At 66.8% G+C, this 57,051-nt stretch carries 56 protein-coding genes and 2 tRNA genes (1 of these 58 only partly in view); 11 read left to right on the top strand and 47 right to left on the bottom strand.

Translation table 11 applies throughout. The annotated features are described in order from the left end of the window. Positions 1 to 712 carry the 5' portion of a site-specific integrase gene (locus tag F788_RS0112455; protein ID WP_026332785.1) on the bottom strand. The gene continues 521 nt to the left of window position 1, outside the view, so only the first 712 of its 1,233 coding nucleotides appear in the window; its start codon is at positions 710 to 712; its stop codon lies off the left edge, out of view. Then, positions 705 to 947, bottom strand: coding sequence for a hypothetical protein (locus F788_RS14170; protein WP_019590367.1), 243 nt, complete (start codon positions 945 to 947; stop codon positions 705 to 707). Before F788_RS14170 ends, F788_RS0112455 begins: the two co-directional genes overlap by 8 nt. A 146-nt stretch (positions 948 to 1,093) precedes the next feature. Here F788_RS14170 and F788_RS0112445 point away from each other — a divergent pair, with 146 nt between their 5' ends. Continuing rightward, a complete protein-coding gene (locus tag F788_RS0112445) occupies positions 1,094 to 1,312 on the top strand; it encodes a helix-turn-helix transcriptional regulator (RefSeq protein ID WP_019590366.1) in 219 nt (72 codons plus the stop codon). Between the two features lie 166 nt (positions 1,313 to 1,478). Here F788_RS0112445 and F788_RS0112440 read toward each other — a convergent pair. Together F788_RS0112440 and F788_RS0112435 are read right to left on the bottom strand one after the other, a co-directional pair. Beyond that, positions 1,479 to 1,555 (bottom strand) — tRNA-Arg (locus tag F788_RS0112440). A 66-nt stretch (positions 1,556 to 1,621) separates the two neighbouring features. Further along, positions 1,622 to 2,335: an MBL fold metallo-hydrolase gene (locus F788_RS0112435; RefSeq protein WP_018870842.1), complete on the bottom strand. Its 714-nt coding sequence runs from the start codon at positions 2,333 to 2,335 to the stop codon at positions 1,622 to 1,624. A 110-nt stretch (positions 2,336 to 2,445) separates the two neighbouring features. Here F788_RS0112435 and F788_RS0112430 point away from each other — a divergent pair, with 110 nt between their 5' ends. Both F788_RS0112430 and F788_RS0112425 read left to right on the top strand, forming a co-directional pair. After that, the gene (locus tag F788_RS0112430) at positions 2,446 to 3,057 is read left to right on the top strand and encodes a methyltransferase domain-containing protein (RefSeq protein WP_019590364.1); all 612 of its coding nucleotides are present in this window, start codon (positions 2,446 to 2,448) and stop codon (positions 3,055 to 3,057) included. Between the two features lie 30 nt (positions 3,058 to 3,087). Beyond that, the gene (locus F788_RS0112425; protein WP_018870840.1) at positions 3,088 to 3,903 is read left to right on the top strand and encodes a TIGR01458 family HAD-type hydrolase; all 816 of its coding nucleotides are present in this window, start codon (positions 3,088 to 3,090) and stop codon (positions 3,901 to 3,903) included. 111 nt (positions 3,904 to 4,014) lie between these two features. On the opposite strand, the gene iscR is transcribed toward F788_RS0112425, so the two are convergent. The 17 genes from iscR to leuC form a co-directional block, all read right to left on the bottom strand. Further along, positions 4,015 to 4,494, bottom strand: a complete 480-nt coding sequence (iscR, locus tag F788_RS0112415; RefSeq protein ID WP_018936055.1) for a Fe-S cluster assembly transcriptional regulator IscR — start codon at positions 4,492 to 4,494, stop codon at positions 4,015 to 4,017. A gap of 247 nt (positions 4,495 to 4,741) precedes the next feature. After that, a complete protein-coding gene (locus F788_RS0112410) occupies positions 4,742 to 5,311 on the bottom strand; it encodes a L,D-transpeptidase (RefSeq protein ID WP_026332784.1) in 570 nt (189 codons plus the stop codon). 11 nt (positions 5,312 to 5,322) lie between these two features. Beyond that, entirely contained in the window at positions 5,323 to 6,834 is a 1,512-nt protein-coding gene (gene purF, locus F788_RS0112405; protein ID WP_019570845.1) for an amidophosphoribosyltransferase, read from the bottom strand. Positions 6,835 to 6,921: 87 nt separating this feature from the next. Next, entirely contained in the window at positions 6,922 to 7,512 is a 591-nt protein-coding gene (locus F788_RS0112400) for a CvpA family protein (RefSeq protein WP_019590362.1), read from the bottom strand. Between the two features lie 54 nt (positions 7,513 to 7,566). After that, positions 7,567 to 8,190: an SPOR domain-containing protein gene (locus tag F788_RS0112395; protein WP_019590361.1), complete on the bottom strand. Its 624-nt coding sequence runs from the start codon at positions 8,188 to 8,190 to the stop codon at positions 7,567 to 7,569. After that, entirely contained in the window at positions 8,166 to 9,524 is a 1,359-nt protein-coding gene (locus tag F788_RS0112390) for a folylpolyglutamate synthase/dihydrofolate synthase family protein (RefSeq protein WP_019590360.1), read from the bottom strand. The genes F788_RS0112395 and F788_RS0112390 overlap by 25 nt, the downstream gene beginning before the upstream one ends. 4 nt (positions 9,525 to 9,528) lie before the next feature. Next, on the bottom strand, positions 9,529 to 10,494 hold the full coding sequence (accD, locus tag F788_RS0112385; protein WP_019590359.1) for an acetyl-CoA carboxylase, carboxyltransferase subunit beta: 966 nt from the start codon (positions 10,492 to 10,494) through the stop codon (positions 9,529 to 9,531). Between the two features lie 32 nt (positions 10,495 to 10,526). Further along, positions 10,527 to 11,360 (bottom strand): tryptophan synthase subunit alpha, encoded by an 834-nt coding sequence (gene trpA, locus F788_RS0112380; protein ID WP_019590358.1) that lies wholly within the window; start codon positions 11,358 to 11,360, stop codon positions 10,527 to 10,529. Further along, positions 11,357 to 12,568 (bottom strand): tryptophan synthase subunit beta, encoded by a 1,212-nt coding sequence (trpB, locus tag F788_RS0112375; RefSeq protein ID WP_019590357.1) that lies wholly within the window; start codon positions 12,566 to 12,568, stop codon positions 11,357 to 11,359. Before trpB ends, trpA begins: the two co-directional genes overlap by 4 nt. After that, the gene (locus F788_RS0112370; RefSeq protein WP_019590356.1) at positions 12,561 to 13,196 is read right to left on the bottom strand and encodes a phosphoribosylanthranilate isomerase; all 636 of its coding nucleotides are present in this window, start codon (positions 13,194 to 13,196) and stop codon (positions 12,561 to 12,563) included. The genes trpB and F788_RS0112370 overlap by 8 nt, the downstream gene beginning before the upstream one ends. Before the next feature lie 57 nt (positions 13,197 to 13,253). Continuing rightward, on the bottom strand, positions 13,254 to 14,081 hold the full coding sequence (truA, locus tag F788_RS0112365) for a tRNA pseudouridine(38-40) synthase TruA (protein ID WP_019590355.1): 828 nt from the start codon (positions 14,079 to 14,081) through the stop codon (positions 13,254 to 13,256). A 37-nt stretch (positions 14,082 to 14,118) separates the two neighbouring features. After that, positions 14,119 to 14,793, bottom strand: a complete 675-nt coding sequence (locus F788_RS0112360; RefSeq protein ID WP_019590354.1) for a hypothetical protein — start codon at positions 14,791 to 14,793, stop codon at positions 14,119 to 14,121. Between the two features lie 89 nt (positions 14,794 to 14,882). After that, a complete protein-coding gene (locus F788_RS0112355) occupies positions 14,883 to 17,357 on the bottom strand; it encodes a FimV/HubP family polar landmark protein (protein WP_019590353.1) in 2,475 nt (824 codons plus the stop codon). A 155-nt stretch (positions 17,358 to 17,512) separates the two neighbouring features. Next, positions 17,513 to 18,538, bottom strand: a complete 1,026-nt coding sequence (locus tag F788_RS0112350; RefSeq protein WP_018870826.1) for an aspartate-semialdehyde dehydrogenase — start codon at positions 18,536 to 18,538, stop codon at positions 17,513 to 17,515. Positions 18,539 to 18,568: 30 nt separating this feature from the next. Beyond that, positions 18,569 to 19,645, bottom strand: coding sequence for a 3-isopropylmalate dehydrogenase (gene leuB / locus F788_RS0112345; RefSeq protein ID WP_196800567.1), 1,077 nt, complete (start codon positions 19,643 to 19,645; stop codon positions 18,569 to 18,571). 204 nt (positions 19,646 to 19,849) lie between these two features. Further along, entirely contained in the window at positions 19,850 to 20,488 is a 639-nt protein-coding gene (gene leuD, locus F788_RS0112340) for a 3-isopropylmalate dehydratase small subunit (protein WP_019590351.1), read from the bottom strand. A gap of 3 nt (positions 20,489 to 20,491) precedes the next feature. Then, positions 20,492 to 21,901 carry a 3-isopropylmalate dehydratase large subunit gene (gene leuC / locus F788_RS0112335; protein ID WP_019022236.1) on the bottom strand — a complete coding sequence of 470 codons (1,410 nt, stop codon included), beginning with the start codon at positions 21,899 to 21,901 and terminating at the stop codon, positions 20,492 to 20,494. A gap of 297 nt (positions 21,902 to 22,198) precedes the next feature. Between leuC and F788_RS0112330 the strand changes: the two genes are divergently transcribed. Beyond that, the gene (locus tag F788_RS0112330; protein ID WP_019590350.1) at positions 22,199 to 23,086 is read left to right on the top strand and encodes a LysR family transcriptional regulator; all 888 of its coding nucleotides are present in this window, start codon (positions 22,199 to 22,201) and stop codon (positions 23,084 to 23,086) included. 313 nt (positions 23,087 to 23,399) lie between these two features. Here F788_RS0112330 and F788_RS0112325 read toward each other — a convergent pair whose 3' ends face one another. The 4 genes from F788_RS0112325 to F788_RS0112310 form a co-directional block, all read right to left on the bottom strand. Further along, entirely contained in the window at positions 23,400 to 24,566 is a 1,167-nt protein-coding gene (locus F788_RS0112325) for a GGDEF domain-containing protein (RefSeq protein WP_019590349.1), read from the bottom strand. A gap of 90 nt (positions 24,567 to 24,656) precedes the next feature. Next, a complete protein-coding gene (arsJ, locus tag F788_RS0112320) occupies positions 24,657 to 25,892 on the bottom strand; it encodes an organoarsenical effux MFS transporter ArsJ (protein WP_026332783.1) in 1,236 nt (411 codons plus the stop codon). Between the two features lie 358 nt (positions 25,893 to 26,250). After that, positions 26,251 to 26,775 carry a DUF302 domain-containing protein gene (locus F788_RS0112315; protein WP_018936075.1) on the bottom strand — a complete coding sequence of 175 codons (525 nt, stop codon included), beginning with the start codon at positions 26,773 to 26,775 and terminating at the stop codon, positions 26,251 to 26,253. A gap of 155 nt (positions 26,776 to 26,930) precedes the next feature. Further along, positions 26,931 to 28,631, bottom strand: coding sequence for a 2-isopropylmalate synthase (locus tag F788_RS0112310; protein ID WP_018871208.1), 1,701 nt, complete (start codon positions 28,629 to 28,631; stop codon positions 26,931 to 26,933). A 154-nt stretch (positions 28,632 to 28,785) separates the two neighbouring features. On the opposite strand from F788_RS0112310, the gene F788_RS0112305 reads away from it, so the two are divergent. Then, complete coding sequence (locus tag F788_RS0112305) at positions 28,786 to 29,277, top strand: Lrp/AsnC family transcriptional regulator (RefSeq protein WP_019022242.1); 492 nt, start codon at positions 28,786 to 28,788, stop codon at positions 29,275 to 29,277. Positions 29,278 to 29,289: 12 nt separating this feature from the next. Here F788_RS0112305 and F788_RS0112300 read toward each other — a convergent pair whose 3' ends face one another. Then, entirely contained in the window at positions 29,290 to 29,793 is a 504-nt protein-coding gene (locus F788_RS0112300; protein WP_018871210.1) for a DUF1249 domain-containing protein, read from the bottom strand. Positions 29,794 to 29,908: 115 nt separating this feature from the next. On the opposite strand from F788_RS0112300, the gene F788_RS0112295 reads away from it, so the two are divergent. Continuing rightward, positions 29,909 to 31,543 (top strand): alpha-D-glucose phosphate-specific phosphoglucomutase, encoded by a 1,635-nt coding sequence (locus F788_RS0112295; RefSeq protein WP_019022243.1) that lies wholly within the window; start codon positions 29,909 to 29,911, stop codon positions 31,541 to 31,543. Between the two features lie 34 nt (positions 31,544 to 31,577). Here F788_RS0112295 and F788_RS0112290 read toward each other — a convergent pair whose 3' ends face one another. The 14 genes from F788_RS0112290 to F788_RS0112225 all read right to left on the bottom strand — a co-directional run bounded on the left by F788_RS0112290 (position 31,578) and on the right by F788_RS0112225 (position 45,218). Next, on the bottom strand, positions 31,578 to 32,276 hold the full coding sequence (locus F788_RS0112290; RefSeq protein WP_019590347.1) for a hypothetical protein: 699 nt from the start codon (positions 32,274 to 32,276) through the stop codon (positions 31,578 to 31,580). Between the two features lie 54 nt (positions 32,277 to 32,330). Beyond that, a complete protein-coding gene (flgL, locus tag F788_RS0112285; RefSeq protein ID WP_019590346.1) occupies positions 32,331 to 33,584 on the bottom strand; it encodes a flagellar hook-associated protein FlgL in 1,254 nt (417 codons plus the stop codon). 66 nt (positions 33,585 to 33,650) lie between these two features. After that, the gene (gene flgK, locus F788_RS0112280; protein ID WP_019590345.1) at positions 33,651 to 35,555 is read right to left on the bottom strand and encodes a flagellar hook-associated protein FlgK; all 1,905 of its coding nucleotides are present in this window, start codon (positions 35,553 to 35,555) and stop codon (positions 33,651 to 33,653) included. Between the two features lie 59 nt (positions 35,556 to 35,614). Next, positions 35,615 to 36,691, bottom strand: coding sequence for a flagellar assembly peptidoglycan hydrolase FlgJ (gene flgJ, locus F788_RS0112275; protein WP_026332782.1), 1,077 nt, complete (start codon positions 36,689 to 36,691; stop codon positions 35,615 to 35,617). Next, complete coding sequence (locus F788_RS0112270) at positions 36,691 to 37,866, bottom strand: flagellar basal body P-ring protein FlgI (RefSeq protein WP_026332781.1); 1,176 nt, start codon at positions 37,864 to 37,866, stop codon at positions 36,691 to 36,693. The genes flgJ and F788_RS0112270 overlap by 1 nt, the downstream gene beginning before the upstream one ends. Positions 37,867 to 37,926: 60 nt before the next feature. Then, complete coding sequence (gene flgH, locus F788_RS0112265; protein ID WP_019590342.1) at positions 37,927 to 38,628, bottom strand: flagellar basal body L-ring protein FlgH; 702 nt, start codon at positions 38,626 to 38,628, stop codon at positions 37,927 to 37,929. Positions 38,629 to 38,632: 4 nt separating this feature from the next. Further along, complete coding sequence (flgG, locus tag F788_RS0112260; protein ID WP_019022250.1) at positions 38,633 to 39,421, bottom strand: flagellar basal-body rod protein FlgG; 789 nt, start codon at positions 39,419 to 39,421, stop codon at positions 38,633 to 38,635. Between the two features lie 43 nt (positions 39,422 to 39,464). After that, positions 39,465 to 40,205, bottom strand: a complete 741-nt coding sequence (flgF, locus tag F788_RS0112255; protein WP_019570797.1) for a flagellar basal-body rod protein FlgF — start codon at positions 40,203 to 40,205, stop codon at positions 39,465 to 39,467. A gap of 35 nt (positions 40,206 to 40,240) precedes the next feature. Next, entirely contained in the window at positions 40,241 to 41,497 is a 1,257-nt protein-coding gene (gene flgE / locus F788_RS0112250) for a flagellar hook protein FlgE (RefSeq protein ID WP_019590341.1), read from the bottom strand. 34 nt (positions 41,498 to 41,531) lie between these two features. After that, positions 41,532 to 42,227 carry a flagellar hook assembly protein FlgD gene (locus F788_RS0112245; protein WP_019570795.1) on the bottom strand — a complete coding sequence of 232 codons (696 nt, stop codon included), beginning with the start codon at positions 42,225 to 42,227 and terminating at the stop codon, positions 41,532 to 41,534. A 10-nt stretch (positions 42,228 to 42,237) separates the two neighbouring features. Then, on the bottom strand, positions 42,238 to 42,660 hold the full coding sequence (gene flgC / locus F788_RS0112240) for a flagellar basal body rod protein FlgC (RefSeq protein WP_019570794.1): 423 nt from the start codon (positions 42,658 to 42,660) through the stop codon (positions 42,238 to 42,240). A gap of 21 nt (positions 42,661 to 42,681) precedes the next feature. Next, complete coding sequence (gene flgB / locus F788_RS0112235; protein ID WP_019022255.1) at positions 42,682 to 43,089, bottom strand: flagellar basal body rod protein FlgB; 408 nt, start codon at positions 43,087 to 43,089, stop codon at positions 42,682 to 42,684. Positions 43,090 to 43,277: 188 nt separating this feature from the next. Next, positions 43,278 to 44,093, bottom strand: a complete 816-nt coding sequence (locus F788_RS0112230) for a protein-glutamate O-methyltransferase CheR (RefSeq protein ID WP_019022256.1) — start codon at positions 44,091 to 44,093, stop codon at positions 43,278 to 43,280. Positions 44,094 to 44,288: 195 nt separating this feature from the next. Beyond that, on the bottom strand, positions 44,289 to 45,218 hold the full coding sequence (locus tag F788_RS0112225; RefSeq protein WP_019590340.1) for a chemotaxis protein: 930 nt from the start codon (positions 45,216 to 45,218) through the stop codon (positions 44,289 to 44,291). Positions 45,219 to 45,441: 223 nt separating this feature from the next. On the opposite strand from F788_RS0112225, the gene flgA reads away from it, so the two are divergent. The 4 genes from flgA (at position 45,442) to F788_RS0112205 (ending at position 47,804) form a co-directional block, all read left to right on the top strand. Then, positions 45,442 to 46,110 (top strand): flagellar basal body P-ring formation chaperone FlgA, encoded by a 669-nt coding sequence (gene flgA, locus F788_RS0112220; protein WP_019022257.1) that lies wholly within the window; start codon positions 45,442 to 45,444, stop codon positions 46,108 to 46,110. Between the two features lie 92 nt (positions 46,111 to 46,202). Continuing rightward, the gene (gene flgM, locus F788_RS0112215) at positions 46,203 to 46,520 is read left to right on the top strand and encodes a flagellar biosynthesis anti-sigma factor FlgM (RefSeq protein ID WP_018871227.1); all 318 of its coding nucleotides are present in this window, start codon (positions 46,203 to 46,205) and stop codon (positions 46,518 to 46,520) included. Positions 46,521 to 46,524: 4 nt separating this feature from the next. After that, complete coding sequence (locus tag F788_RS0112210) at positions 46,525 to 47,007, top strand: flagella synthesis protein FlgN (RefSeq protein ID WP_018945704.1); 483 nt, start codon at positions 46,525 to 46,527, stop codon at positions 47,005 to 47,007. Between the two features lie 80 nt (positions 47,008 to 47,087). Next, the gene (locus F788_RS0112205) at positions 47,088 to 47,804 is read left to right on the top strand and encodes a flagellar brake protein (protein WP_019590339.1); all 717 of its coding nucleotides are present in this window, start codon (positions 47,088 to 47,090) and stop codon (positions 47,802 to 47,804) included. Between the two features lie 71 nt (positions 47,805 to 47,875). Here the strand turns inward: F788_RS0112205 and F788_RS0112200 are convergent. The 7 genes from F788_RS0112200 to recA form a co-directional block, all read right to left on the bottom strand. Next, positions 47,876 to 47,966 (bottom strand) — tRNA-Ser (locus F788_RS0112200). A 111-nt stretch (positions 47,967 to 48,077) separates the two neighbouring features. After that, positions 48,078 to 48,281: a carbon storage regulator CsrA gene (gene csrA / locus F788_RS0112195; protein ID WP_019022261.1), complete on the bottom strand. Its 204-nt coding sequence runs from the start codon at positions 48,279 to 48,281 to the stop codon at positions 48,078 to 48,080. A gap of 62 nt (positions 48,282 to 48,343) precedes the next feature. Then, positions 48,344 to 49,594, bottom strand: coding sequence for an aspartate kinase (locus F788_RS0112190; RefSeq protein WP_018871231.1), 1,251 nt, complete (start codon positions 49,592 to 49,594; stop codon positions 48,344 to 48,346). Between the two features lie 91 nt (positions 49,595 to 49,685). After that, positions 49,686 to 52,301: an alanine--tRNA ligase gene (alaS, locus tag F788_RS0112185; protein WP_019590338.1), complete on the bottom strand. Its 2,616-nt coding sequence runs from the start codon at positions 52,299 to 52,301 to the stop codon at positions 49,686 to 49,688. A 577-nt stretch (positions 52,302 to 52,878) separates the two neighbouring features. After that, entirely contained in the window at positions 52,879 to 53,169 is a 291-nt protein-coding gene (locus F788_RS0112180; protein ID WP_018871233.1) for a GIY-YIG nuclease family protein, read from the bottom strand. 303 nt (positions 53,170 to 53,472) lie between these two features. Then, complete coding sequence (locus tag F788_RS0112175) at positions 53,473 to 53,964, bottom strand: regulatory protein RecX (protein ID WP_019590337.1); 492 nt, start codon at positions 53,962 to 53,964, stop codon at positions 53,473 to 53,475. Next, positions 53,945 to 54,994 (bottom strand): recombinase RecA, encoded by a 1,050-nt coding sequence (gene recA, locus F788_RS0112170; protein ID WP_019022264.1) that lies wholly within the window; start codon positions 54,992 to 54,994, stop codon positions 53,945 to 53,947. The genes F788_RS0112175 and recA overlap by 20 nt, the downstream gene beginning before the upstream one ends. A 234-nt stretch (positions 54,995 to 55,228) precedes the next feature. Between recA and F788_RS0112165 the strand changes: the two genes are divergently transcribed. Beyond that, positions 55,229 to 57,051: type VI secretion system Vgr family protein (locus F788_RS0112165; RefSeq protein ID WP_019590336.1), on the top strand; the 1,823-nt coding region annotated here is incomplete at its 3' end.

Below are 57,051 nucleotides of genomic sequence, written 5' to 3'. Positions count from 1 at the left end.
TACGCAGCCCGGTGAAGAAGCGGACCACGAAGTAGTTCCGGTAATCGGGCCGCACGTGCTCGAGGATCCGCTGGACTTCATCCCAGCTGAACGGCTGAATCTCCCGCTTGGGCTGCTTCAGCCTTTTCAGGTTCTGCAGCGGGAACGTAAACTGGAAACGGTCAGCGGCCTCGGCGAGCACCATCGACAGCACCCCAAGGGTGTGGTTGATGGTCTTGGGCGAGAGCGTAGCGTTGCCCTTCCGGCCGGGGACTTTGGCGAGTGTCGACCGGAATGCAAGAACGTCCGCCTTGCTGATGTCGCTGACCTTCCAGTCACCGAACTGGGGGATCAGGTGTCGTCTGAGGGCGCTTCGATTGCTCTCGAGCGTCTTGAAGCGCCAGCGCACCTCGTTCTCCTGGAGCCACTGCTCCGCGAAATCGCGGAACAGTGGAACATCCGACTCGGGCTCGCTTGCTTCTGCCTCGGCTTCGGCCCCAGAGGCCCGTTCCAGGGCCTCGAACTCCTTAAGCCGACGGCTCTGCGGAAAGTACTCCCGGTAGGCGAAGGTACCGAGGGTCATCTCGGCATCCATCTTCTTCGCCACCTTCTCCATCTTCCGCCGGTTGGCCGGGGTGTCATCCAACGTCGTCGTCTCCCGGCATCGCTTACCCTTGTACCGAAAATCGAAGACGAGCTTGCCGCTCTCTTTCCGGGCTCGAACCTTAACCATGGCAAGTACCTCCCGACGCCATGGGAATGCTCAGGTCGTCTGCAGGAGCGCCCTCCCACATGTCCCGTTCGATCGTTTCCCAGATGTACAGGATCTTCCGCCCCCCGAACGGCCGAAAATAGTGGACCCCCTCGATAAGCACGTTGTCTTTCAGGCTGTCCCGGATAGTCCGGGGGGTGTACTGGATTCGCTCCGCGAGAGCTTCGGTGGTGAGATATGTGAGGTTCTGTGCCATTTTTCACTCCTATATGAGATAATGCATTCAGGATCACAAAACGCCTTCCTTAGAGCCGTTTTGCCATCCTGAATGACACTTTAGGCGGCATAATGACGCCTGTCAAGCTTTTTTGCCATATAGAATCGCATTCTCACAGGTAGCGTATGATCAAATGCCACTTATCGCGGCTCATGGGCGAGCGCAAGCTAAAGATTGCAGACGTAGCGCGCGACACGGGCCTGAACCGCAACACCATCTCGCTTCTATACAACGAGACAGCGAGTCGGGTAGACCTGGATGCCATCGACCGCTTGTGCTGTTATTTCCAGTGTGAGGTCGGGGATCTTTTCGAACGCGTGGAGGGTGCCGGTGAATCCCGCTGACGGGGCCGGACCGGTCACAGAGCCAGGCGGTCAAATTCGAAGGAGGCAGGAAGACACCGATTGAGACCGGTCACATGACGGTCACAGCGTGGTCACAGAGGGTTGGAAGGCCCCAAATGAAAAAGGGACCAGCGACTGTAAGTCACTGATCCCTTTCTCGAAATAATGGCGCGCCCGGGAGGATTCGAACCTCCGACCGCCTGGTTCGTAGCCAGGTACTCTATCCAGCTGAGCTACGGGCGCGTCGACTGAAAAGCGAATTATGGGGATCCGGACCGAGTGATGCAAGCCCCCCCCGGACGAATCCTTTCAGCGCTTGCGCGGCACGGGGTGATACGGCTGGCTGCGAACGCGGTCGTGTTCGTGCATGCGGTAATGCACGAAGTCGTCCACCGCCTCGAAGTGCATGAACGGGTTGCCCTCTTCTTCCTCGGCCAGCGTCGATTCGGGCTTTTCCGCGTAGTTGTGGCCGGGATGGATGCAGGTGTGCTCCGGCAGGCCCTCGCGCAGGCCCTTCAGGGTGTGGAACATCTGCTCGGGGTCGCCGCCGTGCAGATCGCAACGGCCGCAGCCGAACACGAACAGGGTATCCCCGGTGATGAGGTCGTCGCCGGCCGGCATGTGGAAGCAGGTCGAGCCCGGGGTATGACCGGGGGTGTGCAGCAGGCGGATCTCGGTGTCGCCGAGCATGAAGCGGTCGCCACCGTGGTGCAGCTGCGGCTGTTCCAGGTCGCGGCCCCAGAACTCCGCCTCGGGCTTGAGCAGGTGCAGACGCGCCGAGGGGTTGTACTCGAGGATCGCCTCGATGCCATTGATGTGGTCGTGATGGCTGTGGGTCAGCAGGATGTCGCTGATCTCCACGTCCTGTTCCCGCGCCTGGCGCAGGATCGCGTCGGGGTCCCAGGCCGGATCCACCACGGCGGCGCGCCGGCTGCCCATATCTTCGATCAGGTAGACGAAGTTCTCCATGGGACCGAGTTCCTGGCGGTGGATCCGATAAGGAAGCGCACTGGACTGGGGCATTGGCTGTCTCCGTGGTGATGTCCGTGGTAATGCTGTCGCGATTCCGGCCCGGAACGCGGGCCGGCTACCATAAGGAAGTAAACCCGTATCCTGTGGAATCCCGAAACGTCATGCAAAGTTCCGCGCCCGAAGCCGAAAACCCCGAACAGCACTGGCAGGCCCGTTATGACGCGGGCTCGACCCGCTGGGACCGGGGCGAACCCAGCCCTTCCCTGGAGCGCTGGCTGGCGCTCACCGATCTCGCGCCCGGCGCCCATGTGCTGGTGCCGGGCTGCGGCTATGGCCACGAGGTTCCGGCGCTGGCCGAACGCGGCTTCCGGGTCACCGGCCTGGACGTGGCGCCCACCCCGGTCGAACATCTGCAGGCGGTGCTGGAACGCCGGGGCCTGCAGGCACACGCGGCAGCCGTACAGGCCGACATGCTCGACTGGATGCCGGAGGCGCCCGCGGACGCCATCTACGAGCAGACCTCGCTGTGTGCCCTGCCTCCCGCGCAGTGGGAGGCGTACGCCGATCGCCTGCGGCGCTGGCTGCGCCCGGGTGGCGAGCTGTTCGCCTGCTTCATGCAGACCGAACGCGAAGGCGGACCGCCCTATCATTGCGCGCTGCCCGACATGCAGGCACTGTTTCCCGAGGAGCACTGGATCTGGCGCGACGACGCCGGGGCCACGGAGCACTTCAACGGCAAGCATGAAATCCTGCGCCGGCTGATCCGGCGCTGACACGGGCCGCCCGGCGGCCGGGAGGTGACCATGTTCCTGCAGCCCCCCAGCGGCCTCAACGCCATCCGCGCGGTGCTTCTGGATCTCTCCGGTGTCCTGTATGTCGGGGACAAGGCGCTGCCCGGGGCGGCCGATGCCCTCCGGCGCCTGCACAGCGCCGGCTACCCGGTGCGCTACGTCACCAATACCACGCGGCATTCCCGATCCCGCATCGTGCGGGAGATGGACGCGCTGGGCTTCAGCATCCAGCCGGAGCACCTGGCCACCGCGCCCGCGGCCATTCACGCCCGCCTGCAGGCCGAAGGGCGGCGGCCGCTCCTGCTGCTGAATCCGGATCTCGCGCCGGAGTTCGCGGACCTGCCGACGGAAGATCCCGACGTCGTGGTCATGGGCGACATGGGCGAGGCCTTCGACTATGCCCATCTCAACGGCGCGTTCCGGGTGCTGATGCACGGGGCACCCCTGTGGGTCATGGGACTGAACCGGTATTTCCGCGAAGGGGACGGTCTGTCGCTGGATCTGGGCCCGTTCGTGCGCGCGCTGGAATTCGCCGCCGACGTCACCGCGGAAAACTTCGGCAAGCCGGACCCGCGCCTGTTCCACGCCGCCGTCGCCGATCTGGGACTGCAACCGGAAGAGGTCCTGATGGTGGGGGATGACGTGACCGCCGATGTCGACGGGGCACTGGAGGCGGGCATGGCCGCCTGCCTGGTACAGACGGGCAAGTACCAGCCCGGCGACGAGAACCTGTGCGGTCACCCCGGTGCGGGACTGGCGGGCGATCTGGCGGATGTCGTGGACGGCCTGCTGGATCCCGCCTGCCATCCCGAGCGGGAACGCCCCTGAATGAGGACCGCCCCGACGGACTTCCGGGGGGAGAAGACCGACGGGGCGGATAGGGTACCGGACCACGAACCCGGCACGACCCGCCAGGGCGGGCCGCACCGTTGATCGTGATCAGGCGGCGTCGTTACGGAAGATGAAGTGGTGCCGGGCGCCGCGACGCTCGTCCTGCTGCCGCGCCACCTTCTGCACTTCCGGACGGTTGGCGAACTGCGCCAGGGTGATGCCGTCGAGGAAATCGTACAGCTGCTGACTCAGCTCGTCCCACAGCTCGTGGGTCAGGCAGCGATCGCCCTCCTGGCAGTCCTTGTGGCCCTTGCAGCGGGTCACGTCCACCGACTCATCCACCGCCGTGATGATGTTCGCGACGCTGATCTGGTCAGCACGCTTGGCCAGACGGTAACCACCGCCGGGACCGCGGACCCCTTCGACCAGACCCGCCTTGCGCAGCTTCGCAAACAGCTGCTCCAGATAGGACAGGGAGATCCCCTGGCACTGGGAAATGTCGGCGAGGGTCACCGGACCGATCCGGTCGTGAATCGCCAGGTCCATCATTGCTGTCACCGCATAGCGGCCCTTGGTCGAGAGTTTCATGTCTTTCGCCTCCGAAATCGTGGTCGGTATGTCGCCTTGTTCCTTTTCCCAATCCTTATGGCAACAGATTCCGTTCCTAGTTCCCGACAACCATGGTCAGGAATAATTCCGCTATCCTAACAAGCGCTTTGACAGATTTCACGCTTTTCTAACGGTTGTACGCATTAGGATATTCGGGAACGGTCAAAGTTCCAACAATCGCGGGGATTTTTTCCCTGGCGGTATCGGGGCTATAGACCCGGACGGACTACGACCCCGCCCCGACGTCCGGCAGGATCCGAACGGGCGTGCCGACCGGGAGACGGGGGAACAGCTCGATGACCTCGTCATTGCGCATGCGCACGCAACCATGCGAGGCCGGCTGGCCGATGCGACCCTCTTCGTCGGTACCATGGATGTAGATGTAACGCTGCAGCGAGTCGATGCCCTCGCCACGGTTCACACCATCTTCCAGACCTTCCAGCCACAGGATCCGCGAGGTGATGTTGTCACGCGGACTGCGTTCATCGGGGCCGGTGAGGATCTCGGCCGTCTGCCCGGTATTGCCCCGGGCGCGGAAGATGGTGCCCTTCGGGGCGCCCTCGCCGAAGCGCTCGGCGATGCGATGCAGACCCGGCGGGGTCTTGAGGCTCCCGTCCTCGTTACCCACGCCGTTCTCGGCGGTGGACACCTCGAAGATATCGGTCACCCGGCCGCCCTCCCACACGTAGAGGCGCTGCTGGTCCACGCGGACCACGACCACCGGCAGATCGGCGGAGGCCCGCGCCCGTTCACGGGCGTCGGCCACCACCGGTTCGATCCATTCGAGCGAGGGCAAGGTCACGTCGCCTACTTCTTGTTGGCCAGGTCGAGGACTTCGCCCGCGACCGGGGTGTTCTTCACGCCGTCGGCGCGGGCCGCGGCCAGCTGGTCCAGATAGCCATCCGGCAACTCGGTCACGTATTCGCCGGTGAATACCGAGCAGTCGAATTCGTCGATCGCGCGGTTACCGCGCCACACCGCTGCCTTCAGGTCTTCCAGGTCCTGGTAGATCAGCCGATCGGCCGCGATCGCCTCGCACACCTCGTCCTCGTCGCGCCCGTGGGCGATCAGCTCGTGTGCAGCCGGCATGTCGATCCCGTAGACATTGGGATAGCGCACCGGCGGCGCGGCGGAGGCGAAATACACTTTCTTCGCCCCCGCCTCGCGCGCCATCAGCACGATCTCGCGCGACGTGGTCCCGCGCACGATGGAATCGTCCACCAGCATCACGTTCTTGCCCCGGAACTCCAGCGAGATGGCATTGAGCTTCTGCCGTACCGACTTCTGCCGCTTGGTCTGCCCCGGCATGATGAAAGTTCGGCCGATGTAGCGGTTCTTGATGAAGCCCTCGCGGTACTTGATATCCAGCTCGTGGGCCATCTCCAGCGCGACGGTGCGACCCGTGTCGGGGATGGGCACGATCACGTCGATATCGTGATCCGGCCACTCGCGGCGGATCTTCTCGCCCAGCGCGGTGCCCATGCGCATGCGCGCGCGATGGACGAACACGTTGTCGATCACCGAATCGGGCCGGGCAAAATACACATGCTCGAACATGCAGGGCGTCAGCCGCGTATTCTCCGCGCAGGCGCGCGTGTACACCTCCCCCTCGGGCGTAACGAACAGCGCCTCGCCGGGGGCCAGGTCACGCTCCAGCTCGAAGCCCAGCGACTCCAGCGCCGCGCTCTCGGAGGCCGCCATCCACTCCCGTCCCTCACCGTCTTCGGCCTCGCGCGAGCCGTAGACCAGCGGCCGGATCCCCTGCGGGTCGCGGAACGCCAGCATCCCGCGGCCGGCGATCATGGCCACCACGCCGTACGCCCCGCGCGCCCGCTGGTGCACCCGTTCCACCGCATCGAAGACAGAGTCCGGCGTCAGGCCGTTGTCGATGAACCGGAGCAGCTCCTGGGCGAAGACGTTGAGCAGGATTTCGGAGTCGGAATCGGTATTGATGTGGCGCCGATCGGTCGCGAACAGCTCGTGCTTGAGTTCCCCGGCATTGGTCAGGTTGCCGTTGTGCCCCAGCGTGATGCCGAACGGCGAATTCACGTAGAACGGCTGGGCCTCGGCCGAAGACGAGGAACCGGCGGTGGGATAACGCACATGGCCGATCCCCATGTTGCCGGTCAGCGTCTGCATGTGATGGTTGTTGAACACATCCCGCACCAGCCCGTTGTCCTTGCGCAGATGCAGCCGCCCGTCATCGTCGCAGGTCACGATGCCCGCGGCGTCCTGGCCACGGTGCTGCAGCACCAGCAGGGCATCATAAATGGGCTGATTGACCGGGGAACGGCCAACGATTCCGACAACTCCGCACATACTGACTCCAGGGGGTTCGGGATGGCCCTTGCGTGACCGGGCCGGATCGGTGATTCGTGTCGACGGGTGATGATTACGGATGACGTCCTATTGCGGCGCATCCGGCGGTTCGGCGTCCGGTTCGGCCCCGGACTCGAACGGGAACGGGGCCTCCCCGCCGGCGCCCGCGTCCGTCTCGCCGCCGGACACCAGACCCTCCAGATGTTCCTGCCAGTCTTCCGGGAGCAGTCCCAGCATCCAGTCGACCACGCGCTCGAAATGCGGGATGAGCATGCTGCGCTCCCACCAGCCCTCCTCCGGCATCAGGGTCAGCGAGGCGAGGAACACCAGCATGGCCACCAGCACCACCCCGCGCAGAGCACCAAAGATGACACCCAGGGCACGGTCGGTCCCGGTGAGCCCGGTTCCCTTCACCAGCTTGCCCGCCAGCACGCCCAGCAGGCCGCCCACGATCAGCACGGCGATGAACAGCACGGCGAAGCCGATCGCCAGACGGATGGTCTCGTCCGGGATCGCATCCGGCAGGACCACGGCCACGTCGGCGGCAAAGCGGATGCCCACCCATACGCCCACGATCCACGTCGCCAGCGAGAAGGTCTCGCGCACGAATCCGCGGAACAGGCTGATGACTCCTGATACGGCGATCAGGGCAATAATGACAAGGTCGATCCAGTTCACGGTGTCAGTCTATCGCAGGCTTGCTGGAACACGTACATCGATGCGTGGCGGCCTTCAGGGGAAGGTCACCACGATCCCGGACAAATCCCGTTCTTCTTCCAGGTCCTCGCGCAGGCGGATCGCCGCTTCGCGATCGGCCCGAGGCCCGACCTTGACCCGGTAGACGGTCTCGCCGTCCACCGTCACGTCCTCGACAAACGCCGCCAGGCCGGCATCCCGCAGGGCCCGTTCCTGTTCGCGCGCATTATCCCCGTCACGGTAACTGCCGACCTGGACCGCCCATCCACTGCTAACCTCCTGCGTCGGTTCCCCCTCGCGCCGCAGCGGTTCCGGCCCCTGCGCCGCGTCGTCCCCGGCCATGTCGTCTTCCGCGTCATGGTCCGATGGCAGTCTGCGCGCCTCCGCAACGCGCGACGTATCCATGCCGGGCGTTTCCATCTCGTCCTCCGGTGCTTCATCGCGCATGCGCGTGTCACGTTCCGATGGCAACGGCACGTCCGGCTCGGCGAACTGCGGTGCCTCGGGGACCGGGTCTTCCGCATCCGTCATGTACTGGTAGCCCGCCCCGTCGAACAACCATGGCAGGAAGATCACCGCGAGCGCGATCAGGATCACCGCGCCGACCAGGCGATAACGCACAACCGGCTCGTCGCTCACGGTGACACCTCGGCCGTGCATACCCGCTCCACCGGGCGCGTCGCCGTGGCTGCCGCCTCGGCCAGGAACGCGGGCCCTTCGGTCGCGGCGGCAGCCACGGTGTGGAACGACCCGAACACCACCACGCGACCCGACGCCCCGGCCAGCTCCCGCGCCCGATCCAGCCCCTGCGCCACGCTCGCCGCCGGGGCTTCAACCCGACTGACACCGGCTGCGGCCAGCTCCGCGGCCATGTCAGCCGCCGGAAGCGCGCGCGGAAGATCCAGGGACAGCGGCACCCAGTGGTCGACCACCTCGTCCAGGGCCGCCCACATCGCGGCGCGCTCCTTGTCGGCCATCACCGCCACGGCGGCGACCACCGGACCCGATACCGGTCGCGCCCGCAGCCAGCGAGCCAGTTCCGCGACCGCATGCCCGTTATGGGCCACGTCGAGCAACCATTCGGGCTCGGCCCCACCCGGGCGAATCCGCTGCAGCCGACCCGGCGCCTGGCTGCACAACGCGGCCACCACCACGGCGCCGTCCAGGCGGTATTCCAGCCCGAGACCCGCCACCACGGCCATGGCCGTGGCCAGGTTCATGCGTGCCGCGCCATCCACGGTCGCGACCGCCTCCGGCGCCAGCTCCAGCAGCGTCTCCTCGGCTTCGAAGCACCACCGCAGCGCATCTGCGCGCCCCACGGCAGGCTGCAGGTCGTAGTCCTCGCCCACCTGACGTACCGGCACGTCGAGCAGGCGAGCCCTGGCCTGCACGCTGTCCGGCGGATCCGGGTCGCCCAGCATCAGCGGGCGAGCCTCGCGCAGGATCCCCGCCTTTTCGGCCCCGATCGCCTCGCGGGTGTCGCCCAGCCATTTCTGATGGTCCAGATCCACCGCGGTAATGACCGCAATGTCGGCGTCCCAGATATTGGTCGCGTCCAACCGCCCGCCCAGGCCGACCTCCAGCACCTGCACGTCCACCGCGGCCTCGCGAAACAGCCAGCCGGCGGCGAGCGCGGCAAATTCGAAATAGGTCAGCGAGTCCTCGCCCCGCGCCCGATCCACCGCGTCAAAGGCCCGGCACAGCGCATCGTCCTCGGCCTCGACGCCGTTGATGCGAATGCGCTCGTTGTAGCGAACCAGGTGGGGGGAGGTGAACAGACCGGTGCGCAGACCCATTGCCTGCAACAGGGCCGCGGTACGCGTGGCCACACTGCCCTTGCCGTTGGTCCCGGCCACCAGCACCGTACGCGGCGCATGCCGGCACAGCCCCAGGCGATCGGCGACCAGGGTCGCCCGCTCCAGGGTCAGATCCATGGCGACCGGATGCAGGGTCTCCTGCCAGCTCAGCCAGTCGTCGAGACGTTCGAAGCGCACGGCCTCAGTCGGCCGGCCGGCCGCGGCTTTCGTCCGCTCCCGCGGTGGCCGGCACGGCCGCGTCCACGGAACCGGAATGGGCTTCGCGGCTTCCGGGCTCGGGATCCTCACCCGGGGCCGGCGCGTGCATCATCATGCCCAGGATGGACGCCATGCGGGTGCGCATCTCGCGACGGTCGACAATCATGTCGATGGCACCGTGATCCAGCAGGAATTCCGAGCGCTGAAAGCCCTCCGGCAGGGTCTCTCGCACCGTCTGCTCGATCACCCGCGGGCCGGCAAAACCGATCAGCGCCTGGGGTTCCGCCGCGTTGACATCGCCCAGCATGGCCAGACTGGCCGAAACCCCGCCCATGGTGGGATCGGTCATCACCGAGACGAACGGGATGCGCTCCTCGCGCAGGCGCGCCAGTACCGCGCTGGTCTTGGCCATCTGCAGCAGCGAGAACAGCGCCTCCTGCATGCGCGCTCCGCCCGAGGCGCTGAAGCAGACCAGCGGGATCTGTTTCTCCAGCGCCCGATCCGCACCGCACACGAAGCGCTCGCCGACCGCCGAGCCCATGGAGCCGCCCATGAAACGAAAATCGAAGGCCGAGGCCACCAGTGGCCGGCCCAGCAGCTGCCCTTCCATCACCACCAGGGCGTCGCGCTCACCGGTGGATTTCTGCGCGGCCGCGAGGCGGTCCTTGTATTTCTTGGAATCGCGGAACTTGAGGACATCCGAGGATTCGATGTTTTCCGCAATCTCCTCGCGTCCCTGTTCGTCGAGGAAGGTCTCCAGACGCCGCCGCGCATGCATGCGCCGGTGGTGGCCGCACTTCGGGCACACGTCCAGATTGCGCTCCACCTCGGGACGGTAGAGCGTGGCATCACAACCTTCGCAACGCACCCACAGACCTTCCGGGACCCCGCGCTTGTTCGCGTTGTCGGTGCGGATGCGCGAGGGCATCAACTTTTCGAACCAGCTCATGCCGACTCCGTCACGGACGCAAAACGCGTATTCTACACCGAGCCGGCGGCACTCGTGGAGCGTGCCGCATCCATCGCGCGACGCATCTCACCGAGTTTGTCCGCCGCCGCACGGATGAAGCCCGCCGAATCCCCCGGATGGGCCTCCGCCAGGCTGACCAGCGCACTGCCAACCACCACCGCGTCGGCCACCCGCGCCACGGCCGCCGCGGATTCCGCGTCGCGGATCCCGAAACCCACGCCCAGCGGCAGATCGGTGTATTGGCGGATCGTATCGAGGCGTTCATTCAGTGCCGAGGGGTCCAGACTCTGCGAACCGGTCACGCCCTTGAGCGAAACGTAATACACAAACCCGCGCGCAGCACGCGCCAGGTGACCGATACGTTCGCTGGAGGTTGTCGGGGCCACCAGGAAGATCGGATCGATCCCGGCCCGGTCGAGCAGCCCGGTCACCTCGTCGCATTCCTCCGGCGGCAGGTCCACCGTCAGCAGACCGTCCAGCCCGGCCGCCGCGGCCTCGGTGGCGAAGGTCTCGAAACCCATGCGCTCGACCGGATTCAGATAGCCCATCAGCACCACCGGGGTATCCGCGTCGCGTTCGCGGAACTGACGCACCATCTCCAGCACGTCGCGCAGTCCGGTGCCATGCTGCAGGGCCCGCTCGTGCGCGCGCTGGATCACCGGCCCGTCGGCCATCGGGTCGGAAAACGGGACCCCCAGCTCGACCAGGTCCGCGCCGGCCTCCACCAGCGCATGCATCAGGTCGACTGTCGCTCCCGGCTCCGGGTCGCCCGCGGTGATATAGGGCACCAGGGCCGCTCGGCCGGCCCCACGGCATTGTTCGAAGCGTTGCTGGATGCGGCTCACAGCGTAATCCCCTCGCGGTCGGCCACGGTGGCGAGATCCTTGTCGCCACGGCCGGACAGGTTGACGATGATGCTCTGGTCCGGGCGCATGGTGGGCGCCAGATCGAGCACGTGCGCGATGGCGTGGCTGGTTTCCAGCGCCGGGATGATGCCCTCGGTGCGGGTCAGTCGATGGAAGCCGGCCAGAGCCTGATCGTCCGTCACCGACACGTAGCTCGCCCGGCCGATTTCCTTCAGCCACGCATGCTCCGGCCCCACGCCGGGGTAGTCCAGCCCGGCCGAGATGGAGTGCGTGCCGATGATCTGGCCGTTGTCGTCTTCCATCAGGTAGGTGCGGTTGCCGTGCAGCACGCCGGGGCGCCCGGCGCCCAGCGGCGCGGAATGGCGGCCGGTGTCCACGCCCTCGCCGCCGGCTTCCACGCCGACCATCTCCACGGACTCATCCGCAAGAAACGGATGGAACAGTCCGATGGCATTGGAACCGCCACCCACGCAGGCCACCAGGGTGTCGGGCAGGCGACCGGTCGCTTCCACGTGCTGCTCGCGGGCCTCGCGTCCGATCACCGCCTGGAAGTCGCGGACCATCGCCGGATACGGGTGCGGACCGGCGACCGTGCCGATGATGTAGAAGGTGTCGTCGACGTTGGTGACCCAGTCGCGCATCGCCTCGTTGAGGGCATCCTTCAGGGTGCGGGTCCCGGAGGTCACCGGCACCACCTCGGCGCCCAGCAGACGCATGCGGTACACATTGGGGGCCTGACGGCGAGTATCTTCCTCGCCCATGTAGATCACGCACTCCAGACCCAGGCGGGCCGCCACCGTGGCGGTGGCCACGCCGTGCTGCCCGGCCCCGGTCTCGGCGATGATGCGCTTCTTGCCGAGATGCCGCGCCAGCAGTGCCTGGCCAATGGTGTTGTTCACCTTGTGCGCGCCGGTGTGGTTGAGGTCTTCGCGCTTGAGATAGATCTGCGCGCCACCCAGCTCGCGCGATAGCCGCTCCGCGTGATAGAGCGGATTCGGCCGCCCCACGAACTGCCGCAGGTCGCGATCCAGCTCGGCCAGAAATGCCGGGTCCTTCATGTAGCGTTCGTACACGCCCTGCAGTTCGTCCAGCGCCCCCATCAGGGTCTCCGACACGAACCGCCCGCCGTACACGCCGAAATGCCCGCGGGCATCCGGGAACGCCCCCCAGTCGATCGCTTCACTCATTCAGTGTCACCTCGTTGCGTCGCACCGCGCGCACGAAGGCGCGCATGCGTTCCGGTTCCTTGATCCCGGGTGCGGACTCCACCCCGGAACTCACGTCGACCCCCCAGGGCCGCGTTACGTTCAATGCCGTCTGTACCGACTCGGGATCCAGACCGCCGGCCAGCAGCCACGGCCGTGGCAGATCGGCCGGAATCCGCGACCAGTCGAAGCGGTGACCGGTTCCGCCGGTACGCCCGCCACCGTGGCTGTCGAGCAGGAACCCGCGTGCCTGCGGGTGCGCGTCCATCGCCCGGCGCGGATCCGCACCGCCGGCCATCGCGACCGCCTTCAGATACGGCCGGCCGAACCGCGTACAGTCCGCCGCCTCCTCGTTCCCGTGAAACTGCAGGCAGTCCAGCGGCACGACGTCCAGGATCTCCTCCACCCGCCGGGGATCCGGATCCACGAACAGACCCACGGCGCTCACCAGCGGCGGCAGCGCCGCGGCAATCCCTGCGGCCTGCTCCGCGCCCACGCAACGCCGACTGGCCGGATGAAACACCAGGCCCACGGCATCGGCCCCGGCCTCGGCCGCCGCGCGCGCCTGTTCCGGGGTCGTGACCCCGCAGATCTTGATCCGATAACGCATTGGCCAAGCCTACCAGAACGCGCCGTATTCCCGCGGATACCCTGCCCGGGATCACCCTTACACACTGGCCGGCACCGGTCCCAGAACCGGCGCCTCCTGGTCCGGCAGCGTGAATTCCGGCGGGTATTCCACCTGCACGAAGTACAGCCCCCCGGCCGGCGCCGTGATCCCCGACTGACGTCGATCCCGCGCCGCCAGCACCTCGCGGGGCCACTCCAGCTCCGCGCGGCCGTCGCCCACCGCCAGCAGTACGCCCGCGATGTTGCGCACCATATGATGCAGAAACGCATTGGCATGCACGTCCACCAGCACGTACTCACCGCGTCGCCGGACCGTCACTTCGTGCACGCGACGCACCGGCGACTTCGCCTGACAGGCCGCCGCGCGCAGACTGGTGAAATCCTGCTCGCCGACAAAATGCCGCGCCGCCTCCTGCATCCGCGCGACATCCAGCGGCCGCCGCCACCAGGCCACGCGGCCCGCCTCCAGACCCGGCCGCACGGGTCGGTTGGCGATCACGTAGCGATACCGTCGGGAACGCGCCGCGAAGCGGGCATGGAACGCCGGTGCGACCGGCTGCGCCCAGCGAATCGCAATCGAATCCGGCAGGTTGGTGTTGCCCCCCAGGATCCAGGCATGCGCCTCGCGCCGGCTCGCGGTGTCGAAATGCACCACCTGAGCCGTGGCATGCACCCCCGCATCGGTTCTTCCGGCGCAGGTCAGTTCCAGCGGGTGATTCGCGACGAAGCTCAGCGCCTTCTCCAGCTTCTCCTGCACGCTGGGCCCGTCCTTCTGCCGCTGCCAGCCCAGCCACGGCGTACCGTCGTATTCGACCCCGGCCGCCCAGCGCTGCAAGCCCGCCTCCGGTTCCCTTGTCTCGCCCATCCGCTGCCCGTACTCCCCGTCTTTCCTCGGTGCCGGTTCACCCCGTCACCCAACCGCCCCACTGCAACCCCAGTGCGACCATCCCCACCAGCGCCATCCAGCCGGTCTCCACTCCGCGCCAGCGATCCTCCCGCACCGGCATCGGGGAGCCCGGAACGGACTGTTCCCGTTCGGCCGGATCCAGGGCCGCGTCCAGCCGCTGCACCAGCCATTCACGCACCGCATCCACCCTCGCCCTGCGGTCCCCCGACAGCCGGCCCCGCCGAGCTTCGATTCCGGCCCGGTCGCGTTCGAACGCCTCCAGCGCCAGAAACAGCCGGCGCGCGAAAGAGTGTCCGGCCCCCAGCGCTGAACCCCGCCGACCGCCCAGCACGCTGCCCAGGGCCGGCACCAGTTCCGTGCGCGCGTACCGATCCGTCAGCCAGACCACGGCCAGCACCACCAGCATCAGCGCCACGATCCGCGTAGCTGCCTCCAGCAGCCCCGCCGCGGTGCCTCCATCCACGGGCCACAGCCCGAAGAACAGGGCCAGCGACAGGTAGAACCACTTCATGCGCCACCACATGAGCAGCGCACGCTCCCACGGGAACGCCCGCAGCCCCGGGGCCAGCAGCAGAGCCGGCACCGTCACGGAGACAGCCACCGGGGATGCCGTCAGCACGGCCCCCGACAAGAGCAGAACGGCCCCCAGGGCCCCGATCGCCGGTTGCATGACCACCTCCCCAACGCGAAAAGGGGCCCGCAGGCCCCTCTCGCCGGTACGGTCCGGACCGCGGGCGAACCCGCCGACCGGCCACCCCGTCAGGCGTCTTTCAGTTGGTCCTGGATCGCCCGGGCCCGCTCTTTCTCTTCATCCGACCCGGAGGCCATGATCTCGTCGATCAGGTCCTGCGCGCCTTCCTGATCACCCATGTCCGCATAGGCCTGGGCCAGGTTCAGTCGGGTCTCGTTATCATCTTCGCCTTCGGCCGCCGGAGCCGCGGGTTCCTCCGCCGCCGGTTCGTCTGCTTCGGCGGACGCAACCGGTGGCTCGTCGCCGCCGGCTTCGTCGCCCAGCAGTTCGTCCAGATCCATGGACGGGACATCGCTGCCGGCATCGCCACCGGCAGGCTGACTGTCATCGGCGGACGGCAGATCCGACTCCTCGATATTAAAGGACAGATTGTCGAGGTCGTCGAGATCCCCCGCCGCATTCCCGGCTTCCGAACCCTGACTGGCAGCGGCCAGTTCTTCGTCGAGCCCGGTATCGGCCTCGAAATCCATACCGCCATCGAGCTCACCGGCCGCCTTTTCCGGCGCCGTCGGCTCGCCCGAACCCGACGCCTCCTGTTCCTCGGCAAAACCGGACAGGTCGAACTCGCCGGCTTCGTCGGCCGAGTCGCTGGCCGTGGTATCCGCGGATGGCGCACCCGAGGCCGCAGAAGCGTCGCCCGATCCGGCTTCCAGTTCCGCGAGTTTCTCGCGGATCTCGCCGTCTTCCGGACCCAGGCGTTCGCGCAGGCTGGCGGCGGCCTGGCGCATCTCGGAGTCGCGCCCCTGAGCCGAGAAGGCCTCCACCAGCTTCAGGCGGTACTGGAGATTATCGGGCTCGTCGTCGATGGCCGAGGACAGGGTATCGACGGCCTGATCGTTCATGCCGTAGGCGAGGCAGACATCCACCTCGGCCAGCACATCGTCGGCGCTCATGCCCGCGGTTTCCGACGCCCCGCTTTCACCAACCGGGGTCGGCTCGCCCACCGATTCTTCCGCCTGGCTCATGCCCGTGTCGTCCCCACCGCCCGGGCGCGCCGGAGTGGCCGGAACCTCGTCCTGCGGTTCCGCAGCGGAGTCGCCAGTCGAGGCGGCAACGGCGCCTCCGGCAGCCACCCCCGTGGCACCCGCCACCGCGGCGCCCGACACGGACGGCTCGGACGCCTCCTCGCGGGCCTCGTAACCGCTGCGCGGATCCGGGGTCGCCTTGACGCCGGAGTTGTCCACCCGGGCATTGCGGTCGCCACCCGGGCCGCCACCACGACCGCCGCGGGCAAATGCCAGCAGAACCAGCACCAGCAGCACCACCAGAGCGATGGCCATCATCATGAGCAGCGGATCGTTCATGATCCGCTGGTGCAGCGGAGCGTCACGTTCGGCCTCGGCCTCTTCCATGCGCGCCCGCAGTTCCGCCCGCTCGTCCTGCAGCTCCGCGAGCTGGGCTTCCAGCGTGGCCAGTTCCTCGCTGGCGATCTCGGCCACCTGTTCGCGATCCTGCAGGGATTCGCGCATGCGTGCGATTTCTTCCTGCATTTCGTCCATTTCGGCGCGCTGCGAGATCAGGGCCTCCTGAACGACTTCGGGCGATTCGGCGATCAGCGCCGCTTCCTCACCTTCCGGCAGCACGTCGGTGACGATTTCGAGACGATCATCCACTGCGTCCGCATCGTCTTCGGCCGCCACGGCTTCGTCATCTTCGCGTTCGGCTTCCTCTTCACGGACTTCTTCGGGATCTTCCTCGGGCTCGTCCCTGGCCTCTTCCTCGACGGCTTCCTCGGCCACGTCCGGATCCGTCTCCTCGGTCACTTCTTCTTCGGTAACCTCGGGCTCGGGTTCCGGTTCGGGGCGCGTACGCGCCTGCCAGGCTTCGGTCTGACGCTGGATTTCTTCACGCGCCCCGGCGGCGTCGACCGCTTCCAGCGTCGCACGGTCCGGCGTGCGCAGTTCCGCGTCGGCACGCAGTGCATTGACGTTGCCATCGATAAAGGCATCGGGATTTTCCCGCAGGAACGCAAGCATGGCCTGCTCGTTGCTGACCCCGCTCAGCCCTGCCCGCTGCACGATCGCATACAGCGTGTCACCGGAGCGTACGCGATAGGTATCCTGCGGGGCCGCGCGGTCATCATCGGGCGCGGCCGCGGTGGTGCGTGCCGCCGCACGATCATCCGGAAGCGTGCCCGGAGGATCCAGCAGCAGGTTGATTTCACGGTAACTGCGCCCCCCGTCCCAGCGGGCTTCGAGAAGGACCCCGATGTAGGGCTCGCGCACGGGCTCGCGGGTGCGCAGGACGACTTCGCGATCCTGCCCTTCGCCACGGAGTTCAACCCGCAGGTCCCCCGGCACGCGGCCCCGGTCCAGTCCCGCACGGCGGTACCGCTCTTCGGAGGCCTGACGCACCTGCAGCGATTCATCGGTCGCCGCGCCTCCGCGCAGCGCCACCCGGACATCCAGCGCCTGGTTCAACGTGGACCGGATCTGGGGATCGCCCAGCCCCACGGAGCTGGAAGAGGCCGGCGCGACCAGCAAAAGAATAATGAGCCCGAATAGTAACTTGCGCACGAACGTCCCCCTGTGTGTGCGTGGTTGCTGTCCGGGGCCGCCCGTGTCTCTGCCGACACGGGCTGTTGCCCGGCCCCTTGAACAATGAGGCTACCAGATCCCCGGCATATTGTGGGATTTAATCACAGGTAATCGCGGATCAAAACCTCGGCGATCTGGATCGTGTTCAAGGCTGCGCCCTTGCGCACATTATCGGAGACCACCCACATATCCAGCCCGCGGGGATGCGAAATGTCCTCGCGGATACGGCCGACGTAAACCGCATCGGTGCCACTGCTTTCGGTCACGGCGGTCGGGTACCCTCCGTCCTCGTGGCGATCCAGCACCTCGATGCCCGGTGCGGCCGCCAGCAATTCGCGCGCGCGTTCGGCCGAGATCTTCTCGCGGGTTTCGATGTGCAGCGCTTCAGAATGCCCGTAAAACACCGGGATGCGCACCGCCGTGGGATTCATCTGGATGGACTCGTCACCCATGATCTTGCGGGTCTCCCAGACCATCTTCATCTCTTCCTTGGTGTAGCCGTTGTCCTGGAAGACATCGATATGCGGCAGCGCGTTGAACGCGATCTGCTTGGGGTAGACGCTGCATTCCACCGGGCGACCGTTCAGCAGTGCCGCAGTCTGGTGCGCCAGCTCCTCGATCGCGTCCTTGCCGGTACCGGAAACCGCCTGATAGGTGGCCACGTTCACGCGTTCCACGCCGACGGCGTCGTGCAGCGGCTTGAGCGCGACCAGCATCTGGATGGTGGAGCAGTTGGGATTGGCGATGATCCCGTGGCGCTCGTAGTCGCCCACCGCATCCGGATTCACCTCCGGAATCACCAGCGGGATCTCGGGGTCATAACGGAACTGCGAGGTGTTGTCGATCACCACGCATCCGGCCGCGGCCGCCTTCGGCGCGTATTCCTTCGACACCGACGCTCCCGGCGAGAACAGCCCGATATCCACCTGCGAAAAATCGAACTGCGCGAGGTCTTCCACGATCAGCTCGCGGTTCCCGTAGGAGACGGTGCTGCCGGCCGAGCGTTCACTGGCCAGGGCATGCACCCGGTCCAGCGGCAGGTCGCGCTCGGCCAGGATGGAGAGCAGGGTCTCGCCGACGGCACCGGTGGCGCCGACGACGGCCACGTTGAACTTGCGATCACTCATGTCGGGGTCCTGTAACGTTGAGAAGGGGTGTCAGGCGTCATCCAGCGTAGCCACCAGCGCATCGCCCATGCCCTGGGTCGACACCAGCTGCATGCCGTCGCCATGGATGTCCGGGGTGCGCAGGCCCTGATCGAGCACCCGGCCCACCGCGGCTTCCAGGCGTTCCGCAAGATCGTTGCGGTTCAGGCTGTGCCGCAGCATCATGGCAATCGACAGCACCGTCGCCATCGGATTGGCCTTGCCCTGCCCGGCAATGTCCGGCGCGGAGCCATGGATCGGTTCGTACAGGCCGACGCCCTCGCTGTTCAGCGAGGCCGAGGGCAACATGCCGATGGACCCGGTCAACATCGCCGCGGCATCCGACAGGATGTCACCGAACATGTTGCTGGTCACGATCACGTCGAACTGCTTCGGATCGCGGACCAGCTGCATGGCCGCGTTGTCCACGTACATGTGCGACAGCTCGACCTCGGTGAACTCCTGCCCGACGCGCTCGACCACCTCGCGCCAGAGTTCGGACACCTCCAGCACGTTGGCCTTGTCCACCGAGCACAGGCGCTTGTTGCGCTTCATCGCGGCTTCGAATCCGACCCGCGCGATGCGCTCGATCTCGGATTCACGATAACCGGCGGTATTGAAGCCGTAGCGCTCGCCGTCGCGCTGCTCGATGCCGCGCGGCTGGCTGAAATAGATCCCGCCGGTCAGTTCGCGCACGATCAGCAGATCCAGCCCGCTCACCACCTCGGACTTGAGGGTGGAGGCCGCGGCCAGCTGCGGGTAGAGGATCGCCGGGCGCAGATTGGCGAACAGCTCCAGATCGGAACGGATCCCCAGCAGGCCGCGCTCGGGACGCAGATCGCGTTCCAGGGATTCGTACTGCGGGCCGCCGACCGCGCCCAGCAGGATCGCATCGGCGCGGCGCGCCTGCTCGCGCGTCGCCTCGGGATAGGGGTGGCCCGCCGCATCATGCGCGGCGCCCCCGATCAGACCCTGTTCGATCTCCAGTTCGAGGCCGCCGATCTCGGCGACGCGTTCCAGCACTTTCAGCGCCTCGGCCACGATCTCGGACCCGATCCCGTCACCGGGCAATACCAGAATTCGGTTCACAAACCTCTCCCAAGCAACTGTTAGTTTTTACTTGTACGCCCCCAATGGCACCGTCATTGCGAGGAGCCGCAGGCGACGAAGCAATCTCCGTCCGGAACCACCGGATCCACGTGCCGGCGCTCTGCCAGCTTCCGGAGGTTGCCACGGCCCCTTTCGGGGCCTCGCAATGACGGGTTCGGCCCCGGCGCCCGGTCGGCCAGACCGTTATTCCACCATCCACGGGCGTTCCTGCCGCAGGCGTTCTTCATAGGCACGAATATCGTCCGCGAACTGCAGGGTCAGGGCAATGTCGTCCAGCCCGTGCAGCAGGCGGTGGCGGCGGTCCTCATCCAGCGTGAAGCGGAACACCGTAGCGTCCGGCGCGGTCACGGTCATCTCTTCCAGGTTCACCTCGACCTGCGCGCCCGGATTCGCCTCCACCTGCTCGAACAGGTTCTGCACCTCGTCCTCGGCCAGCACCACCGGCAGCAGCCCGTTCTTGCAGCTGTTGGAGAAGAAGATGTCGGCGAACGACGGTGCGATAACCGCGCGAAAGCCGAAATCGGTCAGCGCCCACACCGCGTGCTCGCGCGAGGAGCCGCAGCCGAAGTTCTTGCGCGCCAGCAGGATGGTCGCCTGATCATACGGCGGCCGGTTGAGCACGAAGTCGGGGGCCGGCCGGCGCTGCGAGTGGTCCATGCCCGGCTCGCCCGGGTCCAGGTAGCGCCAGTCGTCGAACGCGTTGGGGCCGAAGCCGGTGCGCTTCACCGACTTCAGGTACTGCTTGGGGATGATCGCGTCGGTATCGACATTGGAGCGGTCCAGCGGCGCGACGATCCCCTTGTGAACGGTAAAGGCCTGCATCGCTCAGCCCTCCAGCTTCGACGGTTCGATGAAATGCCCGGCGACGGCCGCCGCGGCCGCCAGCGCGGGGCTGACCAGATGGGTACGCCCGCCCTGCCCCTGACGGCCCTCGAAGTTGCGGTTCGAGGTCGAGGCGCAGCGCTCGCCCGGCTCCAGCCGGTCGGCGTTCATCGCCAGGCACATCGAACAGCCCGGCTCGCGCCACTCGAAGCCGGCGTCCAGGAAGATGCGGTCCAGCCCTTCCTGCTCCGCCTGCTGCTTCACCAGCCCGGAGCCCGGCACCACCATCGCCAGCTTGATGTTGTCGGCCTTCCTGCGACCCTTGACCACCTCGGCGGCGGCGCGCAGGTCCTCGATCCGCGAGTTGGTGCAGGAGCCGATGAACACCTTGTCCGGCCGGATCTCGGTCATCGGCGTGTTCGGCTGCAGGTCCATGTACGCCAGTGCGCGCTGCATGCCCTCGGCGCGCACGGCATCGGACTCGGCCGCCGGGTCCGGCACGCGGCCGTCGATCGGCGCGACCATCTCCGGCGAGGTGCCCCAGCTGACCTGCGGGGCAATCTCCGCGGCATCGAGCTCCACCACCGCGTCGAACTCGGCATCCGGGTCGGAAACCAGCGTACGCCAGTACTCGGCGGCCCGCTCGAACATCTCGCCGGTCGGCGCCTGCGGCTTGTTGCGCACGTACTCGATGGTCTTCTCGTCCACCGCCACCATGCCCGCGCGGGCCCCGGCCTCGATGGACATGTTGCAGATGCTCATGCGGCCCTCGACCGACAGGCTGCGGATCGCCGATCCGGCAAACTCGATGGCATAGCCGGTGCCGCCCGCGGTGCCGATACGGCCGATGATCGCCAGCACGATATCCTTGGCGGTCACGCCCGGGCGCAGCTCGCCCTCCACGCGGATCTGCATGGCCTTCGTCTTTTTCTGCCACAGGCACTGCGTGGCCAGCACGTGTTCCACCTCGGAGGTGCCGATGCCGAAAGCCAGCGCGCCCAGCGCACCGTGGGTGGAGGTGTGCGAGTCGCCACAGACCACGGTCATGCCCGGCAGGGTCGCGCCCTGCTCCGGACCGATCACGTGCACGATGCCCTGGCGCACGTCGGCCATCGGGAAGAACTTCAGCCCGAAACCGGACACGTTGCTCTCCAGCGTCTCCACCTGGGTGCGCGAGACCGGATCCTCGATCCCGGCATCACGATTGGTGGTGGGCACGTTGTGGTCCGGCACCGCCAGCACGGAATCCCCGCGCCAGGGCTCGCGCCCGGCCAGACGCAGCCCCTCGAAGGCCTGCGGACTGGTCACCTCGTGCACCAGGTGGCGATCGATGTAGAGCAGCGTCGAGCCGTCCGGCTCTTCGCGCACCACATGGGCCTCCCACAACTTGTCGTACAGGGTCTTGCCTGCCATTTCTCACTCCCGCGGCCGCGCCGCGATATTCCGAGCCGTGTCTTCGGTGAACGGCCGTAAAAGCCCCCTGCAGGAGGCCAGCCCTCTGGCCGATTCGACGTTGGGGCAAATCGGCCAGAGGGCTGGCCTCCTGCGGGCGGGCCTACCGATCACATCCTCAGTCTGCGGCTGCCGCGATATTCTTTCAAATCCGATTTCTTATCCGTATCATTCCATATGGTTATCAATCGGCGGCAGACGAGCCGGATTCCGCCATCGAATCGGCCATTATCGCACGCGGCCCCCGGAGAGACAGGCATGCGCCCGGAGCAACTGAGTGTTGAGTCCCTGCAGGCCTTCGTCGCGGTGGTCGACACGGGTGCGTTCTCCGCGGCAGCCGAACGTCTGCACCTGACGCAGCCAGCGATCAGCAAGCGCATCCACTCACTCGAGGCCACCCTGGAACGCCCTCTGTTCGAACGTCAGGGACGCCGCGTGCGCCCCACCGAAGTCGCCGAACGCCTTCTGCCCGAGGCCCGCGAGATCCTCGCCCGGCTGCGGGCGATCGAGCAGCAGATCGCGGATCTGGACACCGTGGTACGCGGTCGCATCCGCCTGGCCACCTCCCATCACATCGCGCTGCACCGCCTGCCCGACCCGCTGGCCGCGCTGCGCGGGCGCTACCCGGAACTCGAACTCGAGCTGGCATTCATGGATTCCGAGGCGGGTATCCAGGCCGTGCTGCACGGCGACGCCGATCTGGCCCTCGCCACGCTGCCCGAGTCGCTGCCCGACGGAATCGAGGCCCGGACCGTGTGGACCGACGAACTGGTGCCCATGATCGCCCGCACGCAGGCCATCCGAACGCCCGGCGACACCCTCGCGCGCCTGCGGGACTGGCCGGCCATCCTTCCCCCGGTGGATTCCACCACCCGTCGGCGGATCGAACAGGCCCTGGCCACGGCGGAGCTGCACCCGGCCGCCGCCCAGGAGAGTCCCTATCTGGAGGTGATCCGCATGATGATCGCCGCGGGTCTCGGCATCGGTTTTCTGCCGCGCGACATGGCCACCGACGATCTCGCGGTGCTCGACTGGCCAGGGCCCCCGGTTGTCCGATCCCTCGGCTGGGTACGCCACGCCGCTCGCTACCGCTCGCGTGCCATGCAGGCCGTCATCGAGGAACTGGAGGGCGCGACGCAGACCTGAATTCCCGCCGCTCAGGGAAACACTGATCAATGTACACGCTCGCGTTGGCACCCCAGGTTCCGCGAGACAAGGCGCGGTGCGCAGCCGGTAGTGGTTCTACCGGCAAGTGCCGCAACGCAGGATCGGGGAACCTGGGGTGCCAACCCCCACAATTTATTGAATGCAGGGGCTCGGCCGCCCGTTGTTGATCAAAAACGGGCGCGCGCACGGCGTTGCGGCTCCCTTGTGCAGAATGACTGCACGGCGGTCGCCGCGCCTTGTTCGCACGCAAAAGCGACTCGAGCGCGAACGTGTACATTGATCAGTGTTTCCCTCAGGCGGCGTCGTCGGCCTGCACGCGCACACAGTTGCGCCCTTCGGCCTTGGCTTCGTACATACCCAGATCCGCCCGGGCCAGAACGGCATCGACCGATTCCTCCGGCATCCAGGCGGCCACTCCCACGCTCGCGGTCATGCGCACCACCGCGTTCCCGCTCTGTACGCAAAGTGCTTCGACCTCGGAACGCAGGCCCTGCGCGCGCTTCTCCGCCCGTTCCAGCGGCACGCCGGGCAGCAGCACCCCGAACTCCTCCCCGCCCAGTCGGGCCAGGGTCTCGCCGGGCTTCAGGGCATCGCCCAGCACCCGCGCCGTCCGACGCAGGACCTCGTCACCGACGGCATGACCGTGGCGATCGTTCACACCCTTGAAGTGGTCGAGATCCAGCAGCACGACCGTCAGCGGCTCCTCCTCCAGACGCGTGCGATGGCGGGCCGCCTCGGCGGCATCGAAGAATCCGCGCCGGTTGGCCACGCCGGTCAGCGGATCCGTGGTGGACATCCGCACCAGCCGGTCCATGGCCGCAAACTGCCAGTGGCGCAATGTATCCTCGCGATGCGCGATGGCCAGCAGCGCAAGCAGCACGAAGGAGACAAACAGCCCCGCCAGTCGGGCCTCCGCTTCCTCGGCGCCGGCAGCACTGCCAAGCACCACGCCCCAGGTGGCGAGCAACAGCACCGCGGTGAGACCCCAGCGCCAGCGGCCGGTGTTCGGCAGCAGCAGCACGAACACCACCCCGACAAACGCGAACTGGCTGACGTCCAGCGCCGGATTCGAGTGTTCCAGTCCATAGACAAAGGTCAGCGCGAGGGTCAGAAGCGTCACGCCGATGCCGGTCAGCGGGGCAGCGGTGAGCAGGCGTTCCGGCCAGCGCCAGACACTCACCGCCGCCGCCACGAGCATCACCGCGAAGATCCCTCGCAGCCCCAGCGCAAGCGAAAGCCATTCGGCCTCCAGACGCGCCAGATCCAGCGGAACCAGCGCCCCCAGCATGGCCAGTATCAGCACGAGGACTACCAGGAACGTCCCCCGCATCCCGCGCGAACGCTCGCTGCGAAACCGCCCTTCCAGCTCCCGGTCCGGGAACTCGGCCGTCCACGAGGAAGGGCGCGGCAGCGACACCGGGAGGCCGCCATACGGCATATAGCTGGGACGATCGCCCACCGCTTCCCCTCCGAATGGATATTGACAGTGCAGGATCCCACAAGAGGTGTGAGCGCACCAGAGCATTCCGTGCTCGGCACGGGAGTTCGCTCAGGCGTGCAGGGCCTCGCGCGGCAGCGCCGAGGAGATCATCCAGGCGGCAAAGACAAACAGCGTGGAAGCCACCAACGCCCCCTCCAGCCCCCAGAGCATGAAGATCGCGCCAGAGGCCAGCGTGCCGACCAGGCGGCCACCAGCGTTAGCCATGTAGTAGAAGCCGACCTTCATCGCCACGCGGTCGGACTCGGCGTAGTCGAGGATCAGGAAGGAGTGCACGGCCGAGTTGATGGCGAACACCACGCCGAACACGCCCAGCCCGATCATCAGCACCCAGGCCGGGTCCAGGCCCGTCTCCAGGCCGATCACGATGCCGATGGGCAGCAGCATCAGGATGAAGGCCCAGAGCCGCGCGGTCATCCCGGTCGGGTGCAGCCCGCCCCGGCCCAGCAGGCGCGGCACCGACGCCTGCACGATGCCGTAACCGATCACCCACAGTGCCAGAAACGCCCCCACCTGCATGTGGTTCCAGTCCAGCGTCGCGCTCAGGAACACCGGCAGGGCGACCACGAACCAGACATCGCGCGCGCCAAACAGGAAAAAGCGTGCGGCCGAGAGCACGTTGATCGCGGTGGAGTTCGAGAACATCCGGGTGAACTTCGGCTTGCCGCCGACCTTGCCAAGGCCACGCGGCAGCCCGACCACCGAGAACAGCATCACCACGGCGAGCATCCCGGCCAGGACCACCAGGGCCATCTGGAATCCGACCGAGTACAGCAGCGCCCCACCGACGAAGAAACCGACCCCCTTCAGCGCGTTCTTGGAGCCGGTGAGCACCGCGACCCAGCGAAACAGACGCCCTTCGCCGTCGCCGGCGACCAGCTTCACCCCGGATTTCGCGCTCATCTTGTTCAGGTCCTTGGCGATCCCCGACAGGGCCTGCGCGAACATCACGTACGCCACGCCCAGCCACGCCTCGGGCACCGTGAGCATCAACAGCGCGGCGACCTGCAACAGCGTCCCGCCGATCATCGTGGTGTTCACCCCCAGCCGCGCGGCCAGCCAGCCGCCGGTCAGATTGGTGACCACCCCGAACAGCTCGTAGAACAGGAACAGGAAGGCGATCTCCAGGGGGCTGTAGCCCAGCTGGTGGAAGAACAGCACGACCAGCATGCGGATCGCGCCGTCGGTGATGGTGAACGCCCAGTAGTTCGCGGTGATGCGCGCGTAGGCGCCCACGCCGAGTACCGGCGAAGCGTCAGGACCCGGACCAGGGGAACGCTGATTCATGTACACGCTCGCGCTCGGGTCGCTTTTGCGTGGGAACAAGGCGCGGCGACCGCCGTGCAGTCATTCTGCACAAGGGAGCCGCAACGCCGTGCGCGCACAAAAGCGGCCGAGCCCCTTCGGGGTTGGCACCCCGGGTTCCCCGATCCTGCGTTGCGGCCCTTGCCGGTAGAACCACTACCGGCTGGGCACCGCGCCTTGTCTCGGAAAACCCGGGGTGCCAACGCGAGCGTGTACATGGATCAGTGTTTCCCTGGGGGCCGCCTTGCTCATCGCGGCGGGGAGTGTAGAGAAAAAGAATGAACGCCGCATTACGCCACGGCGGGGCAACGCGCACCCCGCCGTGGCCGTCGACTCATGCTCAGAAATCGCCGGTTTTTCCGGCCTCGACGATGCTGTAGATCGTGTCCCTCACCTCGCGGGCGGTTTCTTCCAGATCCTCGGGCAGGTCCGTGGCATGCAGCATCATGTCCATGTTGGTGGTTACGATCCAGCCCTGGCCCTCGTCATCCTCCACCACTGCGATACGACACGGCAGGAAGCTGGCGAAGATGATGTCGTGCTGCACCATTTCGTTGGCGATCAGGGCATCACAGAACGCGAGGATGCGCATGTAGTTGCCCTCGCCGCCCATGGCCGTCACCTGTTCGGACAGTGGCAGATCCGCCACTTCCTGGAAGTTGCGCATGTTGGCCCGCAACTGCATCATCTCGACGGCTTCCTCGACGCTCACACCGTCCTCGATCCGAAAAACCTCGGCACTGTCCTGAACCAGCTGCTGAAGCGTTTCACGATCGAGTTCCGGTTCCTGCGCGTCGTCCGGCGCCGAGGCCATCAGGACCGGAGCCCAGCCCAGCAGCAGCACAAACAGAATCCAGCGTTGCATATTTCACCTCCCTCCGTTGCGCGACCTCCGGCCGCTTCTCCGAGAGGTTAGACCACTCAACGAAACAAGGGCGCCAAACAACAAAAAAACCCCGCATCGCTCGCGCGACACGGGGTTTGCGGTGAACACCCCCGGGACCGTCACATGACGGACGTTCAGGCGCTGGCCGCGGCCATCACCGCATCCGGGATGCGCGGGGCCTCGTTGCCCAGACGTCGGCCGGCGGCGTTCAGGACCGCCTGCAGGGTCGCGGCGGTGGTGTCCTCGCCCAGAGCCACGCCCACCGAGCGCTCGCCGTCCACCGAGACATCCACCGCGGCCATCGCGCGCGCCTCGGTCCCGGCCTCCACCGCGTGCTCGTCGAAATGACTGACGCGCACCTCCACGCCGCGGCTGGCGTGCAGCGCCTCGGCCAGCGCCTCCACCGCACCGTGGCCGGCCCCGTTCAGGCGGGTCTCCTGCCCGGGCGGGCCCACGGTGGCATCCAGGCGCACCACCGGCCCTTCCTTCTCCATTTCGTAGCGCACCAGATCCCAGCCCGGCACCGGCGCCAGGTAGTGCTTCTCGAACAGCTCGTGGATGCGCTGCGAGGTGACTTCCTCGCCGGAGGCCTCGGCGTCCTGCTGCACGATGCGGGCGAACTCCACCGCCAGCCAGCGCGGCAGCTCGATGCCGTAGTCGCGCTCCAGCACGTGGGTCACCCCGCCCTTGCCGGACTGCGAGTTGATGCGCACCACCTCTTCGTAGCGCCGCCCCAGGTCGCCCGGGTCGATCGGCAGGTAGGGCACGTTCCAGTGACCGCCATGCTCGCGGTAATGCGCCAGCCCCTTGCGGATCGCATCCTGGTGACTGCCGGAGAACGCGGTGTAGACCAGCTCGCCGGCCCACGGATGGCGCGGATGGATCGGCATGTCGGTGCATTCCTTGTACACCTCCATCAAGCGCTCCATGTCGGACAGGTCGATGGTCGGATCGATGCCCTGCGAATACAGGTTCATGCCGACGGTGACCAGGTCCATGTTGCCGGTGCGCTCGCCGTTACCGAACAGCGTGCCTTCCAGGCGGTCCGCCCCGGCCAGCAGGCCCAGTTCGGCCGCGGCCACGCCGGTGCCGCGGTCGTTGTGCGTATGCAGCGACACGCAGATGTGCTCGCGGTGCTGCACGTGATCGCAGAACCACTCCACCTGGTCGGCGAACACGTTGGGCGTGGCCGACTCCACCGTGGCCGGCAGGTTGATGACCACCTTCTGGCCCTGATCCGGTCGCCAGATCGCCGTCACCGCGTCGACCACCTCGACCGCGTAGTCCAGCTCGGTGGTGGAAAAGCTCTCCGGCGAGTACTGGAAGATCCAGTCGGTCTGCGGGTACTTCGCGGCGTAGTCGCGCACCCAGCGCGCGCCGTTCTCGGCGATGCCGCGGATCCCGTCGCGGTCCATGCGGAACACCTGCTCACGCTGCGCCGGGTTGGTGGAGTTGTACACGTGCACCACCGCGCGCGGCGCGCCCTCCAGGGCCTCGAAGGTCCGCGCGATCAGATCCTCGCGCGCCTGGGTCAGCACCTGTACATACACGCCCTCGGGGATGCGCTGCTCGTCCACCAGCCGGCGGGTGAAGTCGAAGTCGATCTGCGAAGCGGCCGGGAAGCCGATCTCGATCTCCTTGAGCCCGATGTCCACGAGCACCTCGAAGAAGCGCATCTTCTGCTCCACGCTCATCGGGTGCACCAGCGCCTGGTTGCCGTCGCGCAGGTCCACCGCGCAGAAACGCGGGGCCGCGGTCGTGCGGCGCGCGGGCCAGCGCCGGTCCGACTTGTCGATCGGCGGGAAGGGGGCGTACTTGGTGTGATCGAAGCTCATGACGATCGGTCTCCTGATACGGATGCTTACGGCTTTCCTATTGGGACAACAGAATAACGCAGAGTTCGCCGCAGGGAATTGCGAATTACCCCCATGCCGCTTCTTTTTCGCCACGGGATTGCGCCGGATGACGCTTGCGCGCAAGATTCGGCTCATGGAAAACGAACTGCACCGCCTCGATCGCTACGACCGCCGCATCCTCGAGATCCTGCAGGAGGACGCCGGCATCTCCAACCAGGCGCTGGCCGAGCGCGTGGGGCTCAGTCCCTCGCCCTGCCTGCGCCGGGTGCGCGCGCTGGAGAATGCGGGGATCATCCTGCAGCGCGTGGCCCTGCTGGACCGGAGACGTCTGGGCCTGGAGCTGACCGCGCTGATCCATATCGGCATGGATCGGCACACCCCGGAACGTTTCGCCCACTTCGAGGAAACGGTGGCCACCTACCCCGAGGTGCAGCGCTGCTACCTGATCACCGGCCAGGCAGCCGACTACATGCTGCAGGTGGTGGTTCCGGACATGGATGCCTATCAGGAATTCCTGCTGCGGCGCATCACAAGGCTGGAGGGAGTGGACAGCGTGCACTCCAGCTTCGTGCTGCGCCGGGTGCTGGACCGCACCGCGCTCCCGCTGGACTATTCCCCGGGATGATCCGGGCGGCGCTCAGACCTCCGGGGTCTCGCCACTGACCGGCGCGGCCGGGGCCGCCGAGCCGTCGGCCACGAAACGATGCCCCTGACGCAGGCAGTAGCGCAGCCACTTGTACAGGAAACGGTTGTGCCGCCAGCGACACCCCAGGCCCGGCTGGCCCGCGAGGGTATCGATCATGCGGTCTTCCCCGGTGCTGCGGCAGTAGCGCCCCAGCACCTCGGCCTGGCGGGCGTCGTGGAACATGCGCACCCGCACGTCCGGCTGCTCGCGCACCCGGTCGCCTTCGCCGAAGCGGTAGGTCAGGCGCAGCGTGGTGGTGTAACGGGTGCGCTCCAGCACCTCCAGATGAAGATCGAGGGCCCCGTCCACGCGCGATACGGCCCGTCCGCCCACGGCGGCGGGATCGGGACACAGGCGGCGCAACTGCAGATAGTTGTCCTCGTAGAGCTCCATCAACGCGGCGAAGGTGACGGGCCGCGGCTGGAGGTACGCGGGGGTACGGCTGTCCAGCAACATGGCGGCGGAGTCTAACAGCCCTGCGCCGCCACCGTCCGGCATCCCGGCGCTCAGAGCGGACACCCCCGTACGTTTCTGCTACCGTCGGGATAAAGTCAGGGGAGTCACGCAGCACATGGACATCAGCGTCGTCACCACCCATCCGTTCGAAGACCAGAAGCCAGGCACGTCGGGTCTGCGCAAGCGCGTCAGCCGCTTCCGCCAGCCGCATTACCTGGAGAACTTCGTCCAGGCCGTATTCGACAGCCAGCCCGCGCTGGAAGGGGCCGAACTGGTGCTGGGCGGGGACGGCCGTTTCCACAACCGCGAGGCGATCCAGACCATCCTGCGCATGGCCGCCGCCAACGGCGTCGGCCGGGTGGTGGTCGGGCGCGGCGGGCTGCTGTCCACGCCGGCCGCCAGCCACCTCATCCGCAGCCGCGGTGCCACCGGGGCCCTGATCCTGTCCGCCTCGCACAACCCCGGGGGACCGGAAGGCGACTTCGGCATCAAGTTCAACACCGCAGCGGGCGGACCGGCTCCGCCCGCGGTCACCGACGCCATCCACGCCCGCAGCCAGGCCATCACCCACTACCGCATCCTGAAGGAAGCGGTGCACGTGGATCTGGATCATCTGCAGGCGACCACCCTGAACGGCATGGACGTGGAGGTGGTCGATCCGGTCGCCGCCTACGCGGATCTGATGGACGAGCTGTTCGATTTCCACGCCATTCGCGAGCTGCTGGCCGGCGACTTCCGACTGCGCTTCGATGCCATGCACGCGGTGACCGGCCCGTATGCGGAAACCCTGCTCGTGGACCGCCTGGGGGCGGCCCCGGAAAGCATCCTGCGGGCAGAACCACTGGGCGATTTCGGCGGCGGACACCCCGACCCCAACCTGGCCCACGCGCGCCAGCTTCGCGAGGCGATGTTCGGCCGCGACGCCCCGGACTTCGGTGCCGCCTCCGACGGCGACGGGGACCGCAACCTGATCCTCGGGCGGCATTTCTTCGTCACGCCATCCGACAGCTTCGCAGTGATGGCGGCCAATGCCCACCATATCCCGGCCTTCGCCGACGGTCTGCGCGGCGTCGCCCGCAGCATGCCCACCAGCCAGGCGGTGGACACCGTGGCCGAGGCCCTCGGCATCCCCTGCTACGAGACGCCCACCGGGTGGAAGTTCTTCGGCAACCTGCTGGACGACGGGCGCATCCGCCTGTGCGGCGAGGAGAGCTTCGGCACCAGTTCCGACCACGTGCGCGAGAAGGACGGCCTGTGGGCGGTCCTGTTCTGGCTCAACCTGCTCGCCGTGCGCCGGCAGTCGGTCGAGAGCATCGTGCACGAGCACTGGGAGCGTTTCGGCCGGCACTACTACACTCGGCACGATTACGAGGGGATCCGCAGTGAACACGCCGAGGCGGTGATGGAGCGCGTGCGCGACCGGCTGGCCACCCTGCCGGGGCAATCGCTCGCAGGACAGACGGTCCGGGCCGCCGACGACTTCGCTTACACCGATCCGGTGGACGGCTCGGTGGCCGAAGGTCAGGGCCTGCGGGTGATGTTCGAGAGCGGTGCGCGCATCGTCTTACGGCTGTCGGGCACCGGCACCGAGGGAGCGACACTGCGCCTGTACATCGAACAGCACGAAACCGACCCGGCAAGGCTCGACCTGGATCCGCAGGAGGTGCTGCGGCCACTGATCGACGCCGCAGGCGACCTGGGCGACATCCCGGCGCTGACGGGGCGCGAACGCCCCGACGTGATTACCTAACTCTTCAGGGCCTGATCCGTCCGGGCCGGAAGAGTCAGGGGGCGAGCTGCAGGGTCATCGCCCCCTCGTCGACCTCCACCGACTCGATCCCGGCGCCCAGTCCCCGGAACGGCTCCAGGGCCAGCAGGTCCTCGTCCTTCAGTCCGCCCAGCCAGGCATCCGGCAGCGGGATCCCGGCCACGCTGACCCCGACCAGGCGCGCACGCACGCCTTCGTCTTCGGTGGTCTCGAAATGCACGCCGGAATTGACGTTCAGTGTGCGCCCGCCCAGCAGCGGTACGTCCGCGGGGACATCCACGCGCACGCGCGTGCTGACCTGCCCCGGCGTCAGCCGCACCGACACCCGGTTGGCCAGGTCCGGATCACGGGCGATCAGGGCGTTGAGTTCGCGCTCGGAGAACGCGATGCGCCGGGCAGCCGGCTCTTCTTCATAGAGTTCGGGCACCAGCGGTTCGGCATCGGGATCGTCCAGGTCCACGATGGCCTCGCCGCGATCCGCATCCGGGCGCGGCCGCGCCGGTTCGCGCGTGCGTTCCAGGGCCTCCAGCTTCTCGTCCAGCGCCTCCTGCTCCACAACATCCAGTTCCACGGACTTCGGCTCGCCGGACTGCAACTGCACCCAGCCCCAGAAGCCCGCCCAGATGATCGCCAGGCCGAGCAGGATCAGAAGATAGCGCGGCGGGCGGCCGGTGGAGCCGGCCACACCCTTGCCGGAGGAATCGCGTTGAGCCATGTCAGGGATCTCGAGGAAGGTCCGCCGGCATCATCGGCCCGGGCTCGCGGCGCGTCAAATGAAATCGAACAGCGACAGCCGGCTGGTCTCGCTGTAGGTCTGCTGTGCCGCCTGCAGGGCCACCTGCTGCTGGTTGAAGCGGCTGATCGCCTCGGCATAGTCCAGATCGCGGATCTCCGAAACGGCGGTCTCCAGATCCAGCAGCCGGTCCTCATTGAGCTCGGTCTGGTCGTCCATGGTCTTCAGCCGCGAGCCCAGGTCGGCCCGGACCTCGTTGAAGTTTTCCAGCGCCGCATCCATGTCGGCCAGGGCCGTATTGGTGGCGGTGGCCAGGTTGGCCCGGTTCTCCCGCGTACCGGTGCCGTCCTCCAGCGCGGCGATGATGTCATCCAGGGTGGAGAAGATGTCCTTGTTGCCCGCCGGACGCGAGAGCACCTCGTCACCTTCGACCGGGTCTCCGCTGATCGTCACCGAACGCCCGAAAAAGTCAATGGATTCGCCCGGAACGAACGCTTCCTCACTCAAAACTGGTTCATCATCCTCGTCCAGCACCAGGTCGCCATCAACATCGCGGAGGCTGTAAGTCATCTCGCCACCGACTTCCTCGAACCGAATGGTGTAATCGTTCCCATCAAGCTCGCGCACGTCGTATACCTCGGCCTTGTCGATCACCAGCGAGCTGCCGTCTCCGAGTCCATTTTCGCCACCAATTTCGGCGGTGACCCGGCCGTCATTCTCCGGGATTTTCATGAACACGTCCGCGCCGGTATCGCCGACGGGAACCGTGCGGGTCGGCGAGATCTCGACCTCACGCACGCTGCCGGTGCCCTCGGCACCCTCATAGCGGACCGTCCCCTCGCCATCCTGCTTGAACGGCTGCTCCAGCGAATTGGTCCCGGCAAAGATGTACTCGCCGTTGGGATCGCGGGTATTGGCGATCTCGAACAGTTCGTCGCGCAGCTGGCGCAGCTCGTTCGCCTGGTAGCGCCGGGTCTCGTCGGTCTGGCTGTCGTTGTTGCCGGCGATGACCAGCTCGCGCGCCCGCTGCAGGGCATCGGTTCCCGACTGCATCAGGGATTCCTGCTGCTGCAGCCGCGGCTGGGTATTGTCGATGTTGCGCTGGTACTGCTCGGTGGCCTTGATGATCCGCTCGAACTGGTTGGTCTGGGTCGCCCCGCTCGGATCATCGGAGGGCGTCAGGATGCGCTCCCCCGAGCCCAGCTGCAGCGACGTGCGGTTGAGTTCCGCCTGATTGCGCTGGATCTGGTCGATTCCGGTCTGGAAGATCTGGGTCGTCGATACACGCATCGTTTCATCCCCGGATGCCGTGGCATCCCGTCAACTTCTGTACACCGCCGTTCGGATGCGGGCCCATCAGCCGCGCACCGCGCCCAGCAGGCTGTCGAACAGACTGTTGCCGATCTGGATTACCTGCGCCGACGCCTGATAGGCCTGCTGATAACGCAGCAGGTCCGCCGCCTCCTCGTCCAGGTTCACGCCGGACACCGCCTCGCGTTGCTCCCGCGCCTGATCGAGCTGGGCACTGGCCGACTCCTCCGCCACCTGCGCCTGACGGGTCTGCGTGCCGACGCTGGCGATCAGGCTGTTGTAGGCGTCACCGAAATTGCGCCGCCCCTCGACGAGGTCCTCCTCGGCCAGCGCGTTCATCGCCTGCATGTTGCGGTTGTCGCCTTCGCGGTTCTCGTTGGTGAACACCTGGAACGTATCGCCATCTTCGGGAGTGCCGCGGACCTCAATCTCCCAGCCGTCGCCGCTGACCCGGTAGACGCCATCATCCACCTCTTCCATATCAATGGTGCCGCCGTCCCCTCGCTCGAACTCGGTCCCGTCGAAGGTGATCTCCAGCCCGTCTTCCTCGGTACCCTCGAAATCTTCATCAAAAGCCTCGGAATCCGGATCCGTAGCCGCGATCGAGGTCACCGTGGCATCACCCTGATTCCCGTCGCCCTCCCGGGCCCGCAGCGCCGCCGCGGCGGCGAGCTCGTCGCCGTCCTGCATCAGGACTTCCATCTGGCTGGCGCCGCTGCGGGTCGGCTGGATCAACCATTCACCCGTGTCATCCAGATCACTGACATCGATTTCGAGCCCCTCCACCTGGTGGACGCCATCTGCCGAATCCAGGCTGTCTACGACGGAGTTATCCGAGACACGCCGCACCTGATATTCCCCGCCTCCCTGGGGAAGCAAACGATAGCCGTCGGTGGTCAGGGCCGAGGCATCGGCGATGCTCACCTCGGGATTGGCTTCCGGCTTTGGGTCCCCAACACCCCACACCTGTGGCTCGCCCAGTGAGAAGATCGGCCCGCCCTGCTCGCCGTTGAGGTCCAGACCCAGCTGGTTCTGCTGGTTGAAGCTGTCACCCAGGGAATGGGCGATCTGGCCGAGGGTGTTCTGGGCCTCGTCGATCAGGCCACCGCGCGTCTCCAGCAGGGCCCCCAGCTCGCCGCCCTGGATGAACCGCGAGATACTGGCGGTGCCGTCGCCGCTGGGCACGCCGATATCCAGCTGGTCGGGGGCCCCTGACAGCGGCTCGGCGCGCAGCTCCCGTGCATCTCCGCCCAATACCAGGGACTGGCCATTGCCGACGAACACGTTCAGCGCGCCGTCATCCTGCTCCACGGTGCGCACGTCCACCTTTTCCGCCAGTTCATTGACCAGGCGGTCGCGCTGGTCGAGCAGATCGTTGGGTGATCCCTGGGTAGAGCCGGAGACGATGGCACGGTTCACGTCGGCCACCGACTCGGCCAGGTCGTTGACCTCCTGCACCCCGGTCTTGATCTGGTTGTTGACGATGTCGCGCTGCTCCTGCAGGCGGCTGTCGATGGAGCCGAGGCGTTCGACCAGCGATTCCGCCTCGGTGCGGAACACCTCACGCGCGGCGCTGGAAGTCGGGTCGCTGCTGACGTCCTGGGCCGCGGCGAAGAAGCTCTGCAGCACCGGCTGCAGCCCCGAGGCCTCGTCCGCCAGCAGGTTGTCGATGCGGTTGGCGATCTGCACCCGGGTCTCGGCGCCGGCGGCGGCGGTAGTCGCATCAGTGAGCTGCCGGTTCACGAATTCGTCGGAGATCCGGCGAATGTTGTCGACCTGCACCCCCTGCCCCTGGAAGTTGCCGCCCAGGAACTGGGGCGGCCGGTTCGCCAGGGAGGTCGACTGCCGGGAGTAGCCTTCGGTGGAGGCATTGGCGATGTTGTTGCTGGTGGTGCTGATCGCCCGCTGATACGCGAGCAGCCCCGACGTCCCGATGTTGAGGGAACTCATGACGCCATCCTCCGTGGCCGGTGGGAACCCTGTTGTACGCGATCCGTGTTATGCATGCTTCACCCCTCGACCGGGTTATCGGCCGCGCCGGCCGAGACTTGAGCATGGACCGGCTCGCGGGCCTGCGCCACCCGGTCACGCAGATCCAGGATCTTTTCCGCATAGCGCGGATCGGTGGCATAACCCGCGGCCTGCAGTTCGCGCACGTAGGTCGCGTCGTCGCCTGCCTGCAGGGCCCGTTCGTAGCGCGGATTGCTGCGGATGAAGTCGACGTAGTCCGCGAACGAGCGTTCCGGATCGTCATAGGCGCGGAAACGCGCCTGTTCGCGCTGCGCCACACCGTCGCGGTACTCCAGGGTACCCACCGAGACCGACTCCCCGCTCCACGAACGATCGGCCTTGATGCCGAACAGGTTGAAGCTGGGCTCGCCGTCCGTACGGCTGGGCACATGCTGCCCCCAGCCGGTTTCCAGCGCGCTCTGCGCCAGCAGCACCGATGCATCCACACCCAGCTCGGCCGCGGCCCGTTCAGCCGCCGGCCCGAGCTTTTCCAGGAATTCGTCCGGATTGCGCGGCGGCCAGTCGACCCGGGGGCCGCCGGCCGCCTCCGGCATCGACCGCGGCACGTCGCCCGCCCCGGCCTGTTCCGCAGTCGCGCCCGGGCCTGCCCCATCCACCGCATTCGCCGCATTCGCAGGCGCCGCGGGCCGTTCCCCGTCCTCGCGCGGCCGCATGGGGGTCAGGCTCTCGTTGCGCCGTGGCGCCTCGAGGTTCTGCTGGCGTTCCGGATCGTGCAGGACCTCGGGATCGGTGGGTGCATTGCGCTCCATGTCACGGATCAACGCCTCGCGCAGCCCGAGACCCTCACCCTGACTGACGGAGCGCGCGACCTCCTGGTCGAACATCTCCTGATACATTTCGGTCTGTTCGTTCTCGAAGATCCCGTCGCCCAGCGAAGCCTCGCGCATCTGCTTGAGCATCTGGCCGACCAGCATCGCCTCGAACTCGCGCGCGACCGCTTCCATGCCCTCGCGACCCCCGCCGCGCGCGGCTCGTGAAAGCTCGTGCAGCCCCGACGGATCGGACGCCATCGCCGACTGCGCCTGCATCCGGCTTTCTCCGCTCGGCCCGATCATCAGATCACCACCAGCTCCGCCCGCAGCGAGCCTGCCTCGCGCAGGGCCTGCAGGATGGCCACCAGGTCGCTGGGAGCCGCCCCGACGTTGTTCACCGCACGCACGATCTCGTCCAGCGAGGTCCCCGCGTCGAACAGGAACATCGGGTTGTTCTCCTCCTCGATCGCGATGTCGGTCTCCGGCTGGATCGCGGTCTCGCCCGGGGCCAGCGGCAGCGGCTGCACCACTTCCGGCGATTCGGTAATGGTCACCGTGAGACTGCCGTGCGACACCGCCGCCGGCGATACCTGCACGCTGGAACCGATCACCACGGTGCCGGTGCGCGAGTTGACGATCACTCGGGCCGGGGCCTCGCCGCGCTCCACCGGCAGGTTTTCCAGTTCCGCGACGAAGCTGACCCGCTGACTGGGATCCGACGGCGCCCGAACCTGCACCGACGAACCGTCCAGCGCCCGAGCGGTACCCGCGCCGAAGGTCTCGTTGACCGTCTCCGTCAGGCGCGTGGCCGTGGTGAAATCGGGCCGGTTGAGATCCAGGGTCACGGTATCGCCGGAGGCGAACGCGGTCGGCACCTCACGTTCCACCGTGGCCCCGTTGGGGATGCGCCCGACACTCGGCACGTTGACCGTGATGCTGGACCCGTCGCCGCCCTCGGCATCGAACCCGCCGACGATCAGGTTGCCCTGGGCGATGCCGTAGGTCTCGCCATCGGCACCCTTCAGCGGGGTCATGAGCAGGGTGCCCCCGCGCAGCGAATCGGCATTGCCCATGGACGACACCGTTACGTCGATCTCCTGGCCCGGCTTGGCGAATGGCGGGAGGTCCGCGGTTACCATCACCGACGCGGCATTCTGCAGCTGCGGGTTGGCCCCCTCGTCCGGGGTCAGACCGAGCTGGGTCAGCATGTTGTTGAGGCTCTGCACCGTGAACGGGGTCTGGGTCGTCTGGTCACCGGTGCCGTCCAGCCCCACCACCAGGCCGTAGCCAATCAGCTGGTTCTGGCGCACGCCCGACACACTGGCCAGGTCCTTCACCCGCTCGACGATGCCCGAACCGCCGTGGTTCGGCTGCTGTGCCATGGCCTGCTGCTGGATCGCGGTCTGCGCGGCCGCACCCTGCAGCCCGAGGGCCACCAAAAGACCGGCGGAGCCCGCCAGCCACGCGACCTGACGCATCCGTTCGCGGATCCCCTCACGAAACCCGTTGCGCGTTTGTGCGTTCATGTCCACCTCGTCCTAAAAGGGCCACAGCGGGCTGTTGAAGAAACGGGTGATCCACCCGGGGGTGTTGCTGTCCGCAATGAACCCGCTGCCGCCATAGGAAATGCGGGCGTCGGCCACCTGTCCCGACAGCACCGTGTTGTCGGCATTGACGTCCTGCGGCCGCACGATCCCGCGCAGCCGCACGTATTCCTCGCCCTGGTTGATGCCCAGCCATTTCTCGCCCTGAATCACCAGGTTGCCGTTGGGCAGGACCTCGGCCACGGTGACCGTGATCTCCCCCTCCAGCTGGTTGCTCTGACTCGAATCGCCGCCGCCGTCGAAGCCGCGCGAGCTGTTATTACTCACCCCGAACAGCGGCCGCCCGCTGCGGGTCGCCTCGCCGCCAAAGGCCTCGAGATTGCCCAGATCCAGGTCCGAATCCTTGCTGGTGCTGGTGGACGACGATTTCTGCGCGTCGGTGCTCTCTGCCAGGACCACGGTCAGGATGTCGCCGACCCGGGCAGCCTTGGGATCGGTAAACAGGCCGTGCGAATGCGAAGCCTGATAGATGCTGCCGTTATTCTGGGCCTGCGGGACCGGTTCCGGCGGCTGCACGGCGTGATACTCGGGCGCATCGCCGGGGGTGGTGTCGTGCGGCATGCTGGCACAGCCGCCGAGCAAGACCAGGGCCAGCGGAGCCAGCCAGCCAGCGAGGGGAAGCGTCGCGCGGTTCATGCGATCACCCGATGGTCTGGTTGATGAACTGCAGCGACTGGTCGGCGCTGGAGATCGCCTTGGAGTTGACCTCGTAGGCCCGCTGGGTCTCGATCATGTTCACCAGCTCCTCGGCGATATTCACGTTGGAGGTCTCCAGCGAGCCCTGGATCACCGTGCCCACGCCGTTGAGCCCGGGGTTGGCCTGCTGCGCCACCCCGGAGGCCGCGGTCTCCTTGAAGATGTTCTCGCCCACCGCCTCCAGGCCGGCGGGGTTCACGAAGTCCGCCAGCTGGATCTGCCCCAGGTCCACCGGTTCGGCCTGCCCCGTAATGCGCGCGGTCACGGTGCCATCCTTGCCGATGTCGATCGACTCGGCATCATCCGGGACAAACAGGCCCGGTTGCAGCGGATAGCCGTTGGACATCACCACCTGGCCGTCGGAATTCACCTGGAAGCTGCCATCGCGGGTGTAGCCGATGTCGCCGTTGGGCATCAGCACCTGGAAGAAACCGTCCCCCTCGATGGCGACATCCAGCGAGTTCTCGGTCTGCTGCAGGTTGCCCTGTTCGAACATCTTCTCGGTGCTGACCGTGCGCACGCCGGTGCCGATCTGCAGGCCCGAGGGCAGCTGCTGGTCCTGGGTGGCCTGAGCGCCCGGCTGGCGCACGGTCTGGTAGATCAGGTCCTCGAATACCGCCCGGTCCTTCTTGAAGCCGGTGGTGCTCGAGTTGGCCAGGTTGTTGGCCACGGTCGACATGCGCGTGTCCTGCGCGTCGAGTCCGGTCTTGGCGATCCACAGTGCCTGGTTCATGGCGTTTCTCCTGTCAGTCGGGGCCGCGTCGGGATCATCCCGGTCAGCCCATGCCGAGCAGCCGGTTGCTGCTCTGTTCCAGCGTGTTGGCGGTGTCCATCATCTTGATCTGGGTCTCGAAGGTTCGCGACAGCTCGATCATTCGCGTCAGCGCCTCGACGGTGTTCACGTTGCTGCTCTCGAGCGTGCCGGATACCAGCGTCACGTCCGCGTCTGCCGCGGCCTCTTCACCGTCCGGCAGGCGGAACAGTCCGTCCTCGCCCCGTTCGAGATCCTCGACATCCGGATTGACCAGACGGATGCGCTCCACCGCCGCGAGGGCATCCGCCGGGGCGCCCTGGGGCCGGACGCTGATGGTCCCGTCGGTGCCGATCTCCACCTTCTCCGCCGGCGGAATCGCGATCGGCCCGCCGTCACCCATCACCTGCATCCCGTCCGCGGTGCGCAGCAGACCGAAGCCGTCCACCTGCAGGTTGCCGGCGCGGGTGTAGCCTTCCTGCCCGTCCGGCCCCTGCACGGCGATGAAGCCCTCGCCCTGGATGGCCACGTCCAGATCACGCCCCGTACTGCGCAGCGTCCCGTGAGAGAAGTCGGCCGCCTCGTTCCCCACCTGTACGTAATCGCGCGTGTCGTAGACCGGGCCGCGCACCGGGACGGTGTCCGCGGTGGCAAGTGCCTGCCGGAAGCCGTCGGTATTGGCGTTCGCCAGGTTGTGATTGTTGACGGCCTGGGCGTGCTCGACCTCCCGGGCCCCCGACATCGCGATGTAGAGAAAACGGTCCATGGTTCGGCCTCCCGCAGGATCCTCCGGTTACCGCCCTAGCGGATATTGATGATGGTCTGGGTCACGGTGTCGGCCGTGGAGATGGTCTGGGAATTGGCCTGGAAGTTGCGCTGGGCCGTGATCAGGTTCACCAGCTCCTGAGCGATATCCACGTTGGAGGCCTCCAGGGCCCCGGCCTGGATCTGCCCGGTACCGCCCGCACCCGGCGCGTTCACCGTGGGTCCGCCTGAGGCGAAGGTCTCCGCCCAGTTGTTGTTGCCCAGCTGCTCAAGGCCCTGCGGGTTGTCGAAGTTGGCCAGCGTCACCTGGCCCAGCACGTCCGACTGCCCGTTGCTGTAGCGGGCGAACACCACGCCCTCGTTGTCGATATCGATGTCGGTCAGCGTGCCCGGGGCAAACCCGTTCTGATTGAGATCGCTGACACCGAAGTCGGACCCGTACTGGGTCGTCCCATCGAAAACGATAGAGACCTCATCATCGTCCTCGAAGTTACCGCCGGGAGAGAAAGAGAAGGTTACGTCCTCCTCATCCGGAGGGTCGCCATCTTCATCCACCAGCTCACCATTACTACCGAAAAGCAGCTGCGCGGGGAAATCCCCATCTTCGACCACTTCACCGTTGACCGCGACGTTGACCTCCCACTCGTTGTCATCGGTCTTGGTGAAATAGACCTCCGCGTCCTGGGCCTCGCCTTGGCCGTTGTACACCGTCAGCGAAGTGGAAAAGTTGTAGCTTTCGGGGACGGCCACGCCGTCATCGGTATCGAAGCCATCGTCGATTACCGGCGCATCGGACTGCAGGTTCAGCCGGGCATCGATCCGGGAAGTCACCTGTGGCGAACCCTCGCCGGTCTGCAGCCGCAGGTTGTCCGGGGTTCCACCCAGATCGGCGGGATCGGTATCACCGTCTTCGGCGATGTATCCCTGCAGGTTCTGGCCCTGGCTGTTCACCAGGAAGCCCTCGCGATCCACCTGAAACTCGCCGGCGCGCGAGTAGAGCGTGTTGCCGCCGTCATTGAGCTGGAAGAACCCCTCCCCGTCGATCGCCAGATCCAGGCCGTTCTCGGTGAACTCGGTCTGCCCCTGGGTGAACTGCTGGGTCACCGCCAGCAGGCGCGACCCGGCACCGGTGGCGGTCTGCGCGGTCCCGCCGAAGGACTGCGCATAGACATCCCCGAATTCGGCACGTGATTGCTTGAACCCGGTGGTCCCCGAGTTGGAGATGTTGTTGCCGGTCACGTCCAGGTCGGCCTGGGCCGAGTTCAGTCCGCTCAATCCGATGTTGAAGGGCATGTTCCGTTCCTCCGGTTGTTTTTTGTGTCGGGCGTCAGCCGGAAATCCGGCGTACGTCCGAAAAATCGATCTCGCCCACACCTTGCACATTCAGTGCCAGGCCGTTTTTCTCCCCGCCCATGGAGACGCTGTCCACGCGCTGGTTAAGAAAGGTCTCCAGCGATTCGGTGCGCTCCCCGCTGCGCGCGGTCGCCCGGACCTCGTAGACCCCGGCCGGCGCGCGCTGGCCGTTGTCGGTCAGGCCATCCCACTGGAAGTCCTGCAGCCCGGCGCCCATCGCGCCGAGATTCATGCGCCGCACGCGCTCGCCGGCCCCGTTCATGATCTCGACCTCCACCGACTCGGCCGAGGCCCCCAGTTCGAACGCTCCGCTCATGCCGCCCTCGGGGCCCAGCTGGCCGAACTCCACCGGCACCAGCACATCCTTGCCGACCAGGTTGGCGCCCTGCACCGCCTGGTTCTGACCCATCGACTGGGCGAAGCCCTCGAACGACTCGTTCAGCTGCTGGATCCCGGTGACGCTGGAGAACTGCGCCATCTGCGCGATGAAGTCCCCGTTTTCCATCGGCTCGAACGGGTCCTGGTTCTGCAGCTGGGTCGTCATCAGCTTGAGGAAGTCCTCCTGTCCCAGCTGATCCGGCCCGCCTTCCTTCTCCTGACGGTCTCGCTGGGCCTGGCGGTCAGTGCGAATCCCCGCCCCTTCCAGCATGTCGGGTGTCAGTCCGTTCATTTCCGGTCTCCTAGCCTTGTCCGCCCATCTGCAGCGTGCGCATCATCAACTGGCGGGTGGTGTCCATGACTTCAACGTTGGCTTCGTAATTGCGCGAGGCCGACATCATGTTGGCCATCTCCTCGACCACGCTGACCGCCGGGCGAAAGATGTAGCCATCGTCGTTTGCCTTCGGGTGATGGGGCTCGTAATGCATCTGCGGCTCGGCATCCGACTCCTCGATCCCGGCCACCCGCACCGGCGTCGCGGTACCGTCGCGGCTGGCCTGGTCCATCGCTGCCTGGAACAGCACGTGTTTCCCGCGATAGGCCTCCTCGGCGCTGCCGGCCGCCGTGTTGGCGTTCGCCAGGTTCGAAGACACCGTATTCAGCCGCGCCGACTGTGCCGTCAGCGCCGAAGCCGAGGTATTGAACAGATTGAACAGATCACTCACGGCAGTGGCCTCCCGTCAGGTTCAGCGATTGCCCCGGAAGGCATCGCGAATGCCGGAAACCCGGCGATTGAGAAATTCGAGGCTGCTCTGGTACTTGACCGAGTTCTCGGCGAACGCCGCCCGCTCCATCTGCGGATCCACGGTATTGCCGTCCAGAGACGGCTGCGAAGGGATGCGGTACTTGAGCTCGGCCCCGGTGCCCGCGGCAGCCGTCCCCGGATCCTGATGACCCGCGCGGGTCTGGCTGAGCTGAAGCTGGCCACCACCACCCGAAGCCGCCTCCAGCTGGCTGCGAAAATCCAGGTCGCGCGCCTTGTAGCCGGGGGTGTCGGCATTGGCGATGTTCGAGCTCAGAACCTCCATGCGCTGCGAACGCAGGTTCACCGACTCCGGCAGAATCCCGAGCGCCTTGTCCAGCGATATGCTCATCCCGTTCCGTCCGGCCCGCGCATGGCGGGCATCCGTTGCCTGACCACGACGATGCAATCGCCGTGCCATTGGCTGCCGGCAAAAGGGGAAAAAGGATAGGGAGGGACACCGGCACGCGGCCGGCCACGCGGCGAATCACCGCGCAGGGAACGAGCGCCGGGCCCGTTGCAGGCCCGGCGTGGAGGGGTTCAGCCCTTCAGCCGCAGGACCGAGCCGTACTCGGTGCGCACGGTTTCGTACGCCTTGCTGTAGGGCCCGACCGTCTCGGAAGCGCCAAGAAACAGATAGCCACCGGGGTTGAGCTGCTTCGCAATACCGTCAAGGACCTGACGCTTGGTCTCGGCGGAGAAATAGATCAGGACGTTACGGCAGAACACGATGTCGAACTTGCCCAGCGCCGCGTAGCTGTCGACCAGATTGAGTTTCTGGAACCGGCAGCGGCGCTGCACCTCGGGGATGATCTTGTGCCCCTCGGGCACGGTCTGGAAGAACCGGGACCGCCGCGACTCGCTCAGCCCGCGCACGATGCTCAGACCGTCATAGACTCCCTTGCGGGCGTCTTCCAGCACGCCCTCGGACAGGTCCGTGCCGAGAATGCTGACGGGCACCACCCGGCGCGGGCGCGAGGCCTCCCATTCCGAGACCACCATCGAGATACTGTAGGGCTCCTGTCCACTGGAACACCCGGCCGACCAGACCTTGATCGACGACCGAGTGGACGCCAGCTCCGGGAGGATCACGTGGCGCAGGATCTCGAACGGAAAACCGTCGCGAAACCAGGAGGTTTCGTTGGTGGTCATCGCATCGATGACGCGCGTGCGCAGCTTCGGGCTGGGCGCCTTGCGCAGCGCGTGCAGCAGTTCCGGCACGTCCTTGTAGCCAAATTCATCCAGCAGGCGGGACAGCCGGCTGGACACCAGGTACTGGCGGCTGTCCCCCAGCACCAGGCCACAGCACTCGGAGAGAAAGCGCGCGAATTCTTCGTAGTCACGGGAATCGATCACGCACACATCTCCGCCTTGACGCGTGCCGGGCCCGTCCGCCGTCCGCTGGTTGTTCGGTTCGATGATTCCATGCCGCCACAGTATAGGGCTTCGAGGCGGCCTTGCGGGAGTCCGCAGCCTGCAAAGGGGCGGCAAGCGCCGGCCACCCGCCCCGGCCGGGCCGGCACTCGTTCGCCCCCGGCAACCACCGACATCTCAGGCGGTCTTGTTGATCTGTTCCAGGACCGCACTGGCCAGTTCGTCCGGGTTGAACTTGGAGAGGAACGCATCCGCACCGGCCCGACGCACCATGTCGGTATTGAATTCGCCGCTGAGCGAGGAATGCAGCAGCACCCGCAGCGGCCGCAGCCGGTCGTTCTCGCGGATCTTTGCCGTCAGGGTGTAACCATCCATGCGCGGCATTTCGATATCCGAGATCACCAGCTCGACCGTGTCGTGGATCGGACCCTCGGCGGCTTTCGCCTCCAGGTAATCCAGGGCTTCACGCCCGTCCTTGCACAGCACGTAGGGCCACTCGAGCCCCTGGATGGCGCTTTCGATCTGGCGGCGAGCCACCACCGAGTCGTCGGCGATGACGATTTCCCGACGCTCGGGTGTCTGCTCGGCCACCGCGGAACGCACGCTTTCCGACACCTCGGTGGGCAACGGATTGACCAGCGACAGCACGCGCTCCACGTCGATGATCTCCACCAGCTTGTTGTCGAGTTCAGTGACCGCCACCAGAAACGACTCGCGCCCGGTGCCGCGCGGGGGCGACTTCACCTGGTCCCAGTTGACGTTCACGATGCGATCCACCGCCGACACCATGAAGCCCTGCACCGAGCGATTGAACTCCGTCACCACGACCTTCTGCTGGCCGTCCGCCCCGGCCCGCGTCGACTGCATGCCCATCGCCCGCGCCAGATCGATGATCGGCACGGTCTTGTCGCGCAGGGTGGTGACCCCCCGCACCACCCCGGCGGACCCGGGAATCTGGCGCAACTGCGGCAGCGGAACCACCTCGCGCACCTTGAACACGTTGATCCCGAAGGTCTGCGTGCCGCCCAGATAGAACAGCAGAAGCTCCATCCGGTTCTGCCCGACCATCTGCGTGCGCTGGTTCACGTCGTCAATAAACTGACTCACGGTTCTCGCCCCCTGGGTTGTTCTCCCTGCTAACGGCCGCGCCGGCGGGAGCTTGAACCACGCATCGGACGCGCAGGACAGGCGCCGGATGCCATGGCACAGAAGCTGCATGTATTCCGTCACGAAGACACAGGGTCAACGGTGACCGGACATGCACCTTTTCAAGTTACAGGCTTTGCTCCCGTACCGCAGCCCGGGCCGCAGCGGGGGTGCGCTTCTTCTGATGCTCGCGCTCCTCGCCCCGACCGCGCAAGCGGAGATCGAGCCGGTGCAGAACATTCGTGACAGCGCGGAACGGTTCCTGCACCAGCAGCTGGGGGACCACAACGGCGACGATGTGGAGGTGCAACTCGGTCATGTCGACGACCGCCTGCGCCTCAAGCGCTGCGAAGAACCCCTGGAGGCCTCGCTGCCGCCCGGCGGCCGCCCGAGGGGCAATACCGCGGTCAACATCCGCTGTCCCGGGCCGGTGACCTGGTCGGTGTACGTTCCGGCCACCGTGGAACGCCACGCCGAGGTGGTGGTGGCCCGCCGCAATCTGTCGCGCCAGCAGACCCTGGGGCCGGGCGATCTGCGCATGGAGCGCATCGAGACGTCGCGCCAGGCCAGCCATTATTTCGAGGACGCATCCGAGGTGGTCGGTCTGCAGACCCGCCGCGCGATTCGCCAGGGCCAGGTCATCGGCCAGCAGCACGTTAATGAACGTCAGGTGATCCAGCGCGGCCAGCGCGTTACCATCCTCGCCAGCAGCGGCAGCGTCACTATCCGCATGCAGGGCGAAGCCCTGGAAGACGCCACGGCCGGCGACTGGATCCGCGTGCGCAACACCTCCTCCGGACGCGAGATCGAGGGCGAGGTCCAGCCATCGGGCACGGTTCGCGTCGCCCTGTAGTAAAATGTGACGGAAATCCCGCAACCGACCCTACAGTTTCGGGCATTCCGGCCGATACACGAGCCAGACCAGTCAAACGACAGGACAAAGTCATGGATATCAAAGGCCCCAACATCAATGGCCTGCGCCCCGACAGCCAGAACGGCGGGGTCCGCGGCCGTGACGACGACGCCCGCACCGGCGGTAACGGGGTGGATCGCGCCGGCAATGGCGATGCCGCCAGCGGCGACGCCGTCACCCTGACCGGTGCCGCCCAGGCCATGAACGGCAGCGGCGAAGCCAGCGAGGCCGCGCCGTTCAACGAGGCGAAGGTGGCCGAGATCCGCGAGGCGATCGCTCAGGGGAACTACCCGATCGACAACGAGGAACTGGCCGATCGCATGATGGAAATCGAAGGCCTGCTGCGGTGATCCGGTGGTGACCGACGAAACCGGAATCCGTCCTTCCCTGGAGGAATCCATCCGTCTCGGACAACGGCTGGAGGATATCCTGCTGGAGGAAACCCGGGCCATTGAGTCACGCGAACCGGATCGGCTGCAGGCCGCGGTCCAGCGCAAGCAGGAACTGCTGCAGGCACTGGAAACCGAAACCCGCAAACAGCAGCAATGGATCGAAGCCCGCGGTGCCGAGTTCACCCCGGAAGGGGTAGCGCGGCTGTTCGCGCGTCTGGAGGGAGGAGAGCACCTCAACGACCGCTGGCAGGCGCTGCGGGCGACGATCGAACGCTGCAACGAACTCAACCAGGGCAACGCCCGGCTGATCGAACGCAACCAGCGCCGGGTCCAGATGTCCATGCAGATCCTGCGTGGCGAAGACAACGGACCGGCCACGACCTACGACCCCTACGGCAAGGCCCGTCATCGCCGTACCACCGGCCAGACCATCACCCGCGCCTGAGCCCGAGTTGGACCGGAAAGGCGTGAACTCCGTCACAGGGTGTATGATGCGCGAACCCACTTCGGACGCGACGTGCCCTCATGGATGACAACGACTATACCGTCAACACCCCGGAACGCATCGGCCAGATACTGCGCGACCTGGACCATGGCCTGACGCTGGTCAGTATCCGCCTGGAAGAAAGCGGCCCGCTGTACACCTCGGCGCTGATTCGTCTGGATGCCGACGCACGACGTCTCTACCTCGACCAGCTGCAACCCCCTTCCCTCCACCAGCGGATCCGGCCCGGCCAGCCCCTGCGCGTCTTCGCGACCCTGCGCGGCGTGGCCGTGCGGTTTACCACCGAGGTCCGCCAGATCGTGAGCGAATCGCCGGGAGACCTCTACGAGTGTCCGTATCCCGCCGAACTGCAATACCTGCAGCGTCGCGAGACCTTCCGCGTTCATATCCCCCTGAGCAACCGCCCGACCCTGCAGATCCAGGGCGAGATGCACGAAGAACCGATCGAGGGATCGGTGGTGGACCTTTCGGCCGAAGGCATGTGCGTGGAACTGCCGAATGAAGTGCTGCAGGAGATCCCCTATGGCAGCCGCCTGGAATTCACCAACCTGCTGCTCCCGGACGTGCAGGAAAGGGTCTCCGGCGCCGTCAAACTGGCCAACTCGCGCCCTTCCACTCGCGAAGGCCATTCGTATGCTGGCTGCGCGATCATCGAGATGTCGGCCCGCCTGGAACGTGCCATCAACGTCGCCCTGCTGTTCTATCAGCGTGAGGAACGCCGCCGCGCGATGAACTGACCGACCCCGGCTTGCGTGCCCACAAAAAAGGCCCGCACGAGCATCACTTGCCGTGCGGGCCTTTTGCGTTCTGGCGGAGAGTGAGGGATTCGAACCCTCGATGGGCTTTTGACCCATACTCCCTTAGCAGGGGAGCGCCTTCAACCACTCGGCCAACTCTCCGTGACTGCGGTGCAGAGGATACGGATTCACGCTGCGGAATGAAAGCCCGCGCGGCCCCGAATTGATGATTTTAACTTCATTCGGGCCACGCGGAGATCGCAGCGTCGGACGTCACTCGTTCCCGCGATTGTCGCCGGAGCCGTGTTCCGAATCTTCGTCCTGAATCCGCTGAAAGATCTCTTCGCGATGAACCGCCACGTCCGGGGGCGCATTGATGCCGATCCGGACCTGGTTGCCCTTCACACCCAGAACGGTGACGGAGACGTCATCGCCGATCATGAGGGTCTCCCCCACCCGACGCGTCAGTATGAGCATGCTTTTCTCCACAGTACCTGTGTCGGACGAGGTCGGTCGCCCGGAATCCGTTGATTGAGTCGTCACCCCTGCTCCTTTGGTAGACCGGCTGGCTCCTCTTCGAGTTCAAAGGCATCGTGCAGCGCACGCACCGCCAGTTCGAGGTATTTTTCGTCCACGACCACCGAGATCTTGATCTCCGACGTCGAGATCATCCGGATGTTGATGTTTTCCCGCGACAGGGCCTCGAACATCCGGCTGGCAATACCCGCATGCGACCGCATGCCGACACCCACGACCGAGATCTTGACGATATGGACGTCGCCCGAGACCTCGCGGGCGCCCAGTTCGTCCGCTGCTCCCTGCAGCAGTTCCAGCGCCTTCTCGTAGTCGTTGCGATGCACGGTGAAGGTGAAATCGGTCGTGCGGCCGTCCTCGCCGACGTTCTGCACGATCATGTCCACCTCGATGTTGGCATCCGCCACCGGCCCGAGGATGCGATGCGCGACCCCGGGCTGATCCGGCACGCCGCCCACCGTCAGCTGCGCCTCGTTCTGATTGAACGCGATTCCCGCGACCAGCGCCTGTTCCACCGCTGCATCCTCCTCCGTGGTGATGAGTGTCCCGGGTCCCTCGCCAAACGACGAAAGGACACGTAAGGGGACGTTATACTTGCCCGCAAATTCCACTGCCCGGATCTGTAGCACCTTCGAACCGAGGCTCGCCATCTCCAGCATCTCCTCGAAGGTCACTCGTTCGAGGCGCCGGGCCTGGGGCACCAGTCGCGGATCGGTGGTGTAGACTCCGTCCACATCCGTATAGATGCGACATTCGTCCGCTTTCAAGGCCGCGGCCAGCGCCACCGCCGTGGTGTCGGAGCCACCACGCCCCAGGGTCGTGATCGCCCCGTCCTCGTCCACGCCCTGGAAGCCGGCCACGACCACGATGCGGCCGGCCTCCAGGTCATCACGCACGCGGGCGTCGTCGATACTGCGGATCCGCGCCTTGTTGTAGGCGCTATCGGTCCGGATGGTCACCTGGGCACCGGTATAGGAGCGCGCCGGACAGCCTTTCGCCTCCAGTGCCATCGCCAGCAGGGCGATGGTGACCTGCTCACCGGTGGACAGCAGGACATCCAGCTCGCGCCCGTCGACCCGCGGGTTGAGTTCGTTCGCCAGCCCCAGCAGGCGATCGGTCTCGCCGCTCATCGCGGACACCACGATCACCAGCTGATGGCCCTCCTCGCGCAGATGGAGCGCGCGTTCGGCCACCGCCCGGATGCGTTCGGTCGTCCCGACCGAGGTGCCGCCAAATTTCAGTACCAGCAACGCCATTGCAGAATCCCTGTCCGGCCCGAAGGCGGCGCATTAAACACGAAATCGGGATGCATCCAAAGCAAACCCGCCCTTCCAATCCGGAATTTGGTCAGCCCAGCAATTCGCGAACGGTGTCCTCCACCGAGGCCAGCGCCGCCTCGAGTTTATCGGGGCTCTGCCCGCCGGCCATGGCCATGTCCGGCCGGCCACCGCCCTTGCCGTCGACCTGAGCGGCCACGCGCCCGACCACATCGCCGGCGCGGATCCGGTCGGTTTCCTCCTTGGTGACCCCGGCGACCAGCGAGACCTTGCCTTCCTCGGTGGCGGTGCCCAGCACCACCACGGCACGGCCGAGCTTCTGCTTGAGCTGATCGACCATGTCGCGCAGGGCCTTGGGCTCCACGCCCTCCACCGGGGCCGCCAGCACCTTCAGGCCGTCGACCTCCACCGCGCGGCTGGAGAGATCGTCGCCGGCCTGGCTGGCGAGCTTGCCCTTCAGGCGCTCGATCTCCTTCTCCAGCTCGCGATTGCGCTCCTGCAGCTGACGCACCTTGTCCGGGGCGTCGGCGCGGCCGGCCCGCAGGCGGTCCGCCACCGCATCCAGATGCCCCAGCTGCTGGTCCATCCAGCGCAGGGCCACCTCGCCGGCCACCGCCTCGACGCGGCGGATCCCGGCGGCGACCCCGCCTTCCACCGTAATCCGGAACGGCCCGATGTCGCCGGTGCGCTCCACGTGGGTGCCACCGCACAGCTCGACCGAGGAACCGATCTTCAGCACCCGCACCTCGTCGCCGTATTTTTCGCCGAACAGGGCCACGGCACCCGACTCCATGGCCGAGTCGATGTCCATGATCCGGGTGTCGGTGGCCTCGTTCGCCAGGATCTCGGCGTTGACCTGATCCTCGATCGATTTCAGCTGCTCGGTGGTCAGCGGCTCCATGTGCGTGAAGTCGAACCGCAGGCGCTCGGAGTCCACCAGCGAGCCCTTCTGCTGGACGTGATCGCCCAGCTGGTCGCGCAGGGCCTTGTGCAGCAGATGCGTGGCGGAGTGGTGACGCTTGATGGCCTCGCGCCGCGGCCCCTCCACCGAGCCGGACAGGCTCTGACCGACCTCCAGGGTGCCGGCGCGGACCTGGCCCACGTGCAGATGCGCCGCGGCCTGCTTGCGGGTGTCCTGCACCTGGAAGCGCACGCCGGAGCCCGACAGGGTGCCGATGTCGCCCACCTGGCCGCCGGACTCGGCGTAGAACGGCGTGCGGTCGAGCACCACGATGCCCTCTTCGCCGACCTCCAGGCGCTCCACGGCCTCGCCCTCGCGGAACAGCGCCAGCACGCGGCCCTCACCCTCCAGGTATTCATACCCGCAGAATTCGGTCGTGTGGTCTTCCAGCCCCGGCAGGTTGCCGGTATCCATGCTGAAGCGGGAGGCCGCGCGGGCACGTTCGCGCTGCTTCTCCATCGCCGCCTCGAAACCGGCCATGTCCAGTTCCAGGCCACGTTCGCGCGCGATGTCGCCGGTCAGGTCCACCGGGAAGCCGTAGGTGTCATAGAGCAGGAAGATGGTCTCGCCCGGGATCACCCGTCCCTCGAGATCCTTCAGGTCCTCTTCCAGGATCTTCATGCCGTGGTCGAGGGTTTCGAGGAACTTGCGCTCCTCCTTCTCCAGGACCTTCTCCACCTGCTCGCCGGCCTTGACCAGCTCGGGATAGGCCTCGCCCATGGTGTCGATCAGCGGGCGCACCAGGCGGTAGAGGAACGCAACCTCGGAGCCGATCTGGAAGCCATGACGCGCCGCCCGGCGGATGATGCGCCGCAGCACATAGCCGCGCCCCTCGTTGGAGGGCAGCACGCCGTCCGTAATCAGGAACGCGATCGACCGGATATGGTCGGCGATCACGCGCAGCGAGGCGGAATCGGCTTCCTGCGCGCCGGTCACCCGCCGCGCCGCGGCGATGAGATCCTGGAACAGGTCGATCTCATAGTTGGAATGCACGCCCTGCAGCACCGCCGACAGACGCTCCAGGCCCATGCCGGTATCCACCGACGGGCTGGGCAGCGGATTCAGCGTGCCGTCCGCATCGCGGTCGTACTGCATGAACACCAGGTTCCAGACCTCGATGTAGCGATCGCCATCTTCATCCGGCGAACCGGGCGGTCCGCCCGCCACTTCCGGACCGTGGTCATAGAAGATCTCGGTGCAGGGACCGCAGGGCCCGGTGTCGCCCATCTGCCAGAAGTTGTCCGAGCCACCGTCCGGATCGTCGCCGATGCGGATGATGCGTTCGGCCGGGACCTTGATCTCGTTGGCCCAGACGTCATAGGCGTCGTCATCGGTCTCGTAGACCGTAACCCACAGCCGCTCGGGGGGCAGGCCCAGCACGTCGGTAAGGAAATCCCAGGCGTAGTGGATCGCATCGCGCTTGAAATAGTCCCCGAACGAGAAGTTGCCCAGCATCTCGAAGAACGTGTGGTGCCGGGCGGTGTAGCCCACGTTCTCCAGGTCGTTGTGCTTGCCGCCGGCGCGCACGCAGCGCTGGCTGGTCGCCGCGCGGCTGTACGGGCGCTTCTCGCGGCCGAGGAACACATCCTTGAACTGGACCATCCCCGCGTTGGTGAACAGCAGGGTGGGATCGTTGGCAGGCACCAACGGGCTGGACGGCACCACGGTATGGTCGTGCTGCGCAAAGAAATCGAGGAAACTCCGGCGTATTTCGGCGCTCTTCATGCGTGTCCGGTCGGGTATGGGGTCAAAAGCGGAATCGTATCACGCTCGCCCCGGACCCGCGTATTGCCGCCTGCGGCCTCGGGCCATGCTGCAGAAGGCCAGCCCCCTGGCCGATGGGGCAGCGAACCGGACATTCCGACGGGACCCGTTCATGGTCATCGGGAGAAGCCCGCGACACGCCAGGGCGACGTCACCGCAAGCACTCCGGACCCGAAAGACCCCGTCATCCCGGGCAGCCCGGACCGGATATCACCACCGTCATCGCAAGTCGCCCATAACGGGAAAGGACGCCGTCATTGCGCGGCCCCGAAGGGGCCGTAGCAATCGCGGAAGGTTCGCCCGGTGCCCGGAGGGGGCCCGCCCAAGCCGATTGCTTCGTCGCTGCGCGACTCGCAATGACGGGACAGGGAACACATCGCAACGGCGGGACGGGGAACACGTCGCAACGGCGGGACGGGGAACACGTCGCAACGGCGGTGCGGGGAACACGTCATCGTGCCGAATCAGCAACGGTACCCAACAACGTCATTGCGAGGCCCCGAAGGCGCCGTGGCAATCGGCAACGCCCCCACCGCCTTCAACCCACAATATCGTCAAACAGATCCCGCCACTCCGGATTCACCTGTTCGATCAAAGCCACTTTCCTGCGGCGTGGCCCCGCCTTGAGCTGCTTTTCGCGCTCGATCGCGGAGGCCATTTCCTCGCAGCTCTCGAACCAGACCAGCCGATGCAGACCATAGCGGCTGGTGAATCCGGACACCGTCCCTGACCGGTGTTGCCAGACCCGCTGCACCAGATTGCTGGTCACACCTACGTAAAGGGTCCCGCCACGGCGGTTGCTCATGATGTAGACACAGGGCTGTTTCATCGCTCCCTCCCTGGGCGACTGGAGATTGATACCTGGCGGCCGAGACTCCTTTTCGGCCATTCATTCCGGCAACGGTCCGCGCGCGGATCCGCCCGACATCGACACCGTCATTGCGAGGGTCCGAAGGACCCGTGGCAATCCGCCGGCACCGTCCGGAACCCAAACGCGAGCCACGTCCGGAGATTGCTTCGTCGCGTCGCTCCTCGCAATGACGGGAACCACTCACAATGGCGGGAACCCAACCGGCCCCGACAAGCCCGGAAACCTGTCATTGCGAGGCCCCGAAGGGGCCGTGGCAATCCGTCAGGGATCGTCCTTCCACGCTGCAAGGGCCCGCCGGGCGACATCGCCGGGGAAACCGCGACCGGCCAGGTGGCGCAGCATGCGCGCTTCGTCCTCGCGGGCCTCGGGGGGTTGACGGAAATGCCGTTCGAGCTGGCCGCGGGCCTGTTCGACCCAGTCGACCTCCAGCGCCTCGATGGCGAGGCTCACGGTGTCGCCATCGATCCCGTTGTGCGCGAGCTCGGCGCGGATGCGCTGCTCGCCATAGCCCTGCCCGACCCGGTGGCGCGCCATGGACTCGGCGTAACGGGTCTCGTTGAGGTAGTCCAGTTCGCGCGCACGCTCCAGTGCGGCATCCACCGCGTCCCGCTCGAAGCCGCGCTCCGCCAGCTTGCGCGCGAGCTCCGGTGCAGCGTGTTCGCGCCGCACCAGGAGCTTGAGCCCGGCCTCCAGGGCCGCCTCGGGATCGGCCGGGTCGACCGGCGCCCCGCCCTTACGACGGGCTTTCGGCATCCTCGACCGCGGCCTCGGCGTCGTCCGCACCCTTGCCGCCGGCCGACGGCAGATAACGCTCGCGCAGGTTGCGTTCGAGCTCCTCGGCCTTGTCCGGGTTGTCCTTCAGGAACTGCCGGGCATTCTCTTTGCCCTGCCCGATACGTTCGCCGTTGTAGCTGTACCAGGCCCCGGCCTTGTCGATCAGGCCTTCCTTCACGCCCATCTCGATCAGCTCACCCACGCGCGAGATCCCCTCGCCGTACAGGATCTCGAAATGCGCCTCCTTGAACGGCGGCGCCATCTTGTTCTTCACCACCTTCACGCGGGTCTCGTTGCCGATCACCTCGTCGCCCTTCTTGATCGCACCGATGCGGCGGATATCCATGCGCACCGAGGAATAGAACTTGAGCGCGTTGCCGCCGGTGGTGGTTTCCGGGCTGCCGAACATCACGCCGATCTTCATGCGGATCTGGTTGATGAACACCACCAGCGTGTTCGAGCGCTTGATGTTGGCCGTGAGCTTGCGCAGCGCCTGCGACATCAGGCGCGCCTGCAGACCGACGTGCGAATCGCCCATCTCGCCCTCGATCTCGGCCTTGGGCGTGAGCGCCGCCACCGAGTCGACGATCACCACGTCCACCGCGCCGGAGCGCACCAGCATGTCGGCGATCTCCAGGGCCTGCTCGCCGGTATCCGGCTGCGAGACCAGCAGATCATCCACGTTCACGCCCAACTTCTCGGCATAGGTCGGGTCCAGCGCATGCTCGGCGTCCACGAACGCCGCCGTACCGCCGGCCTTCTGCGCCTCGGCCACCACCTGCAGGGTCAGGGTCGTCTTGCCCGAGGATTCCGGCCCGTAGACTTCGACCACGCGCCCGCGCGGCACGCCGCCGATGCCCAGCGCGACGTCCAGCGCCAGCGAACCGGTGGAGATCGAGGGCACATCCACCGCCTGGCGGTCCCCCATGCGCATCACGGCACCCTTGCCGAACTGTTTCTCGATCTGACCCAGCGCGGCCGTCAGGGCCTTCTTGCGATTCTCGTCCACGGTTTGCCTCCGGAATGGATAATGCTCGGGCGGTTAGGTGCGGGAGTATCCCACAGGCAGGGGGCGGACCCAAAGACATCGGAACTCACCCCGAAGCAACCTCCCCCACCTCTGCCCCCGAGATCCTCCCCCCCACTTCTTTTGTGACTCATGCACCTTGACCAGCAACAACACATACGGGAGGGTTTTCCGACAAACTACGCCCTGACCCTGGACTGAACCACGGAGTGGTTAATGCCTTCTCGCAACGGACTGTTCTTCACCCTCGCGCGTGCGGGGGTGGACCCCGAGACCCTGCCCGCCGTTACCCGCTTCACCCTCGACGAGGCGCTGTCCCGGCCCTTCACCCTGAGCCTGGATCTGGTCCACCCCAGCCCCGATCTCGACCCCGACGACTGGATCGACCAGGACCTGGCGCTGGCCATCCACCAGGACGGCCAGGTCACCCGCCGCGTCCACGGCATCGTCACCGACTTCGAGCGCGGGCGCACCGGCGCCCGCCGCACCGCCTATCGCTTGGTCGTCCGCCCCGCGCTGTGGCGCCTTGCCCTGCGGCGCAACGCCCGCATCTTCCAGCAGGCCGACCCGCTCGACGTCATCCACACCCTGCTCGCCGAGCACGGCATCGGCGACGCCGCCTTCAACATCCTGAACGCACCCGAACCGCGGGAGTACCTGGTCCAGTACCGCGAGAGCGACCTCGACTTCATCCACCGCCTCGCCGCCGAGCTCGGCATCCGCTACTTCCACGAGTTCGACGACGACCCCGCGGGCGGCCACCGCCCGGTCTTCTCCGACACCCACCGCGGCCTGCTCCACCTCGGCGAGCGGCCCTGCCGCCCGCGCGCCGGTGGGCGCGCCGACGAGCGCCACATCCACCGCCTGCAGGAGACCGCGCGCCTGCGCCCGCACCGCGCCACCCTCGAGGACCGCTACTTCCGCAACCCGCGGCGCCGGCTCCTGCACGAGGAAGCACTCGACACCCCGGTCGAGGCCTACGAACACTACGACTTCCCCGGTCGCTTCCAGCGCGACCCGGAGGCCACCGCGTTCACCCGCGTGCGCCTGCAGCAGCTGCGCGCCGACGCCCACACCGCCGAGATCGAGAGCGACCTGCCGGAGCTGCGCCCCGGCACCCGCTTCACCCTCGACGGCCACGACAGCGGCGAACGCCGGCGCGACTGGCAGGTGGTCGGCGCCCTCCACGAGGGCCACCAGCCCCAGGCCCTGGAAGAAGACGCCGTGCTGCTCGGCGACACCGACCCGGCCGAGCGCGACGGCGTCGCCCGCCTCCACAACCACGTCACCCTCGTCCCCGCCGACCGCGACTGGCGCCCGCCGTACCACCCCGACCAGAAACCCCGCGTCGACGGCCCGCAGATCGCCCGCGTCGTCGGCCCCGAGGGCGAGGAGATCCACTGCGACGAACACGCCCGAGTAAAGCTGCGCTTCCCCTGGGACCGCTACGCCGAGGACAACGAACACGCCAGCGCCTGGATCCGCGTCGCCCAGGCCTGGGCCGGCCCCGGCTACGGCAGCGTCCTGCTCCCGCGCATCGGCCACGCCGTGATCGTCGACTTCCTCGAGGGCGACCCCGACCGCCCCGTGGTCACCGGCGCCGTGCACGACGGCGACAACCCCCCGCCGTACCCGCTGCCCGAACACAAGACCCGCTCCGTGCTGCGCACCCGCAGCCACCAGGCCGACGGCTACAACGAGCTGCGCTTCGACGACGCCCGCGACGCCGAACAGATCCACCTCCACGCCCAGCGCGACCTCGACCTGATCACCCGCAACGACCGCAGCGAGACCATCGAACGCCACAGCCACCTCGGCGTCCACGGCGACCGCCTCGCCGAGGTCCGCGGCAACGAACACCTCACCGTCCAGGGCGAACGCCGCGAACACACCGCCGCCGACCAGCACCTCACCGTCGACGGCACCCTGCACCAGCGCTTCGGCACCGCCCAGCTCGTCGAGGCCGGACGGGAGATCCACCACGCCGCCGGCACGAAGATCGTCCTCGACGCCGGCGCCGAGATCACCCTCGAAGCCGG

The organism is Thioalkalivibrio sp. ALE10, from assembly GCF_000381385.1.
In the GTDB taxonomy this organism is placed as follows: Bacteria; Pseudomonadota; Gammaproteobacteria; order Ectothiorhodospirales; family Ectothiorhodospiraceae; genus Thioalkalivibrio.
Note: the sequence above shows the minus strand (reverse complement) of the source record. Positions and strands in the feature narration are given on the sequence as shown.

Coding starts and splice junctions, on each gene's coding strand:
- F788_RS14170 (WP_019590367.1), bottom strand. CDS start 947: ATGGCACAGAACCTCACATATCTCACCACCGAAGCTCTCGCGGAGCGA.
- F788_RS0112445 (WP_019590366.1), top strand. CDS start 1,094: ATGATCAAATGCCACTTATCGCGGCTCATGGGCGAGCGCAAGCTAAAG.
- F788_RS0112435 (WP_018870842.1), bottom strand. CDS start 2,335: ATGCCCCAGTCCAGTGCGCTTCCTTATCGGATCCACCGCCAGGAACTC.
- F788_RS0112430 (WP_019590364.1), top strand. CDS start 2,446: ATGCAAAGTTCCGCGCCCGAAGCCGAAAACCCCGAACAGCACTGGCAG.
- F788_RS0112425 (WP_018870840.1), top strand. CDS start 3,088: ATGTTCCTGCAGCCCCCCAGCGGCCTCAACGCCATCCGCGCGGTGCTT.
- iscR (WP_018936055.1), bottom strand. CDS start 4,494: ATGAAACTCTCGACCAAGGGCCGCTATGCGGTGACAGCAATGATGGAC.
- purF (WP_019570845.1), bottom strand. CDS start 6,834: ATGTGCGGAGTTGTCGGAATCGTTGGCCGTTCCCCGGTCAATCAGCCC.
- F788_RS0112395 (WP_019590361.1), bottom strand. CDS start 8,190: ATGCACGGCCGAGGTGTCACCGTGAGCGACGAGCCGGTTGTGCGTTAT.
- accD (WP_019590359.1), bottom strand. CDS start 10,494: ATGAGCTGGTTCGAAAAGTTGATGCCCTCGCGCATCCGCACCGACAAC.
- trpB (WP_019590357.1), bottom strand. CDS start 12,568: ATGAGTGAAGCGATCGACTGGGGGGCGTTCCCGGATGCCCGCGGGCAT.
- F788_RS0112370 (WP_019590356.1), bottom strand. CDS start 13,196: ATGCGTTATCGGATCAAGATCTGCGGGGTCACGACCCCGGAACAGGCG.
- truA (WP_019590355.1), bottom strand. CDS start 14,081: ATGGGCGAGACAAGGGAACCGGAGGCGGGCTTGCAGCGCTGGGCGGCC.
- F788_RS0112360 (WP_019590354.1), bottom strand. CDS start 14,793: ATGCAACCGGCGATCGGGGCCCTGGGGGCCGTTCTGCTCTTGTCGGGG.
- F788_RS0112350 (WP_018870826.1), bottom strand. CDS start 18,538: ATGAGTGATCGCAAGTTCAACGTGGCCGTCGTCGGCGCCACCGGTGCC.
- leuD (WP_019590351.1), bottom strand. CDS start 20,488: ATGCAGGCCTTTACCGTTCACAAGGGGATCGTCGCGCCGCTGGACCGC.
- leuC (WP_019022236.1), bottom strand. CDS start 21,901: ATGGCAGGCAAGACCCTGTACGACAAGTTGTGGGAGGCCCATGTGGTG.
- F788_RS0112330 (WP_019590350.1), top strand. CDS start 22,199: ATGCGCCCGGAGCAACTGAGTGTTGAGTCCCTGCAGGCCTTCGTCGCG.
- arsJ (WP_026332783.1), bottom strand. CDS start 25,892: ATGAATCAGCGTTCCCCTGGTCCGGGTCCTGACGCTTCGCCGGTACTC.
- F788_RS0112315 (WP_018936075.1), bottom strand. CDS start 26,775: ATGCAACGCTGGATTCTGTTTGTGCTGCTGCTGGGCTGGGCTCCGGTC.
- F788_RS0112310 (WP_018871208.1), bottom strand. CDS start 28,631: ATGAGCTTCGATCACACCAAGTACGCCCCCTTCCCGCCGATCGACAAG.
- F788_RS0112305 (WP_019022242.1), top strand. CDS start 28,786: ATGGAAAACGAACTGCACCGCCTCGATCGCTACGACCGCCGCATCCTC.
- F788_RS0112300 (WP_018871210.1), bottom strand. CDS start 29,793: ATGTTGCTGGACAGCCGTACCCCCGCGTACCTCCAGCCGCGGCCCGTC.
- F788_RS0112295 (WP_019022243.1), top strand. CDS start 29,909: ATGGACATCAGCGTCGTCACCACCCATCCGTTCGAAGACCAGAAGCCA.
- F788_RS0112290 (WP_019590347.1), bottom strand. CDS start 32,276: ATGGCTCAACGCGATTCCTCCGGCAAGGGTGTGGCCGGCTCCACCGGC.
- flgL (WP_019590346.1), bottom strand. CDS start 33,584: ATGCGTGTATCGACGACCCAGATCTTCCAGACCGGAATCGACCAGATC.
- flgK (WP_019590345.1), bottom strand. CDS start 35,555: ATGAGTTCCCTCAACATCGGGACGTCGGGGCTGCTCGCGTATCAGCGG.
- flgJ (WP_026332782.1), bottom strand. CDS start 36,691: ATGATCGGGCCGAGCGGAGAAAGCCGGATGCAGGCGCAGTCGGCGATG.
- F788_RS0112270 (WP_026332781.1), bottom strand. CDS start 37,866: ATGCGTCAGGTCGCGTGGCTGGCGGGCTCCGCCGGTCTTTTGGTGGCC.
- flgH (WP_019590342.1), bottom strand. CDS start 38,628: ATGAACCGCGCGACGCTTCCCCTCGCTGGCTGGCTGGCTCCGCTGGCC.
- flgG (WP_019022250.1), bottom strand. CDS start 39,421: ATGAACCAGGCACTGTGGATCGCCAAGACCGGACTCGACGCGCAGGAC.
- flgF (WP_019570797.1), bottom strand. CDS start 40,205: ATGGACCGTTTTCTCTACATCGCGATGTCGGGGGCCCGGGAGGTCGAG.
- flgE (WP_019590341.1), bottom strand. CDS start 41,497: ATGCCCTTCAACATCGGATTGAGCGGACTGAACTCGGCCCAGGCCGAC.
- F788_RS0112245 (WP_019570795.1), bottom strand. CDS start 42,227: ATGAACGGACTGACACCCGACATGCTGGAAGGGGCGGGGATTCGCACT.
- flgB (WP_019022255.1), bottom strand. CDS start 43,089: ATGAGCATATCGCTGGACAAGGCGCTCGGGATTCTGCCGGAGTCGGTG.
- flgA (WP_019022257.1), top strand. CDS start 45,442: ATGCTCGCGCTCCTCGCCCCGACCGCGCAAGCGGAGATCGAGCCGGTG.
- flgM (WP_018871227.1), top strand. CDS start 46,203: ATGGATATCAAAGGCCCCAACATCAATGGCCTGCGCCCCGACAGCCAG.
- F788_RS0112205 (WP_019590339.1), top strand. CDS start 47,088: ATGGATGACAACGACTATACCGTCAACACCCCGGAACGCATCGGCCAG.
- csrA (WP_019022261.1), bottom strand. CDS start 48,281: ATGCTCATACTGACGCGTCGGGTGGGGGAGACCCTCATGATCGGCGAT.
- F788_RS0112190 (WP_018871231.1), bottom strand. CDS start 49,594: ATGGCGTTGCTGGTACTGAAATTTGGCGGCACCTCGGTCGGGACGACC.
- alaS (WP_019590338.1), bottom strand. CDS start 52,301: ATGAAGAGCGCCGAAATACGCCGGAGTTTCCTCGATTTCTTTGCGCAG.
- F788_RS0112180 (WP_018871233.1), bottom strand. CDS start 53,169: ATGAAACAGCCCTGTGTCTACATCATGAGCAACCGCCGTGGCGGGACC.
- F788_RS0112175 (WP_019590337.1), bottom strand. CDS start 53,964: ATGCCGAAAGCCCGTCGTAAGGGCGGGGCGCCGGTCGACCCGGCCGAT.